The organism is Micromonospora yasonensis (assembly GCF_026013475.1).
In the GTDB taxonomy this organism is placed as follows: domain Bacteria; phylum Actinomycetota; class Actinomycetes; order Mycobacteriales; family Micromonosporaceae; genus Micromonospora; species Micromonospora yasonensis.
Genome location: NZ_JAPDPH010000044.1, coordinates 1 through 41,555 on the forward strand (window position 1 = coordinate 1; position 41,555 = coordinate 41,555).

Genomic DNA, 41,555 nt, shown 5'->3' on the forward strand with positions numbered 1-41,555 from the left:
AACGCGGTGAGCTTGGCCTCCCGCAGGGCCTGGCCGACCGCCTCGGCGAGGTCACGCAGCCGGGCCGGCCCGGCCTCCGGGCCGGCGTCGCCGCCCGGCCCCGCGCCCTCCACCGCCGGGTCGTCGGCCCGGTGCCGGACGACCACACCGACCAGGTGCCGGCGGTCCAGCGTCACGCCGAGCGCCTTGGCCCGCAGCGCCACCTCGTCGACCGGGCGGGAGTGGTCGATCAGGGCGGTGAGCAGGGTGCGGTGGATCTGCCGCTCCAGCCCCTCGGCGTCGCGCCGGATCAGCCGGCCGAGGGCGAGGGTGGAGGCGGCCCGTTCGATCAGAATGGTGAGCCGGGTGGGCGGGATGAGCACGCCCTGCGGGCCGGGGCCCGCAGGCTCGGCCCCGGCGGAGGCGGGCGGGACGCCGGGAATGCCGTCCGGGTCGGCGGCCTCCCCGCCGGCGACCGGGTGGCCGGTGACCGCCTGGGTGACCGCGGTGGAATCGTCCAGGCCCGGGCGGTCGTCGAGCGCCGCCGAGAGGCGACCGGTGGTCAGCTCGCCGCCGGCCGGCCAGCGCAGCAGCAGCCGCCCCCAGTCCTGGCCGCGCGCCCCGACGGTGGTCACCAGCCAGCCGCTGTCCGGGTCGTACGCGGTCCGCCCGGTGGGCCGGATCCGCCGCGAGTGCTGCTCCCAGCCGTCCAGCAGCAGCTCGGCGCTCTCCCCCGCCGGGTCGTACGCGAGCACCTGCCGGGACAGGTTCTCCAGCACCACCGGGCAGCCGGACAGCTCGGCGGCCTGCCGGACCACCTCGGCCGGCTCGGCGCCCTCCACGGACAGTTCGGTGAACCGCTGGTGGATCTCCTCGGTGGCGCGCAACTCGGTGAGCTGGGCGTCCACGATCAGCGCGTGCACCGCCTCGGTGATCCGGACGAACGGGGTGGCCCGGCGCAGCTCGACCAGGGGCAGCCCGCGCCGCTCGGCGGCGGCCGCCATCACCCGGGGCACCCCGCTGACGTAGCGGCGGCCCAGCTCCACCACCAGCCCCGAGACCCCGACGTCGGCCAGGTCACCGATGAACGCGCGCAGCCCCGCGTCGTCGGCGGGCAGCCCGATGCCGGTGGTCAGCACCAGTTCCCCGCCGCCGAGCAGGGTGGCGATGTCCGGCACCTCGGCCACATGCACCCAGCGGACCGGCCGGTCCAGGCCCGCGTCGCCGGCGACCAGGCGCGGGGCGCCGTGGCGCACCGGCACCAGGGCGAGCACCTCACGGACGGTAGGGAACACGGGCGACACGTTACCCTGCGTCACCGCCGATCTCGATAGCCCTTGACCGGCGGCGCCACCCAACCGACTCAGGACAGCTCCAGGACGGGCCGCCGTCGCCAGTCGGTGTGCTCCCGGGTGCCGAAGGTGACCGAGTTCGACGCCCCTTCCTCCAGGATTCGCAGCCGGATCGCGAGCTTGCGGTCGCTGCCGGAGAGCACGGCGTTGACCGCTGCGGTGACGTCGAGGTCCACCACCGTGCCGGCGGTCGGCGTGGCGACGGTTTTCGGCAGCGTTGCGGCCGTGGGGCGGTTGTTCCAGGTCAGCGTCGTCTCCTCCCAGTCGGCGGCGACCTGCGCCGCCTCCAGGGTGCAGGCGCCGCCGCCGGTGGACTCGGCGTACAGGCGGAGCCGGGCGAGCGTCACCGGCCCGGTCACGCCGGTCAGGTCCAGATGCAGGTACGCCTCGCGCCGGTAGTCGGCGTTCGCGTCCGCCTTGACGATCATGGTGGTGAGGCCGCCGTAGTTGTCGTCCGCGTAGCCGCCGCCCCGCACGTAGGTGTCGGCCTCGGGGCCAAGAACCGCCGCGGTGACCAGCTCGACGGTCGCGCCGCCGCTGGGCACGGTCACGGACAGCCAACCGATGCCACTGGCGGTCACCGCCGCCGGAACCCCGTTCAGCCGTACCTTGGTGAGACCGGGGTGGTGGAAGGTGACCGTCGTGGGGCCCGGGTTCGGGTTGTGGATCCGGCCGCCCAGGCCGCGCATGGCGAGGCTGACGTCGGCGACGGACTGGAAGCCGAAGGTGTCCCAGGTGAAGGTGCGGCCCCGGCGGACCAGCCAGTACGCCGGCGTCCCACCGGACAGGCGGAACAGGCAGGCGAGCCCGCGCCAGGACATCCCGGCGGTGGTGAGGGTCCCGGTGCCCCGGGACTCGCAGGCGTGGTCGGTGACGCCGGAGGGGTGGGTGACCTGGGCGCCGGTCCACCCGGCGCCGGTGATCCGGCTCAGCTGCGCCCGCGGGTGCCCCGCCTGGTCGTACGGGAACAACAGGGTGACCACGTTCGCGGCGCCGGCCCCGTCGGTCGGGTACACGCACTGGAGATAGCGGCCCGGGTCCTTGTTCGAGACCCATGCCTCGGCGAGCGGACCGGAGCGGACGATGACGTTGCTCGGCGCCGTGCCGAGGACGACCGACAGGCCGACCCCGTTGCTGGTGCAGGGATTGACGTCGATGGTGGCGGCGTAGTGGGTGAGGGCCTCGACGACTGCGGGGTCGGTACGGGAGTTCGGGTGCCAAGCCACGCTGGCCGAGCCGCCGCTGCTGCCGCCGCGCACCTCGTCGAAGACCACCCAGTAGCCCTGGTGCTGCTGGTCGGGGTGGACGAGGACCAGGCTGCGCAGGTGCTGTACGCCGTTGGGGAGGGCGTCGCCGGAGTCGCCGCACGCGTAGTCCACTGGGCCGGGCAGGAGCGACTCGACGATGCCACCGCCGGGAAGCCGCCCGGGGGTGAGCTGGTGGTCGTTCGACGTCGGCGGGTCGGTGTCCGCAAAGCTCGTGGCGTAGTCCACCAGAACCGTGTTGTTGACGATCGCCCGTCGCGCGATGACCTCATAGCTGAATCCGGCCACCGCGGTGCCGTAGCCGGCGTACCCGGAGTTGCGCAGAACGTGCTCGCCGTACGCCGTCAGGTGCAGGGCGTTGGTGTCCTTGTGCTGATGCTCGACCGCGGTATCGCTGGTGGGATTCCACAGCGCGCCGGCGAGCGCCAGCGGCGACGTACTGGCCTGGAGGAACCATGCTCCGGCGCCGGGGAAGACCCGGCTCGGCACCGTGGTGTCCGTCGCCGGCACCTCGGTGGTCAGCACGTAGGTGGTGATCAGCGGGAGCGTCTCGGAGGCCGGTACGCCGCGCAGGCTCCAGGCGGCGTGGGCCGCGGCGACCGGCCCGAACCGGTGCGCGCTCCAGGTCCGGCCGGTCCGGTGCACCGTGCCCCGCTCGGTCCAACTGTCCCCGAAGGTGTACTCACCACGATCCGGATGCGCGCCGAGGCGCAGCACCGGCGTGGTCAGGTAGCCGGCGTAATGCTCCATGACCCGCACGTACTGCGGGTCGGTGTAGAAGTCGTGCCGGCCGATCCGGGTGAGCACGTCGACGAAGAACGACTTACTGTCCCGGTCCCCCGCCGAGCCGAGCCGGTTGCCGGCGTAGGTGGCGCCCGTCAGGTAGACGCCGTCGGCGGAGGTCAGGTTGTCGATGTGGGTCAGCGTCTGGGCGAGCGACTCGTCCAGCCGGGCGCTGTCGCCGGCGTAGGCCGCCCAGATGCCGTATCCGCCGATGCGCGCCGCCTGCCAGTTGCCATTGTTGCGGTAGAGGTAGAACCAGCCCGCCGCATCGGCCAGCGTCGCCTCGGCGGCGGCGCGCTGCGTCGCGCTGAGGTCGTTGACGATGACGTCCAGCCCGAGCACCAGGTGGAACAGGGCGCTGGACGGCGGGACGACCCCCTCCCAGTTCGCGGTGTCCAGGTACGGGCGCACCTCGGTGCGGTAACGGTCGATCAGGCCCAGCAACGTCGCCCGGTGCAGCGCGGCGTCGACCGGGTCGAGGATGTAGGCCAGGGAGGCGGCGCCGGCGATCTGCGACATCCGGGTGGCCCGCTTGGCCACGTTCGGCTCCTCCGCCGGGGTGGGGCAGGGCTGTCGGGCCAGGTCCGCGGCGGCGCTGCGCCAGCCGCGCCACGGCTCCTGGCCTGCCCGGGCACGCAGGTCGACGTATTCGCCATCGCTGACCAGCAGGAACGGGTGCGCCACCGCGCCCGAGGCGGTGCGCGGGATCGCGAAACCCGCGACACTTCCGGCCGCCGCCAGAACCACCCCACGCAGCAGCTGCCGCCGCTTGACCATGGCGTCCCCCGATCACGATCACCGTCAATGCGGGGAACGATAACAAGGCGGCGGCGGGCGTGGGGGGCCCGTCACAGCGGGTCGTCGCGGCCGCGTCGGGATCAGCACCGGGACGTCGCTGGCGTCCATCGCGGCCCAGGTCAGACCGGCTCCCTCGGCGCCCACCAGCAGGGCCGTCCGAGCCCGCTGCGCCGCGTCCAGCCGCTGGATCGGCAGCGCGTCCGGCGCGGGCGTCAGTCGACGCCGAACTCCATCGCGGCGCGGTCGAGTGCCTCGTCCTCGCTGGAGGAGACGCCCCGGGAGGCGATGGCTTCCGCGCCGCCCTGTGGCATCGCACCGATCAGCCCGGTCGAGGCTGCCTGTGCGGCACCGACCATCCGCTGCGGGGCCGCGCCGCCGACCATGCCGAGGGTGGCGTACTGCTCCAGCTTCGCCCGCGAATCGGCGATGTCCAGGTTGCGCATGGTGAGCTGGCCGATCCGGTCCGACGGGCCGAACGCCGAGTCCTCGGTGCGCTCCATCGACAGCTTGTCGGGGTGGTAGCTGAACGCCGGGCCGGTAGTGTCCAGGATCGAGTAGTCCTCGCCCCGACGCAGCCGCAACGTCACCTCGCCGGTGACCGCCGTGCCGACCCAGCGCTGCAACGACTCGCGCAGCATCAGCGCCTGCGGGTCCAGCCAGCGCCCCTCGTACATCAGCCGACCGAGGCGGCGGCCCTCGTTGTGGTAGTTCGCCAGGGTGTCCTCGTTGTGGATGGCGTTGACCAGCCGCTCGTACGCGGCATGCAGCAGCGCCATGCCGGGCGCCTCGTAGATGCCCCGGCTCTTGGCCTCGATGATCCGGTTCTCGATCTGGTCCGACATGCCCAGACCGTGCCGGCCGCCGATGGCGTTGGCCTCCAGCACCAGATCGACGGGGCTGCCGAACTCCTTACCGTTGATCGTCACCGGGCGGCCCTGGTCAAAGCCGATCGTGACATCCTCGGTCGGGATCTCCACCGACGGGTCCCAGAACCGGACTCCCATGATCGGGTTGACCGTCTCGATGCCGGTGTCGAGATGCTCGAGGGTCTTCGCCTCGTGGGTGGCGCCCCAGATGTTGGCGTCGGTGGAGTATGCCTTCTCGGTGCTGTCCCGGTACGGCAGGCCGCGTTCGAGCAGCCACTCCGACATCTCCGTACGCCCGCCCAGTTCGGTGACGAAGTCGGTGTCGAGCCACGGCTTGTAGATGCGCAGCTGCGGGTTGGCCAGCAGGCCGTACCGGTAGAACCGCTCGATGTCGTTGCCCTTGAAGGTCGAGCCGTCGCCCCAGATCTGGACGTCGTCCGAGATCATCGCCCGCACCAGCAGGGTCCCGGTCACGGCCCGGCCCAACGGGGTGGTGTTGAAGTACGCCCGCCCGCCCGAGCGGATGTGGAAGGCCCCGCAGGTCAACGCCGCCAGGCCCTCCTCGACCAGGGCGGCGCGGCAGTCGACCAGGCGGGCGACCTCGGCGCCGTAGCTGAGCGCGCGACCGGGCACCGAGACGATGTCGGGCTCGTCGTATTGGCCGATGTCGGCGGTGTAGGCGCAGGGAACGGCACCCTTGTCGCGCATCCACGCGACCGCGACCGAGGTGTCGAGGCCGCCGGAGAAGGCGATGCCGACACGTTCACCGATGGGCAGGGAGGTGAGAACCTTGGACACGAGGAAGATTATGCACTAGCCCGCATCATCATGCAAACAGAACGACACCGGCCCGAGGCGGGCGCAGGTGCAGCACGTCCCGCAGGGGCTACCCGATGCCGAACGGTGGGTCGTCGCGACCCAGTTCCCAGAACGCCACCGCCGCAGCGGCGGCGACGTTCAACGAGTCCACCCCGCGCCGCATCGGGATGACCACCCGTACGTCGCTGGCGGACTGGGCCGCCGCGGTGAGGCCGGGGCCCTCGGCTCCCAGCAGCAGCGCCGCCCGCTCGCGCTGGGCCGGAGTCAACCGCTGGATCGGTACGGCGTCCGGAGCCGGCGTCATGGCAAGCACGGTGAAGCCCGCTTCCCGCACCTGGTCCAAACCCGCAGGCCAGCGTTCGAGCTTGGCGTACGGCACCGCGAAGACCTCCCCCATGCTGACCCGCACACTGCGCCGGTAGAGCGGGTCGGCGCAGGACGGCGACAGCAGCACCGCGTCGATGCCGAGCGCGGCGGCCCCCCGGAAAACCGCGCCGAGGTTGGTGTGGTTGTTGACGTCCTCCAGGATCACCACCCGCCGGGCGGTGGCCAGCACCTCGGCGGCGTCGGGCAGCGGCTTGCGGCGGAACGAGGCGAGCACCCCGCGGTGCACGTGGAAGCCGGTGGCCCGCTGGAGCACGTCGGGGGTGGCCGCGTAGACCGGGGCGTCCCCGGTGTCCAGGTCGGCGAGCTGGTCCACCCGCTTGGCGTCGACCAGGTACGACCGGGCCGGGTAGCCGGCCCGCAGCGCCCGCCGCAGCACCAGCTCCCCCTCGGCGATGAACAGGCCGTGCGGCGGCTCCCAGCGGGTCCGCAGCTCGACGTCGATGAGCGCGCGGTAGTCGGCGATCCGGTCGTCGTCGGGGTCGGTGATCTCGTGGACGGGCACCCGACGATTCTGCCCGGTCCGCGCGGCCGGCCCGGCGCGGCCCAGGCGTCACGCCCGGACGTAGCGCAGCAGCACCGACCGGCCGTCGAAGCCGCGGGTCTCCACCAGCCGCAGGTCCAGGCGCTCCTTGTCGGGAAAGACGGGGGTGCCGCCGCCCAGCACGACCGGGTGCACGACCACCTGGTACTCGTCGATCAGCCCCAGCTCGGTCAGCGCCGCCGCCGCGCCGGAGCCGCCGGTGAGCAGCAGTTCCCGGCCGGGCTGGGCCTTCAGCTCGGCCACCTCGGCGGCCAGGTCGCGGCCGATCACCCGGGCGCCGTACTCGGCGCTGTCCAGGGTGCGGGAGACGACGATCTTCGGGGTACGCCGCCAGATCGGCGCGAACCGCAGGTTGTGCGGGTGCTGCGACATCTCCTCGGCCCGCGGCCAGTAGTACGACATCAGGCCCCACACCTTGCGGCCGTAGAGGAAGGCGTCGGCCCGGTCGGTCAGCTCGAGGGAGTACGCGGACAGCTCCGGGCTCATGGCCGGCCAGTCGAACTCGCCGTTCGGCCCCTCGATGAAACCGTCGACGGACTGGTGCACCCAGTAGATGAGCTTGCGCATGATGTCCTCCTGCTCGGTGGCGCCCCGGCGGGCGCGCTCACCGGTGGGTCGGAGCCGCCCGACCGGATCCGACAGCCCTGGCGACTTTTTCTTCGGCGGATTTGCCCGGGCCGGTTAACGTCGCGAGTCGTGGCCCGCCCCGTGATGATCGCCCTGCTCGGTGTGGACGGCTCCGGCAAGAGCACGCAGGCCCGGGCCCTGGCCCGGCGGCTGACCGACCGGGGCGTGCCGGCGACGTACTTCGAGAACGCGGGCGGCCGGCCGCTGTGGAACCGGCTTGCCCGGGCGCTAGGCCGGGCGGACGGGGTGGCGCTGTTCGGCCGTACCCTCTATCCGGTGCTGGAGGCGACGGTGCGCGCGCTGGCGATGGCGCGCACGGTGCTGGTGGCCCGGCTGACCGGGCGGACGGCCGTGCTGGACCGGTGGACCTGGTGCCAGTACGTGATCATGGCGGCCCGCGGCGACCAGGGCCGGCGGGCGGTCCAGGCGGCGTACGCGCTGTTCCCGCGCCCGACGGTGGTCTGCCTCCTGGCGACCTCGCCCCCGGTGGCGCAGCGGCGGGTGGCGGAACGCGGCATCGACACCGAGGAGCTGGCCCACCTGCGGGCGCTGGACGCGGCCTACCGGGCGCTGCCGGAGTACGCGTCGTTCGTGGTGCTCGACGGGGACGGCGGCCGGGAGGAGGTGGCGGCGGCACTGGACCGCATCGTGTCGCCGCTGGTCGGCAGCCGATCGCGGTAGGTTGCGGATCATGGACTACCGCCTGGAGGACCGGCTGCCCACGGTCGAGGAGTTCGTCGCGGTGACCACCGCGGTCGGGTGGACCGACGCGTACGACCCGGCGGCGATCCCCGCCTCGCTGGCCGCGTCGCTGCACGCGGTGGTGGCGGTCGAGGGCGACCGGGTGATCGGGCTGGGCCGGCTGGTCGGCGACGGGGCGATCTACTACTACCTGCAGGACCTCGCGGTGGTGCCGGAGCGGCAGCGGCGCGGGGTCGGCGCGGCGATCCTCGCCCGGCTGGAGGAGTGGATCGCCGGGCGGGGCTCGTCGCGCATTTTCGTCGGCCTGTTCGCGGCCGGTGAGTCGGTCAGCCTCTACCGCCGCTTCGGCTACGCCGTGCACGACGACCTGACCGGCATGTTCCGGGTCGGCCCGCGCTCGCTTCCCCGCGGCGGCGGCTCGAAGCGTTAACAGGGGCCCCTTCTACTACCGGAGGCGTTAACAAGGGGCCCCTCCTTGCTGCTCAGCCCCGGCCGCGGCCCTGGAGCCAGCGCAGGATGTTTCCCGGCAGGTTCTGGTCCTGCTGCCGCTGTTGCGGCGGCTGTGGCTGCTGCGGGGTCGGCTGCGGCTGCGGGCGCTGCGGGTCGCCCGCCAGCTCCCGGCTGGGCGCGGTGAAGTCCTTCACCGGCTTGCCGTCCACCGCGGTCCGGATCGTCCGGGCGACCGCGTCGATCACCCGGGCCTGCACGGCCGAGCCGACCAGGTCGGTGGAATCGTCCGGGTTCGCCGCGATGCCGGCGACCGCCACCTGCGGGGTGAACCCGACGAAGGTCTCGGTGGCGTTCTGCTCGGAGCTACCGGTCTTGCCGGCGACCGGCCGGCCGACGATCCGGTCCACCGAGGTGGCGGTGCCGCCGTTGCACTGCCCGTACGCCGACTGCTGGCCGACCGGGCAGCGGGCCGCGTCGGTGGCCGCCCTGGCCACGTCGGTGTCCAGCACCTTCTTGCAGGAAGGCTGGCCGACGGCCACCTTGTCGCCGTTGGCAGCGGTCACCGAGACCACCGGCAGCGGGGTGCAGTACGTCCCCTCGGCGGCCACGGTCGCGTACGCGTTGGCCAGGTCGAGCGGGGTGGTGGCGGCCACGCCGAGGGTGAAGGCGCCCCAGTTCTCGGCGTCGTTCTTCGCGAAGTCTGCGTCGGCGCCGGCCCGGAAGGTGATGCCGAGCCGCTGCGCCATCTCCACCACCTTGTCCTCGCCGACCTGTTCGGCCAGCCAGACGAAGTAGGTGTTCACCGAGCGGCCGAAGCCGTCCCACATCATCCGGTAGCCGTCCATCCACTGCGGGTTCGCGTTGGCCGGGCACCACTTGCCGTCGCAGTTGCCGTCGGCGTCGGAGGAGTAGCGGGTGGGCAGCTTCGCCGGGGCGTCGAAGCCGGTGGCGAGCGGCTTGCCGGCCTCCAGCGCGGCGAGCATGGTGAACAGCTTGAAGGTCGAGCCCGCCTGGTAGCCGGTGACGCTGTCCCCGCCGGAGATCAGCGGGTTGACGGTGTTCGGGTGGTTGGCCTGCCCGGCCGGGTTGGCGGCCAGGCTGTAGTGCCGGTTGACCGCCATGGCGAGCACCCGGCCGGTGCCCGGCTCGACCGCGGCGACCGGCAGGGCGCGCTTGTTGTCGTACCCGTAGACCTTGGTGGCCTGCTGCTGCGCGGTCTGCTGGATCTTCGGGTCCAGCGTGGTGATCACGGTGTAGCCGCCCCGGCGCAGCGCCTGCTCACGCTCCTTGACGGTGTTGCCGAAGGCCGGCTGGGTTAGCCACCACTGGCGCAGGTAGTCGCAGAAGAAGCCCCAGTCGTCGTGCCCCTGGGCGACCGCGGTGCAGCCGTTGGGCTGCGCGGTCGGGCGCAGGGTCAGCTTCTCCGCCTTGGCCGCGGCGGCCTGCTCGGCGGTGATCGCGTGGGTCGCGACCATCGAGTCGAGCACGTACGCCCGGCGGGCGAGCGCCTTGTTCTTGTCCCCGTCGATCGGGCTGTACTCGTCGGGCGACTGGACCAGGCCGGCGAGCAGGGCCGCCTCGCCCAGGGTCAGGTCGGCCGGCGCCTTGCCGAAGTAGCGCTGGCTGGCCGCGGCGACGCCGTACGCCCCGGAGCCGAAGTAGGCGATGTTGAGGTAGCGGTTGAGGATCTCGTCCTTGCTGAGGGTCTTCTCCAGGGCGCCCGCGTACCGGATCTCCTGGATCTTGCGCCCGACGGTCTGCTCGGTGGCGGCCTGCCGCTCCGCCGCGGTACGGGTGGGGTCGGTCTTGAGCACGTTGCGGACGTACTGCATGGTCAGCGTGGAGCCGCCCTGCTCGGTGCCGCGACCCTTGACGTTCGCGACCAGCGCCCGGGCGATGCCCCGCAGGTCGGCGCCGCCGTGCTGGTAGAAGCGGCGGTCCTCGGCCGCGACGATCGCCTGCCGCATCACCGGCGCGATCTCCGCCAGCGGCACGTCGGTGCGGTTGACGTCGTAGAACGTGGTGATCAGGGTCTTGCCGTCGTTGGCGTAGAGGTAGGAGCGCTGTGGCTGCGCGGGGGTGCGCAGCGCGTCGGGCAGCTCCGTGTACGCGCCGAGGACCGACTTGGTGACGAACCCGCCGAGCAGGTTGCCGGGGAGCGCGGCGACCGCGAGGGCGAGCCCGGCGAGGACGCCGGCGAGCAGCACGGTGAAGAGCCGCGACAGCGGCGACCGGGGAGACGGCATGCACCCCAGGATTACCGCGAATGCCGCCAACCGGCCAGTTCGCCAGGCAACTGTCAGTTACCTCACGGCGATCTCTCAGCTACCGAGGTCAGCTCGGCAGCGGACCGTTCGGTGGCGGGGCGGGGGTGGCGGCCATGCTGGCGGCGACCGCGTCGCGGGCGATGGTCGCGGGCACCAGGCGGCCGGAACGATAGCCGATGCCGATGCCGGCGATCAGCGCGAAGATCGCGCCGAAGGTCTGCAGGGAGCCGATCAGGGCACCGCCGAGGCCGAGCAGCGGAGCGGCGATCATCAGCATGACCCCGTCGCCGTAGGAGAACATCCCGGACCGGGCCACCGACCAGCCGGTGAGCAACCACCCCAGGCTGTACCAGGTGGCGCCGAACAGGACGATCGAGCGCGCGGTGAGGCCGAAGACCGGCGTCTGTTCGGCCAGCCCGGCGAAGGGCAGCATCAGCACCATGCCGCCGATGCTCGACAGCAGCCCGGCGAGGGCGACCCGGCGGCACCGGGTGGCGGCGAGCAGCCCGGTGAGCGCCAGCAGGGCGAGCAGCCCGAGCCAGACCGCGGCCACCCAACCCACCAGGTAGAGCTGCCGGCCGTCGGCCGGGTACGGGTCGTTGCCCACCCCGCCGTCGCTGGCCATCGTCACCAGGCCGTAGAGGATCGCGTACGCGGGCAGCAGCCAGACCGCCGCGCGCGCGAACCGGCGGACCGACCAGGCCCAGCTGGCGTCGGTGGCCGGCGCGGCCGGCCCCGGCTCGGAGACGAACGGCAGCACCCCGAACCCGCCACCGGTACGCCGGGTGCCGATCGGGCCGGCGGGATCGTGCGCGCCGGGGACCGCATCCTTGGAGAACAGTTCCTTGGAAAGCAGTTCCTTGGAGAACAGCCCGTTCGTCGGATCCTTCATGCGTCACCTCGCTCCGCGTGCGGGCGGCGCGGGACGCATGCGGCGCCCCGGTCCCTGCTCACCACCCGTTCTCAAACCGATGGTGGCAGGCACCGGGGCGCCGCATGAGCCTTTCTCGCATTTGCCGTCGGGGATCGACGGCGTCCGGGCTCAGCCCCGTTCGCGCCGGTCCGCCGGGTCGTTGAGCAGGCTCTCCGGGGAGACCGGCTCGGGGGCCGGCAGCCCCTGCGGGGCCTTGCCGCCGGTGGCCTGCGCCTCGGCGACGCGTACCTCGTCGTGGATCTCCTGGGCGGCGCTGGCGGCCGCCTGGGCGGCCTCGGCGGCCTCCCGCTCCACGTCACCGGCGCCCCGGCTCGCCTGCGGCGACGGCACGTCGCCGACCATGTTGGCCAGCCCGCCCAGCGCGCCGCCCATGCCCTCCAGGGCCTTGGTCAGCTCGGTCGGGACGATCCAGACCTTGTTGGCCGAGCCGTTGGCGATCTGCGGCAGCGCCTGGAGGTACTGGTAGGCGAGCACCTTCTGGCTCGGGTTGGCCTGGTGGATCGCGTCGAACACGGTACGGATCGCCTTGGCCTGACCCTCGGCCTGCAGGATCCGAGCCTGCCGGTCACCGTCGGCGCGCAGCACGGCAGCCTGCTTCTCACCCTCGGCGGTGAGGATCTGCGACTGCTTGAGACCCTCGGCGTTCAGGATCGCGGCGCGGCGGTCCCGCTCGGCGCGCATCTGCTTCTCCATCGAGTCGCGGATGCTCGGCGGCGGCTCGATCGCCTTGATCTCGACCCGGGTGACCTTGATGCCCCACCGGCCGGTGGTCTCGTCCAGCACCCCGGAGAGGTGCCGGTTGATCTCCTCCCGGCTGGTCAGCGCCCGCTCCAGGTCGAGCGAGCCGATCACGTTGCGCAGCGTGGTGACGGTGAGCTGCTCGATGGCCTGGAGGAAGTTGGAGATCTCGTAGGTGGCACGGACCGAGTCGACCACCTTGAAGTAGAGGACGGTGTCGATCGAGACGACCAGGTTGTCCGAGGTGATCACCGGCTGCGGCGGGAAGCTGACCACCTGCTCCCGCATGTCGACCTTGGTACGCACCTTGTCGATGTACGGCACCAGCAGGTTCAGGCCCGGGTTCAAGGTCCGCTTGTACTTCCCCAGGCGCTCGACCACGTCCTGGCGCTGCTGCGGCACGACCCGCACCGCCTTCACCAGCGTCACCACGACGATCACCGCAACGGCGATCAACACGATCGCGGCAAACTCCATATCCTTCACCTTTTCGCTTCGGGCAAACCGCCCGGGGTGGAAATGTCGTCCTGCCAGACCAGGGCGATGGCGCCCCGGACCTTTATCACCTGCACCCGTTCACCAGCGGCGTAGCTCCGCGTCGCGTCGTACGCCCGGGCGCTCCACAGCTCTCCGTCGATCTTGACCAGGCCCCGCTCGGCGTCCACCGGCTCCAGCACCAGGGCCGTGGCCCCCTCCAGCGCCTCGACGCCGAACGGCTGCTCGCCGCTCTCCAGCGCCGAACGGGCGTGCTTCTGGATGATCGGCCGGACCACCGCCACCGAGAGCGCGGAGACCACCGCGAAGACCAACGCCTGGAGCGCCACCGGCGCGCCCAGCGCGGCGGCCCCGGCGGCGGCGAAAGCCCCCGCCGCGAACATGATCAGGAACAGCGTCGTCGTGAAGATCTCGGCGACCGCCAGCACCACACCCAGCACGATCCACAGCACGGCGTCCACCCCACGATCGTGACACGCCGACGCACGTGTCATCGAACTGTCATGATCACCCAATCTCGATGGATCGCACCGACGCGACGAGGAGAACGACATGCCCCTGCTGCCCGAGACCGCCCGCGCCGTGGACACGCTGGTCAGCCGGGCCCAGGCCGAGGGCCGCGGACCGTCACTCGCCCTCGGCGTGGTACGCGACGGCGAGCTCGCCCACGTGGCGCTCGCCGGCGACACCCCCCGCCCCGACGCGGACCTGCAGTACCGGATCGGCTCGATCAGCAAGACCATGACCGCCGTGCTGGTGATGCAGCAGCGCGACGCCGGCCGGCTGAGCCTCGACGACCCGCTGGACAAGCACCTGCCCGGCACCCCGGTCGGCGCGCTCACCGTCCGGCAGTTGCTCGGGCACGCCAGTGGCCTGCAACGCGAGCCGGACGGCCAGTGGTGGGAGCGGACCGAGGGGGCCGACCTGGCCACCCTGCTGGCCGGGCTGACCACCGACAAGATCGCCCACCCGCCGCACCACGTCTACCACTACTCCAACCTGGCGTACGGGCTGCTCGGCGGGGCGCTGGAGCGGATCGCCGGCACCCCCTGGGCCGAGCTGCTGCGCGAGCGGCTCCTCGAACCGCTGGGCATGCGGCGCACCACCTACCACCCGACCGAGCCGTACGCCCGCGGCTATGTGGTGCACCCCTGGCACGAGACGCTGCGCGAGGAGCCGCGTACCGACACCGGGGCGATGGCGCCGGCCGGCCAGCTCTGGTCGACCGTCGAGGACCTCGGCCGCTGGGCCGCGTTCCTCGCCGACCCGGACCCGCGGCTGCTCGCCCCGGCCACCCTCACCGAGATGTGCGCGCCGGTGGTGATCAGCGACCTGGACTCGTGGACCGGTGGGCACGGCCTCGGCGTGGAGCTCTACCGGGTCGGCGAGCGGGTGTACGTGGGCCACGGCGGCTCGATGCCCGGGTACGTCGCCGGCCTGGCGGTGCACCGGCCCAGCCGCACCGGCGTGGTCGACTTCGCCAACTCGTACGGCCTCAGCCGCGGTCACCACATCGTGGGCCTGGCCCGCGAGGTGCTCACCCGGGTGCTCGACGCCGAGCCGCCGGCGCCCACCCCGTGGCGTCCGGCCGGGCCGCCGCCCGCCGAACTGGCCGAGCTGACCGGCCGCTGGTGGTGGATGGGCCAGGAGTACGAGTTCCGCCCGGACGCCAGCGGTGACCTGCTCGCCGGCACGGCCGGCCGGCCGGCGCTCCGGTTCACCCCCGAGGGCCCGGACCGCTGGCGGGGCCGCTCCGGCTCGCAGGACGGCGAGATCCTCACCGTGATCCGCGACGGGTCCGGCCGCCCGGTCGCCCTCGACATCGCCACCTTCGTCTTCACCCGCACCCCCGACCAGGAACCCTGACCCGCCACCGTGGCCTCGGGTGCCGGCCCGGAGGGCGACCAGCCGCTACACGGGCTCGGTGACGAAGTCGATCAGACGCTCCATGGCGTTGATCAGCGGCGTCTCGACGTCGGCGAAGCTGTCCACCCGGGACAGGATGTGCCGCCACATGTCCGCCGGCTCGGCCACCCCGAGGGCCGCGCAGACGCCCTCCTTCCAGGGCCGCCCCGGCGGCACCACCGGCCAGGCCGGGATGCCCAGCGCCTTCGGCTTCACCGCCTGCCACACGTCCACGTAGGGGTGTCCGGTGACCAGCACGTGCGGCGAGGTCACCGCCGCGACGATCCGGCTCTCCTTGGAGCCGGGCACGAGGTGGTCGACGAGCACGCCGAGCCGGCGGCCCGGGCCCGGCGCGTAGGCGCGTACCTCGGCGGCGAGGGCGTCGATGCCGTCCAGCGGTTCCACCACCACGCCCTCGATCCGCAGGTCGTCACCCCAGATCCGCTCGACCAGCGCGGCGTCGTGCACGCCCTCGACCCAGATCCGGCTGGCCTTGGCGACCTGCGCCCGGACGTTGTCGACGGCGATCGAGCCGGAGGCGGTCCGCCGCCGCGCGGCCGGCACCGGCGCCCGCGCCGGGCGGCGCAACGTGACCGGCCGGCCGTCGAGCAGGAACGCGGCGGGCAGCAGCGGGAAGTTGCGCCGCCGGCCGTGCCGGTCCTCCAGCACCACCGCGCCGGCCTCGAAACCGACCACCGCGCCGCAGAACCCGGAGTCGGCGTCCTCGACGACCAGGTCCGGTTCGGCGTCCACCTCGGGGGTGACCTTCCGCCGCCGCCACTCGCCCGCCAGCACGTCCCCGTCGTATCGCCCCACCATGTGGATCACGCTAGCCACGGACCCGGCGCGTCGCCCGCCGACGCGCCGACCAGGCGCCCCACCGGCGGCACAGAAAGGGGCGAAGGGGGTAGTTGGGGGCAGGTCACGCCACCGGAGCGGCAGTCGAGACAGCGACGGTGGCGAGCACGTACCCTTTCGGCATGTCCTCCCCCGCAGCGGGCGCGGCCACACTGGCGCCGCGCCGGTCGAGCCGGTTCGTTGCCTGGGTACGCGCCTGGCGCGCCGGCCTGGTGCCGTTCGACGAGGTCGCCGACGAGATCGCCGGCGCCGAGGAGCACCTGGTCGCGGACGCCCCCGGCACCTGGACCGACGTCACCCTGCGGGAGGCGCTGCCCAGCCTGGCCAAGCTCTCCCCGGACGAGATCCGCCTGGTGCTGCCCGCGCCCGGCGACCCGCGCGGCCTGCCCGGTCCGGGCGAGTTCGCCGGCGCGGCGCTGCTCGCCGGCGAGGCGGTGGTGGCCAGCGGGCTCGGGCTGGTCCCGGAGGTCCGCACCCACACCTCGGGCTCGGGGATGACCTGGGAGACGGTCCTGTGGCGGGTCTACCCGCTGCCGGCCGACGCGCCGAAGGCGTCCCTGGCGGCGCCGGGCGCGGCCGAGGCGGAGGCCGAGCTGGCCGCCGCGCTCGCCGAGACGACCGCCGCGCTCACCCGGCTCGACGTGGCCCAGTGGCGGCCGGAACTGGCCGGTGCCCTCTCGGCGCTGCGCCGCCCCGACGGGGCCACCGATCTGCCGCCCGGCTTCGACCCGCGGGCCCGCCGGCTCTTCGCCCGCGCGGCCGTGCTGGACCGGGTGCTCGCCCTGGCCGGGGAGAGCGCCCCGGGTGGCGCGGTGAACACGTACGAGGCGCAGCAACGGGACGCGGCGCTGCGGCCGCTCACCACCGCCTGCCGGCAGGCCCTGGTGGCCGCCTGCAACGCCCCGCTGCGCCCCTGAGCCGAGCGCGCCGGGCTCAGACCTCGTCGATCAGGTCGGCCACCGAGTTGACGATCCGCGACGGCCGGTACGGGTAGCGCTCGGCCTCGGTCCGGCTGCTGATCCCGGTGAGCACCAGGATCGTCTCCAGCCCTGCCTCCAGGCCGCAGAGGATGTCGGTGTCCATCCGGTCGCCGATCATCGCGGTGCTCTCCGAGTGCGCGTCGATGGTGTTCAGCGCCGAGCGCATCATCATCGGGTTGGGCTTGCCGACGAAGTACGGCTCCACCCCGGTGGCCTTGGAGATCATCGCGGCGACCGAACCGGCGGCCGGCAGCGCGCCCTCCACCGACGGCCCGGTGGCGTCCGGGTTGGTGCAGATGAACCGGGCGCCGTCATTGATCAGCCGGATCGCCTTGGTGATCGCCTCGAAGCTGTAGGTCCGGGTCTCCCCCAGCACCACGTAGTCCGGCGCGAAGTCGCTGAGCACGTACCCCACCGCGTGCAGGGCCGTGGTGAGGCCGGCCTCGCCGATCACGTACGCGGTGCCGCCGGGCCGCTGGTCGGCCAGGAACTGGGCGGTGGCCAGGGCCGACGACCAGATCGCCTCCTCCGGCACGTCCAGCCCCATCCGGGCCAGCCGGGCCTGGAGATCGCGCGGGGTGTAGATGGAGTTGTTGGTCAGCACCAAGAAGGGCTTGCCGGAGGCGCGCAGCTTCTTGATGAACTCGGGCGCGCCGGGCACCGGCTGCCCCTCGTGCACCAGCACGCCGTCCATGTCGGTGAGCCAGCTCTGCACCGGCTTGCGGTCATGCATGTGTCGTCCCAGGGATGTCGGAGGGCGGGCCGGCTCAGGGCCGGCGGGTCGGGGGTACGCAGCACAGCGCCGGGCAGGTGTCCCAGGTGGGCAGGTCGCCGAGGCGGCGGCGCAGCCCCTCACCGTCCGGGGCGGTACGCTCCAGGACCAGTTCGCGGACCATCCCCACGAAGCGCGGGTCGGTGCCCGGGGTGCCGGCGCGGACGAAGTCCAGGCCGAGCTGCTTGGCCGTCTCCAGCGCCTCGGTGTCCAGGTCCCAGACCACCTCGAGGTGGTCGGAGACGAACCCGATCGGGCTGACCACCACAGCGGTCACGCCCTGCTCGGCGAGGGCGGCCAGGTGGTCGTTGATGTCCGGCTCCAGCCACGGCACCTGCGGCGGGCCGGAGCGGCTCTGCCAGACCAGGTCGTACGGCAGGTCCGGGGCGGCCGCGGCGTGCACCAGCCGGGCGGTCTCCTCGAGCTGGGCGGTGTACCGGCCACCGTGCGGGCCGGCGGTGGCGGCCGCCGAGACCGGGATCGAGTGCGCGGTGAACACCAGCCGGGTGCTGTCCCGCTTCGCCGGATCGAGCTGCGCCAGTGCCGACCTGACCGCGTCGGCGTGCGGCTCGACGAAGCCGGGGTGGTCCCAGAACTGCCGCAGCTTCTCGATCAGCGGGGCGTCCGGGCCGACCGCGGCCCGGGCGGTGGCGATGTCCTCCTGGTACTGCCGGCAGGAGGAGTAGCCGCCGTACGCGCTGGTGACGAAGGCGAGCGCCCGCTTGATCCCGTCGTCGCGCATCTGCGCCACCGTGTCGGCGAGCATCGGGTCCCAGTTGCGGTTGCCCCAGTAGACCGGCAGGTCGATGCCGTGGGCGGCGAAGTCCTCCCGGATCGCCGCGAGCAGCTCGCGGCACTGCTGGTTGATCGGGGAGACCCCGCCGAAGCGCTGGTAGTGCTCGGCGACCTCGGCGAGCCGCTCCGGCGGCACACCGCGCCCCCGGGTCACGTTCTGCAGGAAGGGCAGCACGTCCTCGGGCCGCTCCGGGCCGCCGAAGGAGACCAGCACCAACGCGTCGTACGCCATGGCTTCCATTCTTCCCCGCCCAGCATGACGGTCCGGCGACGCCCCCTGGGTGCGGGTGTGGAAAGGGGCGCCCTGCTGTGCCGGAGGCGTTGAGCAGGGGCCCCTTACCGCTCAGGCGCCGAGGGCGTGGTAGCCGCCGTCGACGTGGACGATCTCGCCGGTGGTGGCCGGGAACCAGTCCGACAGCAGCGCCAGGCAGGCCCGGGCGGCCGGCTCCTGGTCGGTGAGGTTCCAGCCGAGCGGGGCCCGCTCGGCCCAGGCGTCCTCGAACTGCTCGAAGCCGGGGATCGACTTGGCGGCCATGGTGCGCAGCGGGCCGGCGGAGACCAGGTTGCTGCGGATGCCCCGCTTGCCCAGGTGCAGCGCCAGGTAGCGGGAGGCGGACTCCAGGCCGGCCTTGGCCACGCCCATCCAGTCGTAGACCGGCCAGGCCTTGGTGGCGTCGAAGGTGAGGCCGACCACGGCGCCGCCCGCGGACATCAGCGGCAGCGCCGCCATGGCCAGCGACTTGTACGAGTACGTGGAGACCTGCAGCGCCGTCGCCACGTCCTCCCACGGCGCGTCGAGGAAACCGCCGCCGAGGCAGCTCTGCGGGGCGAAGCCGATCGAGTGCACCACCCCGTCCAGCCCGTCGACGTGCTCGCGCACCTTGTCGGCGAGGCCGGCCAGGTGCTCGGCGTTGGTCACGTCCAGCTCGATCACCGGGGCCGGCTCGGGCAGCCGCTTGGCGATCCGCTCGACCAGGGAGAGCCGGCCGTAGCCGGTGAGCACGACCTGGGCGCCGTTCTCCTGGGCGAGCTTCGCCACCGAGAAGGCGATCGAGGCGTCGGTGATGACGCCGGTGACCAGCAGCCGCTTACCGGCCAGGAGTCCGGACATTACGTTGTTTCCTCCGTCTTTCTCAGTGGCCCATGCCGAGGCCGCCGTCGACCGGGATGACCGCGCCGGAGATGTACCCGGCCGCGTCCGAGGCGAGCCAGGTGACCACGCCGGCGACCTCCTCCGGCTGGGCGAACCGGCCGGCCGGGATGGCCTTGCGGTACTCGGTCTGGCGCTCCTCGGGCAGCGCGGCGGTCATGTCGGTCTCGATGAAGCCGGGCGCCACCACGTTCGCGGTGATGTTGCGGCTGCCCAGCTCGCGGGTGATCGAGCGGGCCACGCCGACCAGGCCGGCCTTGCTGGCCGCGTAGTTGACCTGGCCGACGCCGCCGTAGAGGCCGACCACCGAGGAGATGAAGATCATCCGACCCCACTTGGCGCGGAGCATCTTCGTCGAGGCCCGCTTGGCGCAGCGGAACGCGCCGGTCAGGTTGGTGTCCAGCACCCGGGTGAACTGCTCCTCCGACATCCGCATGAGCAGCGTGTCGTCGGTGATCCCGGCGTTGGCGACCAGCACCTCGACCGGGCCCAGCTCGGCCTCGATCGCGGCGAAGGCGGCGTCCACCGACTCGGCGTCGGTGACGTCACACTTCACGCCGAACAGCCCCTCGGGAGCGTCGCCGCTGCGGTGGGTCACCGCCACCCGGTCGCCCTGCTTGGCGAAGGCCTGCGCGATGGCCAGGCCGATACCCCGGTTTCCGCCGGTCACCAGCACGGTACGGGCCACGGTTCCCCCTCTGCTCAGCTGATCTCGACGCTGGCGAGCCTAGGGGTTACCGGCAGGTAAGCGCTAACCCGCCCAGGTCACACCGGGGTACGAGTCGCCGGCTCATACCCGGGTGGGACGACGGTGACCGCGCCGGCCCGTAGTCTGCCGCTGATGGAGGAACACCCTGTCCGGCCCTGGTGGCAGGCGCTGCGCCGGACCGTGTCCGGGCCGGACTTCCCACCGGTCCGGCCGCCGCTGGAGCGGTGGCCGAGGCTGGCCTCGTGGGCCCGACCCGTCGGCCTGCTCGCGGTGGTCGGCCTGTTCGCCGCCACGCTGGCCGCCGAGACCGACCGGCGCCTGCCCACTGTGGTGGCGATCCTGTTCGCCGGGCTGACCGTCGCGCCGCTGCTGGCCCTGCCCCGGCGTCCGCTGCTGGCCTGGCGGCTCACCATCGTGGCCCTGCTCACCTGCACCTTCAACGCGCCGCCCAGCCAGGCCTGGCCGTGGAACCCGGTCCTGGTGCTCGGGTCGTTGCTGGTGCTGGCGGTGGTGGCGGCCCGGGTGGACCGGCCGGTGCTGGTCTGGGTGGGCCTGATCACCATGGTGCCGGTCGTCGCCCTGGTCCGACCCAGCCACCTGGTCGGCGTGGTGCTGCTGGTGCTGACCCTGCTGGTGCTCGGCGACCTGGTACGCGGCAACCGGCTGTCCCGTCGGGCCCTGGCCGCCCAGACCGAGCTGAGCGAACGGGAGAAGGAGCGCCGGGCGGTGCTGGAGGAACGCACCCGGATCGCCCGCGAACTGCACGACGTGGTGGCCCACCACATGTCGATGATCGCCGTCCAGGCGGAGAGCGCGCCGTACCGCCTCGCGGACGTACCCGAACCCGCCCGCGCCGAGTTCGCGGCCATCGCCGGGTCGGCCCGCGACGCGTTGACCGACATGCGTCGCCTGCTGGGCGTCCTGCGCAGCGAGTCGGTCGGCCCGCAGACCGCGCCCCAGCCCGGCCTGGCCGACCTGCCGGTGATGGTGGATGCCGCGCGCCGGGCCGGCCTGGCCGTCACCCTGGACGCCCCGGCGCCGGCCGCGGCCGCGCCCGCGCCGGTCGGGCTGGCCGCGTACCGGATCGTGCAGGAGGGGCTGGCCAACGCCGCCCGGCACGCCGCGGGCGCGGCGGTGCGGGTCACCGTTCGTCCCGGGCCGCGCGCCCTGACCGTCCGGGTCGAGAACACCGCCGGCACCGGCAGCCCGAGGGCGGTCGAACGCGGCGCCGGGCACGGACTGACCGGGATGCGGGAACGGGCCCTGGCGCTCGGCGGTACGTTCACCGCCGGGCCGATCGGCGGGGGCGGGTACGCCGTGGTCGCGGAGTTGCCGTACGACGGGGAGGGTGGGGACGGATGATCCGGGTGCTGATCGCCGACGACCAGGCGATGGTCCGGCAGGGTTTCGGCGCGCTGCTGGCCGCCCAGCCGGACCTGCTGGTGGTCGGGGACGCCGCGGACGGCGCGGCGGCGGTCGAGGCGTCCCGCCGGCTTGATCCGGACGTGGTGCTGATGGACGTGCGGATGCCGGTGCTGGACGGGCTCGCCGCGACCCGGAAACTGCTCGGCGACCGCCGTACCGACCGGCCCCGGGTGCTCATCCTGACCACCTTCGACCTGGACGACTACGTGTACGAGGCGCTGCGCGCCGGCGCGAGCGGCTTCCTGCTCAAGGACGCGCCCGCCGCCGACCTGGTGCACGCGGTCCGGGTCGTGGCGGCCGGCGACGCGCTGCTCGCCCCGGCGGTGACCCGCCGGCTGATCGCCGAGTTCGCCGCCCGGCCCGGGCACCGCCGACCCCGCCCGACCGAGCTGGCGGCGCTCACCCCGCGCGAGACGGACGTGCTGCGGCTGATCGCCCGGGGTCGCTCCAACACCGAGATCGCCACCGACCTGATGGTCGCCGAACAGACGGTCAAGACCCACGTCGGGCGGATCCTGGCCAAGCTCCAGCTCCGCGATCGCGCCCAGGCGGTGGTCGTCGCCTACGAAACAGGTCTGGTGGCCGCCGGGGAGTAGTACCCGGGTAGCACGCCGGGAACCGCCCCGCGGGGTGACGATCTACGGCCGGTCAGCACCGCACCCTTCCGCTGAGCTTTCGCGGAGGGAGCACGACGATGCACTGGACCCGACCCGCCCGGGTGGCGCTGATCGCGCTGCTCGGACTCGGCCTGCTGGTCCCGGACCGGCCCGGCCAGGTGGCGCCGGCGGCGTACGTGGAGGCGTATCCGGCGATGGACGCCCGGCTGCGGGCCGCCGGCCCGCCGTACGACGGATGGGTCGCCGACGGCCGCCGTTTCCTGGCGTTCGATCCCCGCGGCGACGGCCTCGTCGTCGAGGTCCTCGGCGACCTGGCCACCGCCGACCGGATCGCCGTGCTGGTGCCGGGCGCGGGGAGCACGCTGCGCGACTTCGACCGCGGGCTCGGCGGCGTGGCCCGCTGCGCGCCCGCCCGGCAGGCCGCCGAGCTGTACCGGGCGGTGCGTGCCGCTGCTCCTTCCGCGCGTGTCGCTGTGCTCGTCTGGCTCGGCTACGACCCGCCGGACACGGTGCCGTCAGCCGCGGGATCGGCCGCCGCCCGGCGCGGGGCAGCCGCGCTCCGCGCCGAGTTGCGTGAGCTGTCCGTCCGGCGCCCGGAGGCGCGGATCACCCTGGTCGGGCACAGCTACGGCGCGCTGGTCGTCGGGCTCGCCGCGCGGGGCGCCCCGGCACAGGTCACGGATGTGGTGACGCTGGGCGGCATCGGCCTCGGCGTGGACCGGGCCGGCGACCTGGGCCGGGTACGGGTGTGGGCGGCGGAGGCGCCGACGGACTGGATCCGGCGGGTGCCCGAGGCGCGGCTCGTCGGGCTCGGTCACGGCCTCCGCCCCGGCGACCCGGCGTTCGGCGCGCGATCCCTGCCGGTGAGCGGGGTGACCGGCCACGACGACTACCTGGTGGCCGGGAGCACCACGACGGCGGCGGTGGCGTCGGTGGTGCTGGGCGCGGCCTCCACGCTCGGGGCGACGCGGTGAGCGGGCGACGCCTCACGGACGGCGGTCGGGTGAGCCGGGACCGGGTCGTCGACGCGCTGCGGGCGTACGCGATCGGCGGCGTGGTGCTCGGCCACTGGTTGGTCACCGCACTGGTGCTGGACGCCGACGGCACGCTGCACGTGGCGAGCCCGCTGGCCTCGATGCCGGCCCTGGCGCCGCTCACCTGGCTGCTGCAGACCCTGGGGCTGTTCTTCTTCGTCGCCGGGTACGCCGCCACCCGCTCGCTGTCCGCCGGTGCGGCCGGCCCGATGCGCTGGTGGGCCCGCCGGCTGGGTCGGCTGGTCGGGCCGGCCCTCGCGCTGCTCGGCATCGGGGCCGCCGTGCTGCTCGCCGCGATCGTGGTGGGCACTCCGGACGCCACCCTGTCCGTGGCGCTGCTGCTCGTGGCCAGCCCCCTGTGGTTCCTGCTCCCGCTGGTCGCGCTGTCCGCGCTGACGGTCCCGCTGCGCGCCGCCGTACGCCGGTGGGGACCGCTGCGCTGCGCGGCCCCGGCGGTGGCCCTGGTCGCCGCGGCCGACGCGGCGGGACGCGTGCTGCCGACCCTGCCCGGGCGGCTGCCGGTCGCGCTGCTGGCCGCCTGGTCGGTGCCCTGGCTGCTCGGCATCGCGCACGCCGACGGTCACCTGGCTGGCCGGCGGACCGGGGCCGTGCTGGCCGGCACCGGCGCGGTGGCCTTGGCCGCGCTGTTCGCCCTGGGCTATCCGGTCAGCGCGGTCGGCGTTCCCGGCGCGACGATGTCCAACCTCAGTCCGCCGTCCCTCGTCGCGGTGGCCCTGGCCGTGGCCCAGGTGGGGCTGGCTCTGCTCGCGCGCCCGGCCGTGGAGCGGCTGCTGGACCGGGCGGGGCCGCGCCGGGCGGTGGCCACGGTCAACCGGCACGCGATGGGCGTCTACCTCGGCCACCAGCCCGTGCTGGTCGGGGTGACCGCGCTGGCCGCCCACGCCGGCGCGCCCCTGCCCGGCCTGCACACCGCGCCGCGCGACCTGCTCTGGGTGCTGGCCCGGCTCTGCTGGCTGCCGGTCTTCGCGGCCGCCCTGGCGGCACTGCAACGCCGGCGCCACCGCTCGCCGGTCGCCGGCGTGGGCGGGGGTGCCCCGGCCGGCCGGGTGGGGCGGCTCCCCCTCGGCGGCGGCCGTTCCGGCGCTGCCGCGGGACGCGGTCCGGCCGGTCCCGGACCCGGCGACTGACCCACTCGGCGGGGTGGCGCGGGCCACTCGGCCGAGTACGCCCGCGCGCCCTTCCGGGTGTACGATGATCGGCGTTTGCGGGCTGGAGTTCGCCCGCCGTTCGGGCCCCGCCGACCGCAGGAGGTGATCGCTGTGCGAGATAGCGATCCTCCCAGTCGTGGCCGGGCCGACCGTCAGCCCCGCTGAGCCACGACTCAGTCGGCTGCGCTGACCCGCTTCCCGCCCCGGAGCACCGCCCGTCCCCTCGGCCACCGGCCGGGGCGACCGTGCTGCCCGGCCCGTACGGGCCCACCGGCGGCGGAGCACCCCGGTCACGACTTCGTGTGCGTACGTCCTGATCCACCCTTGCGGTCCGGCCCCTGCCGCCCCGGACCGTCCGTCGCCACGGAGCAGTCCCATGAGCCGTTACGTCGCCCCGCTGGGCTTCACCCTCGCCGCCGTCTGGGTGGCTGTCCTCTTCGTCCTGGCCGGTGGCGGTCACTGACCGCGCCGGCCCGGACCCGGCCGCTCCCGCGTACCGCCGGGCCCCGGCCGTCCCGCCTCAGATCAGGCGGGACGACCAGAGCAGGCTCAGCGCACCCGCGCAGAGGGCGAACAGCAACGCGATCCCCGCGTACCACTGGGTGATCTCCCGCGGCTCGGTCCGGAATCCGATCGAGCTGCCCATGTCCTGGTAGACCTGCTTCAGCTCGCTCACCGAGGCCGCCTCGTAGAAGTAGCCCTGGGTGGTCTCCGCGAGCTGCGACAGCGCCATCCGGTCCACCGGCACCCGCTGCAGCTGACCGCCGATGTCCACCTGACCGGAGTCGGTGCCGAACGCGATGGTGGAGACCGACACGTTGGCCGCCTGCGCCGCCGCGGCCGCCTCCTCCACCGACCGACCGGCGGTCCGGTAACCGTCGGAGAGCAGCACGATCCGGGCCGGCGGGATCCCCGCCGCGCCGTCGGCGGGCACCGAACGGATCGCCTCCAGGCAGGTGAAGACGGCCTCCCCGGTGGCCGTGGCCTCGGCCAGCACCAGCCCGTCGATGGCGGTGGTCACCGCCGCCCGGTCCTTGGTCGGCGGCACCAGCACGTTCGCCGACTTCGCGAACGAGACCAGCCCGACGTTGTAGCTCTCCGGTAGTTCCCCGACGAACTGCTTGGCCGCCTCCTGGGCGGCCTCCAGCCGGTTCGGCGCGACGTCGTCGGCCTGCATCGACAGGGACACGTCGATGGCGAGCATCACCGTGGCCCGTTCCAGGGGCTCCTTGGTGTCCACCGCCGGCCGGGCCAGCGCGGTGGCCAGCACCAGCAGGCAGAGCAGGAACACGGTGGCCGCCGCGTGCCGCCGCCAGCCCAGCCCCTTCGGGGCGAGGGTCCGCAGCAGGTCCACGTTGGTGAACCGCATCGCGTACGCGCGGCGGTGCAGCTGCCGCCAGACGTACGCGGCGGCCAGGGCGAGCACCGGCAGCACGGCCAGCAGCCACCACGGTTGCAGAAAACGGATCATCGCGTCGTCCCTCGGGTACGGGCGTGCCGCTGCGCGGCCACGAAACGCACCATGTCCAGCAGCCAGTCTCGGTCGGTACGCAGCCGCAGGTGGGCCGCGCCGGCGGCGCGCAACTCGGCGGCGACCCCCGCGCGCTGGGCCGCCGCCGCGTCGGCGTACCGGCGGCGCAGCCCCGGGTCGGCGGTCTGCACCTCGTGCAGCTCCCCCGTCTCCGGGTCGACCACCGGCAGCACCCCCACGTCGGGCAGCTCCAGTTCCCGCGGGTCGACCACCTCGATCGCCAGCACGTCGTGCCGGACCCGCAGCTTACGGATCGGCCGGCCCCACTGCTGCGGCGGCGCCAGGAAGTCGGAGATCACCACGGCCATGCCGCGCCGGCGGGGCGGCCGGTTCAGCATCTCGACCAGCGCGCCGAGATCGCTGCGGCCGGGGCGGATCTCGGTGCCGGCGATCGCTCGCAGCAGCCCCTGCGCCTCCTTGCGCCCGGCGCGGGCGGGCAGCCGGACCAGGGTGCCCGGCCCGGCGGGCGGGGGCGTGCCCCGCCACCGGCCGGTCCGCGCCGGCGTCGGCACCGTCTCTGTTCGCGACTGCGGGGCTCGCAGACCCGGCTCACTCCTCGCGCTCACGGATGCGCCGGTGCCGACGACGGCGCCGATCCGGTTGCCGCCCCGGACGGTCAGGTGGACCAGCGCGGTGGCGGCGGCCACCACCACGTCCCGCTTGAGCCACCGCCCGGTGCCGAAGTCCAGGCTCGCCGACAGGTCGACCGCCAGCCACGTCTCCAGCTCCCGGTCGGCCACCGTACGCCGGACGTGCGGCAGCGTGGTCCGCGCGGTGACCGGCCAGTCCATCCGGCGTACGTCGTCGCCGGGGCGGTACTCGCGGGACTCCCCCGCCTCGCTGCCCGGCCCGGGTAGCAGCCCGACGTAGTCGCCCTGCAGCAGCCCGTCGAGCTTGCGGGTGACCAGCAACTGCAACCGGGACAGCACCGCGCCGGACCGGTCGCCGCCGGCCGGCAGCCCGGTGGCTGAGCTCACGGCCGCGGCCCGGGCCAGCCGGCGGCGTTCGGCACGGCCGGTGGCGGCGGTGTGGACTGCTGCCGGGGCGCCACCGACGGCAGCGGGATGGTCGACATCACCCGGTGCACGATGTGGTCGGCCGGTACGTCGTCGGCGAGCGCGTCGTAGCTGAGCACCAGCCGGTGCCGCAGGATGTCCGGGGCGATGTCCTGCACGTCCTGCGGCAGCGCGTAGTCCCGGCCGCGCAGCAGCGCCAGCGCCCGGGTGGCCCGGACCAGGCCGAGCGAGGCGCGTGGGCTGGCCCCGTACTGGATGAGCTGCGCGACGTCGGGCATGCCGTGCTCGGCAGGGGTACGGGTGGCGAGCACCAGCCGGACCGCGTAGTCGACCAGCGCGTTGTGCACGAAGACCTGGTCGGCCTTGTGCTGGAGGGCGATCAGGTCGGCGGTGTCGAAGACCCGGGCCGGCTCGGGCGGGGCGACGCCCATCCGGTAGACGATCTCCCGCTCCTCGGCGTCGGTCGGGTAGCCGACCACGATCTTCATGAGGAACCGGTCCCGCTGCGCCTCCGGCAGCGGGTAGACGCCCTCCTGCTCGATCGGGTTCTGGGTGGCCATCACCAGGAACGGGTCGGGCACCCGATGGGTCTCCCCGCCGATCGAGACCTGACGCTCGCTCATCACCTCCAGCAGCGCCGACTGCACCTTCGCCGGGGCCCGGTTGATCTCGTCGGCGAGCAGGAAGTTCACGAAGACCGGGCCCAGCTCGACGTCGAACTTCTCGCTGGACTGCCGGTAGATCCGGGTGCCCATGATGTCGGCCGGGACCAGGTCGGGGGTGAACTGCACCCGGGCGAACGACCCGCCGACCACCTTGGCCATGGTCTCCACGGCGAGGGTCTTGGCCACCCCGGGCACCCCCTCCAGCAGGCAGTGGCCCCGGGCGAGCAGGGCGACGAACATCCGCTCGACCATCCGGTCCTGGCCGACGATCACCCGCTTGATCTCGAACAGCGCCCGCTCCAGCAGGCCGGCGTCCTGCGCTGGGGTGGTCACGGCCGGGGCCGGCCCGTCCGGCACGGCCTCGGTCGGGTTCGGGGCGTCGGGCGTGGTCGGCTGGGCCACCGGTCCTCCACAGCTGGGTCGTCGTCGCGGCGTGGTGCGTATCAAGACTGTCATGCCTTCCTGGGAGCCGAGGCCGGGAGAGGGACGATTTTTGCCGCGCCGTCCCCGCCCACGGAAAACGCTGAACACGGGTGGACAACAAGGGGTCCGGCGTGTGTACGATTCACCCCGTCGCCGGGCGGCTCCCCCCGTGGCCGCCCGGCGCCAAACCTCTCACCGCGCGGTCCTAGACTCGCCCGGGTGACCACTCCCGCTCCCGCCGACGACGCGCTGATCTGCTCAGCGCGCGGGTGTCGCGCCCCCGCCGTCTGGGAGCTGCGCTGGAACAATCCCCGCCTGCACGACGCCGACCGGCGCAAGACCTGGCTGGCCTGCGCCGAGCACCGGGGATCGCTCGGCGAGTTCCTCGACGCGCGCGGCTTCCTGCGCGAGGTGGTCGCCGCGCCCGGATCGCCTACGCTCGAGGCGTGAGCGAGCGGACCAGTCAGCTCAGCAGCGTGGCGCCTCGCGCCGCCGTCGAGCGGAGCGGACACTGCGGTGAGCGGTGACGACCTCGCCGGCCGGCCGCCGGCCCCGCCCGGCCCCCTCGAACCCTGGCCGGACACCGTCCGCTGGCAGCCCATCTCCCGGGACCTGATCTGGGTGGAGCTGATCCGGCTGGGCGTGCTGTTCGCCGTCGGGCTGGTGGTGCTGGGCATCGGTTGGGCGGTCAGCGGGCACTGGCTGTTCGGTTTCGGGCTGGGCGTCGTCGTGCTGCTGACCGGCTGGCGGGTGGTCACCATCGTGCGGGCGGTGCACGCCTGGGGATACGCGGAACGCGAGAACGACCTGCTGGTCCGGCACGGGCTGCTGGTCCGGCGGCTGTCCATCGTCCCGTACTCCCGGATGCAGTTCGTGGACGTCACCGCCGGTCCGCTGGAGCGTGCCTTCGACCTGGCCACCGTGCAGCTGCACACCGCCGCGGCGGCGAGCGACGCCCGGGTGCCCGGCCTGCGGCCGGCGGAGGCGTCCCGGCTGCGGGACCGGCTCACCGCGCTGGGCGAGGACCGGGCGGAGGGGCTGTGAACCCCGGCCCGGCGGACGCCGAGCCCGGCGCCGCCCCGCCGCACCCGCCTGCCGGCGACGGCCGACACACCACCGCACCGCCCCCGGAAGAGACCGCGAACGGATCGCCCTGGTCGCCTCCGCCCGGGTACGGCCACCCGCCGGGTCACCCCGGGCCCCCGCCCGCCGGCTCTCCGAATCCGCCGCCCGGTCCCGGCGATCCGGGATCGCCGCCGGCCGGCTACCCGCGTCCCGGAGCGCCGCAGCCACCCGGCCAGGGCTGGCCCGGTGGCTGGCCGCTGCCCGATCACGGCTGGCCGGGTCACCCGGTCCCACCCACGCCCGGCGGTGAGGAGCCGCGGCAACGGCTGCACCCGCTGAGCCCGGCGCTGCACGGCGCCAAGTCCCTCGTCGTGGTGATCGCCGGGCTCTCCTGGTCGACGCTGTCCCGGGTCGGCTTCGGCTGGTTCGCCGTGCTGGTCGCGATCTTCGTGCTCGGGGCCACCGTGCTGTCGGTGATCAGTTGGTGGAACACCGGCTACCACGTGGTGGGCCGGGAGCTGCGGGTGCACGAGGGGCTGCTCTGGCGGCGTACCCGGGCGATCCCGCTGGAACGGTTGCAGGCCGTGGAGGTGGTCCGGCCGCTGCTGGCGCAGCTCACCGGGCTGGCCGAACTACGGCTCGAGGTGGTCGGCGGCGGCAAGACGGAGGCGCCGCTGGCGTACCTGAGCGTGGCCGAGGCCACCGCGCTGCGGCAGCGCCTGCTCGCCGTCGCCGGTCACCCGCCGCCGGCCGCCCCGCCCACCGCCGGCACCGCACCCGCGCCGGCCCCGCAGGGGCGCCGGCTGCACACCGTACGCAATCAGGACCTGCTGGTCAGCCAGTTGCTCACCCCACAGGCGTTCCTGCTCCCGTTCGGCCTGGCCTTCGTGCTCGCGCAGTTCCTCTCCGAGGGCTCCCGGTCGTTCATCGCGGTGGCCAGCACGCTGACCGCGATGGCCGGTGTGCTGCTGCAACCGGTCCGCCGGGTGCTCGACGACTGGGGCTTCCGGCTCGACCGGGACGACGACCGGCTGCGGGTCCGCAACGGGCTGCTGGAGACCCGGGCGCAGACCGTGCCGCTGCACCGGGTGCAGACCGTCGGGGTGACCTGGCCGCTGCTCTGGCGGATGAAGGGTTGGCTGCGGCTGCGGCTGGAGGTGGCCGGTTACTCGGCCGCCGAGCCGGACGACCGGAACCGCCCGGACCGGTTGCTGCCGGTCGGCGACGCGGCGGCGGGCGCGCTGGTCGTCGCGGAGGTGCTGCCCGGCGTACGGCTGGACGCACTGCCGTCCACCCTGCCGCCCAGGCGGGCGCGCTGGCTGCGCCCGCTGACCCGGGCCGCGATCGGCGCCGGCCTCGACGCGGAGGTCTTCGTGGCCCGCTCCGGGCTGCTCACCCGGCGGCTGACCCTGGTGCCGTACGCCCGGATCCAGAGCGTCCGGGTGACCCAGGGGCCGGCGCAGCGGTGGCTACGGCTGGCCACGGTGCACGCCGACACGGCCGGCGGTTCGGGCGCCGCCGCGCCCGAGCGGGACCTGGCCGAGGCGTGGGACCTGGCGGCCGAGCTGACCGCCCGGGCGGAGGCCGCCCGCCGGGCGGACCGCACCCGGCGCCGCTGACCCGCCGCGCCGCTGAGCCCCGCGCCCGCCGCGCGGGGGGTCAGCGGTCGGCGGGGATGGTGGCGGCGGGGGCGGTGTCGGTCCGGGGCGGCGGGGGCGGGTCGGCGTCGGCGGCCACGAGCGGGGCCGGCGGCGTGCCACGGCGGGCGCGGTACGCCGCCCACCAGCGCTCGACCAGCCCGACGACCAGGTAGGTCATCCCCACGTAGGCCCAGCCGACCAGCACGTCGATCAGGTAGTGCTCGCCGCTGTAGATCAGCGTGAAGGTCATCGCCAGCGGGTACGCGAGCAGCAGCGGCCACCACCGCTTGCGTACCGAGCGCAGGAAGAAGAGCACCACGAAGAGGGCGAACGCGGTGTGCAGGGAGGGCATCGCGGCGACCGGGTTCGAGGCGATCTGACCGGCGTTGAGCAGGTTGCCCGCGCCGTGCATGCCGATCTCCTTCCAGCCCCGGGTGGAGATCCGGGCGACCTCGGTGAGCAGCCCGTTCTGGGCGGCCCACCAAGGCGGCGCGGCCGGGTAGAGGAAGTAGGTGACCAGCCCGGCGGCGCAGAGGAAACCCCACCGGCGCATGTACGCGGCCCAGCGCGAGCGGTCGCGCAGCCAGAGCACCGCGGCGGCGGCCAGCGTCGCCACGAAGTGCGAGAAGTAGATCCAGCTGACCAGCACGTCCCACCAGTGCACCTGGTCGGGCCGGTAGAGGTGCTGCTGGAGCCAGATGGTGGGCACCTCGCCGCCGGTGGCCCAGCCCAGCATGAACCGGTCGGCGACGATCAGCTCCATGGCGTGCGGCGTCGCGCCGTTGTCGGCGAACCCCCGGGAGAGGTTGTACCCGGCCAGCAGCAGCACCACCGGGATCCAGTCCCGGGCGAAGCGCAGGTGGCTGCGCCACGGGCGGGCGGAGTGCCAGGCGATGGTGCCCGCCCAGATCCAGACGAAGGCGTACGCCGGGTCGGTCGGCAGGCCGATGGCGAGCCAGGCGGCCACGAAGGCGACCCCCCAGATCGCCATCGCCACCACGCGACGGCGTCCGCCGTCGGGCGAGGGTGTGGCACCGGTCCGGGCGGGGGGCTGGGGGTCTGTCACGACGGCCATCGCGGTAAAGGTTAACGACGGGCGACGGATCGACGGACGGCGACCACCCGCAGGCCGTTACGGGCGAGCCTGGGCTCGTCTAGGCTCGGGGCATGCAGGATCAGCCGGAGACGCCCTTCGCGCCGGGTTTGTCCGCCCGGGTCGAGCTGACCGTCACCGACGCCGACACCGCGCAGGCCGTGGGCTCCGGCGACGTGCCGGTGCTCGGCACGCCCCGGGTGCTCGCCCTGGCCGAGGCGGCCACGGTGGCGGCCACCGCCACCCGGATGCCTGCCGGGTCGACCACCGTCGGGGTCCGCGTCGAGCTGGCGCACCGGGCGGCCACGCCGGTCGGGCATACGGTGGTCGCCCAGGCCCGGCTGGCGAAGATCGACGGGCGGCGGCTGCTGTTCGAGGTGACCGTCGCCGAGGGCGACGAGACGGTGGCCGAGGGACGGGTCGAGCGGCTGCTGGTCGACCGGCGGCGCTTCGTCGAGCGCGCCTCGCGGGCGTCATGACCGCCCGGTTCGTCGAGGTCGCCGACCGCGTGCACGTGCTGCGCGACCCGCTGCTGCACGTCAACGTGACGCTGGTGGTCGGGGACGGCGCCGCCCTGCTGGTGGACACCCTCTCCACCGCCGGGCAGGCCCGGGAGCTGGCCGAGGCCGCGCGGGCGGTCACCCCGCACCCGTGGACCGTCGTCAACACCCACCACCACTTCGACCACTGTTTCGGCAACGCCACCCTGGCCGCCGACCCGCCCCGCCCGGTGTACGCGCACGAGCTGGCCGCCGCCGTGCTGCGTGAGCATCCGGACGAGCTGCGCCGGGCGGCGTACGAGGAGATGCGCGACGAGCAGCCGGAACTCGCCGCGGAGCTGGCCCGTACCGAGCTGCTCGCGCCGACCCACGGTGTGGTCACGGAGACCGCGCTGGACATCGGCGGACGGCAGGTGCTGCTGCGCCATCCCGGGCACGGGCACACCGACGCCGACCTGGTGGTGCACGTGCCGGACGCGGACGTGCTGGTGGCCGGGGACCTGGTGGAGCAGAGCGGCCCGCCGGCGTTCGAGGAGTCGTACCCGTTGCAGTGGCCGGACGCGGTGGCCGACCTGCTCCGGCTCACCACTACGGACACCGTGGTGGTGCCGGGGCACGGCGCACCGGTCGACGTGGAATTCGTCCGGGCCCAGCACGCCCAACTGGTCCAGCAGGCCTGGCTGATCCGGGCCGGCCACACCGGCAGCGCCCCACCCGAGCGCGTCGCCGCCGAATCCCCCTTCGGCGCCCGCCCGGGCCTGATCGCCGCCCGCCGCGGCTACGCCGAACTCGACGGCACCGTCTAACCCCCACCCCACGCCGCCCCGCCCCGCCCGCGAGGAGGAGCGGGGGCCGGCGGGGTCAGGGGTGGGTGCGGAGGGCGGTGAGGAGGCGGTCCAGGGCGGGGACGGCGGCCAGGACCGCGGCGCGGGCGGCGGGGTCCAGGGTGGCGAGGGCCTCGGTGAGCAGGGCGGCGCGGTGGGCCGCGTGCTCGGCCATCCGCGTCCGGGCCGCGTCGGTGAGGCGGAGCCGGACCACGCGGCGGTCGGCCGGGTCGCGCTCCCGGTCCAGCAGGCCGGCGTCGGTGAGGTCGCGGACCAGGGTGCTGACCGTGTTCGGGGCGGTGCCGAGCCGCCGGGCCGCCTCCTTGCCGCTGATCCCCGGCTCGGCCCGGACCAGCAGCATCAACTCCACCTGGGCCTCGGGCAGGGCGTCCCGGTTGGCCCGGCCGGCGGCGCTGCGCCGCAGCAACCGGTGCAACTCCCCCACGACAGCGCCGAGACGCGCGACGGCCTCCTCGCTCCGCACCGGGTCACCTACTTCACAGCGCAATAGTTCTGAGTACAGAGCTAAAGTACCCGGAGGTCATCGACTTTGGGGGGACCTGCCGTGAGCCGTACCGCGCCGACGATCCTGCGCCCGCCCGTCGCCGCACCGGCCCCGACCGGCGGCGGGGTCACCCTGCTGGTGCTGCTCGGCACGCTCACCGCGATCGGCCCGCTCTCGCTGGACATGTACCTGCCGGCGTTCCCCGCGATGACCCGCGACCTCGGCGCCGACCAGGCCCAGATCCAGCTTTCGCTGACCACGTGCCTGGTCGGCCTCGCCCTCGGCCAACTGGTCACCGGCCCGCTCAGCGACCGCTGGGGACGGCGCCGCCCGGTGCTGGTCGGGGTCACCGCGTACGCCCTGCTGGCGCTGGTCTGCGCGGTGGCACCGAGCGCCCCGGAGCTGGCCGCGGCCCGCTTCGTCCAGGGCCTGGCCGGCGGCATGGGGGTGGTGGTCGCCCGCGCGGTGGTCCGCGACCTCTACTCGGGCCGGGCCGCGGCGAAGTACTTCTCCCGGCTGACCCTGGTCTTCGGGGTGGCGCCGGTCGCCGCCCCGAGCGTGGGCAGCCTGGTGCTCCGGTTCGGCTCCTGGCGGGCGGTCTTCCTCACCCTGGCGGTGATCGGGCTGCTGCTCGCGGTCGCGGTCGCCCTGCGCCTGCCGGAGACCCTGCCCGTCGAGCGGCGCAGCACCGGCGGTCTCGCCGCCACCGTGCGGACCATGCGGTCGCTGGCCGCCGATCGGGTCTACCTCGGGTACGCGCTGACCCAGGGCTTCGCGTTCGCCGGGCTGTTCGCGTACATCTCCGGCTCGTCGTTCGTGTTCCAGGACGTCTTCGGGGTTTCCGGAACGGCGTTCAGCCTGATCTTCGGGCTCAACGCGCTCGCTCTGGTGGCGTCGGGTCAGGCCAACGCCCGGCTGCTGGACCGGTCGGGCCCGCGCCGGCTGCTGGTCAGCGCCCTGCTGGTCAACGTCGTCGCCGCCGCCGGGGTGCTGAGCGGAGCGTTCGCCGGCAGCCTCGCCCTGGTGGCGGTGGCGCTCTTCGCCTTCGTCGGCTCGTTGGGCATGGTGACGCCGAACAGCACCGCCCTGGCGCTGGACGCGCACGCCCGGCACGCCGGCACCGCCGCCGCGCTGATGGGCGGCATCCAGTCGGTCGTCGGCGCGCTCGCCGCACCCCTGGTCGGGCTGGGCGGCGAGGGCAGCGCCGTACCGATGGCCGTGGTGCTGGCCGGTGCCGCCGCCCTCTCCCTCACCGCCGTCCTCACCCTCGCCCGCCCCCGCTGACTCAGGAGGCGGCACGGATCTTGCCGGGGCCGGAGGGCGGTCAGGCGGGGAAGCGGGCGGCGATCGCGGCGCGGGTGGGCATGGCGATGGCGCCGCCGGGGCACTCGCAGACCAGCCCGGCCACCCGCAGGGCGAAGGCGACCCGCTCCCGCCAGCCGGTCGGGTCTGTCGGCTCGCCGGCGGCGAGCAGCTCGGCGATGAGCGCGCCCATCACCGAGTCGCCCGCGCCGGTGGCGTCCACCGCGTCGACCTTCGGGGCGGGGACCCGGACGATGTCGTCGGCGGCGGCGACCAGGGCGCCGTCCGCGCCCAGGGTCACCACCACGGTCGTCGCGCCCAGCTCCCGCAGGTACGCGGCAACCCCCTCGACCGGCTCGCGCGGATAGAGCTGCCGGGCGTCGGCGCTGCTCAGCTTGACCAGGTGGGCACTCGCGGCGAACTCGGCGACCACCTCGCGCAGCCCGTCCAGCGCGCCGGGGCTGCCGAGCAGGCTGGAGCGTACGTTCGGGTCGAACACCCGCAGCGCCCCGGCGATCGACCAGGCCCGCCGGGCGGCCGCCAGCACCGGCGGATTGAGCAGCACGATCGAGCCGCAGTAGAGCACGTCCGCGCCCTCGATCAGGGCCACGTCCAGGTCGTCCGGGCCGAGCAGCGCGTACGAACGGGGCTCGCCGTAGAAGCGGAAGTCCGGTTCCGGGCCGGCGAAGGTGGCCACGGCCAGAGCGGTCGGGGCCGGTACGGTCACCGCCCCGGCCACCCCGACCCCGGCGGCGGCGAGGAAGCCGCGGATCCGCTCCGCGAGGGCGTCGTCGCCGAGCGACCCGACGAACTGGACGTCGCCGCCGAGCCGGGCGACCGCCACGGCCACGTTCAGCGGTCCGCCGCCGACCGCCTGCCGGTAGACGGGCTGCCCGTCGTACTCGGTGTCGAGCAGGTCGACCAGCGCCTCGCCGAGCACCACCGCGTACCCCATCGTGGCTCCTTCCGTCTGTCGTACCTCGATCCTGGCGCATGCCGGGGGCGACGCGCGACGAGACTCCCTCATCGATGGGAGGCTATTGCGGGGAATGCGCCGGACATGGTGGGATTGCGCTTGCCGGAGTGGCGCGGGGGCTGCCGCGCCGCCGGCCGCCGGGTCGAGCCGACGCGAGGGCACACCGGTCCGTGGCACGGACCGCAGGCGGTGCGCGCCCCCGGACGGCCCTCGGCCGTACTCCGACCGCCGGGCGTGGCACCGCGATCGTCGCATCCGCTCGTCGCAGCGGGGCGACCCGCTGGGGTCGCGCCCCGCGAGTCAGGAGAACCCGTGCACCGATCCCGTACGGCCGCGCTGCTCACCGCGGCCGCCACCCTGGCCCTGGGCACCTTCGCCCTGGTCACCCACTCCGACCCGGCCGCCGCCCACGGCGCGGCGATGACCCCGGGCGCCCGGACCTACCTGTGCTGGAAGGACGGGCTCACCCCGACCGGGGAGATCAAGCCGAACAATCCCGCCTGCGCGGCGGCGGTCGCCGAGAGCGGGCCGAACTCGCTCTACAACTGGTTCAGCGTGCTGCGCTCCGACGCCGGCGGCCGGACCGTCGGCTTCATCCCCGACGGCAAGCTGTGCAGCGGCGGCAACCCGAACTTCACCGGCTACGACGCGGCCCGCAACGACTGGCCGCTCACCCACCTGACCGCCGGACGGACGATGGAGTTCCGGTACAGCAACTGGGCCCACCACCCGGGCACCTTCTACTTCTACGTCACCAAGGACAGTTGGAGCCCGACCCGGCCGCTGGCCTGGAGCGACCTGGAGGAGCCGTTCCTGACGGTCACCAACCCGCCGTCGGTCGGCTCGCCGGGCACCAACGACGGGCACTACTACTTCACCGGCACGCTGCCGGCGAACAAGAGCGGGCGGCACATCATCTACTCCCGCTGGGTCCGCTCGGACAGCCAGGAGAACTTCTTCGGCTGCTCGGACGTGACCTTCGACGGCGGCAACGGCGAGGTGACCGGGATCGGGTCCGGCGGCACGCCGTCGCCGACCCCGACCACGCCCGCCCCCACCACCCCGCCGCCCACGCCGACCTCGAGCCCGACCATGCCCCCGCCGGGCGGCGGCGACTGCATGGCGGTCTACAAGGTGGTCAACGCCTGGACCGGCGGGTTCCAGGGCGAGGTTCAGATCATGAACCACAGCGGCCGGACGTACGCCGGCTGGACGGCGAACTGGACCTGGCCCAGCGGTCAGGCCCTGACCCAGATATGGAACGGCACGGCGCGCACGAGCGGCGCGGCGGTGACCGTCACCAACGTCGACTACAACGGCACCATCCCGCCGGAGGGCACCACCAGCTTCGGCTTCCTCGCCAGCACGACCGGCACCAACAACCCGCCCACGGTCACCTGCACCGGCAGGTGAGCGTGCAGTGAAACGGGCCCCCGGCGGAGCCGGGGGCCCGTTTCCAGCTCCGCGTCAGCGGACCATGCTGCCGACCACCGGCTTGGTGAGCAGGGCGGACTGGTTGCGCTGGATGCCCGGGTCGAGGGTCTTCGCCACGAAGATGGCGTGCCAGATGCAGAAGATCAGCACGGTCCACACCTTCCGGGAGTGGTCCGCCTCCTCCCGCTTGTGCTCGTCCAGCAGGCGCATCGCGTACGACAGGTCGATCAGGTCGCCCGCGCCCGAGGTGGCCAGCACGTGCCGGGCCCACTCGTACATCTCGCCGCGCAGCCAGACCCGGGTCGGGGTCGGGAAGCCGAGCTTCTTGCGGTTGACGATGGCCGGCGGGACGACGCCCTGCAACGCCTGCCGCATGGCGTACTTGGTGGCCTCGGAGCGGGGCGGCAGCTTCAGGTCGACCGGGATGCCCGCGGCGACGTTGAAGACCTCCCGGTCCAGGAACGGCACCCGCACCTCCAGCGAGTGCGCCATCGAGATCCGGTCGGCCTTGACCAGGATGTCGCCGCGCAGCCAGGTGTAGAGGTCGACGTACTGCATCTTGGTGACGTCGTCCAGCTCGGTCGCCTCCGCGTAGATCGGCGCGGTGACGTCGGTGTAGCGCACCGAGGGGTCGTACCGGCGCAGCAGGTGCTGCTTCTCCTCCTCGGTGAACATCCGGGCGTTGCCGTAGTAGCGCTGCTCGATCGGGGTGGTGCCGCGCTCCAGGAAGCTCTTGCCCTTCACCCCCTGCGGGATGGCCTTCGAGACCGCCCGCAGGCCCTTCTGCACCCCGCCGGGCAGGCCGTTGACGGTGCTCAGCGACAGCGGCTCCCGATAGATCGTGTACCCGCCGAAGAACTCGTCCGCGCCCTCACCGGAGAGGACCACGGTGACGTGCTCGGCGGCCTTCTTCGCCACGAAGTACAGCGGCACCAGCGCCGGGTCGGCGACCGGGTCGTCCAGGTGCCAGACGATCTTCGGCAGCGCCTCCATCATGTCCTGCGGCCCGATCTTGGTCGGGATGGTGGTCACGTCGAGGTGCCGGGCCGAGTCCTGGGCCACGTCGATCTCGGAGTAGCCGGGCACGTCGTAGCCGACGGTGAAGGTCAGGATGTTCGGGTTGAACTCCCGGGCCAGGGCGACCACCGCGGTGGAGTCGATGCCGCTGGAGAGGAACGAGCCGACCGGAACGTCCGAGCGCATGTGCATCCGGACGCTCTCCCGCAGCGTCTCCCGGATCTCGTGGTAGAGCTTCTGCTCGTCGGCCACCGGGGCCGGGCGGAACACCGGCCGGTACCAGCGGCGCACCTCGATCCGGCCGCCCGGGGTCCAGGTCAGGTACTCCCCCGACCCGATCCGGCTGATCCCCTTGTGCAGGGTGCCCGGCTCCGGCACGTACTGCAGGGTCAGGTAGTGGCTCAGGTTGGCGGTGTCGATCCCGGCATCGCCCTGGTAGGCCGAGTGGGCGAACGGCAGCAGCGCCTTCTTCTCCGAGGCGAGGTAGAGGCCGTCCTGGGTCTGCAGGTAGTGCAGCGGCTTGATGCCGAAGTAGTCCCGGGCGCCGAACGCCCGCCGCTCCTGCCGGTCCCAGATCACGAAGGCGAACATGCCGCGCAGCTTCGTGAGCACCTGCTCGCCCCAGTAGTGGTAGCCGGCGACGATCACCTCGCCGTCGCCGTTGGTGGCGAACTGGGCGCCGTAGTCGCGGATCAGCTCGTCCCGCAGCTCGATGTAGTTGTAGATCTCGCCGTTGAAGGTGAGCAGGTAGCGGCCGTTCGCGTACGGCAGCGGCTCGTGACTCAGTGCCACGTCGATGATCGCCAGGCGCTTGTGGGCGAACACGCCGTCCGCGTACCGGCCGGAGGCGTCGCCGACCACCTCGACCCCGGTCTCGTCCGGGCCGCGGTGGTGCAGGCACTCCAGTGCTCCGGCGATGTGGTCGCGGTGGGCGGCGGCATCGCCGCGCGCGCTGAAGAAGGCCAGGAGTCCGCACATGGTCGTCATCTTTCCACGCGGCCGGAGCGGACGTCGCGGCACCGCAGGCTGCTCCCGCTCCCGTGCGCGCGATACCGTCTGGACCAGCGACGAGGCTCGAGGAGGACGGATCATGGCCGAGGAGCGGACGCAACAGGGCAAGCCGGCGGACGGCACTGAGTCGCACGACCCGGACTTCCCGGAGGCGTTCCTGGCGTTCATGCGGCAGGGCTGGCGGGACACCGAACTGCCGGTCGGCCCCCGCCCGGAGGTGCCCAACTACGCCAAGCGGCGGGCCGCGCTCGCCGCGGCCTTCCCCGGGGAGACGCTGGTCATTCCGACCGGCAACGAGAAGGTACGGGCCAACGACACCGACCACCGGTTCCGGCCGGGCAGCGACTTCGCGTACCTGACCGGCGACTTGGAACCGGACAGCGTGCTGGTGTTGCGCCCGAACGGGGACGCCACGCTGTACATGCGGCCCCGGTCCTCCCGCAAGACCGACGAGTTCTTCCGCAGCCGGCACGGCGAGCTCTGGGTGGGCCGGCGGCCCACGCTCCGCGAGAAGTCGACCGAGCTGGGGCTGCCCACGGCCGACCTGACCGAGTTGGACACGGCGCTGGCCGACCTGGCGCCGGGGCGTACCCGGGTGCTGCGCGGCTTCGACGCCCGGGTGGACGCGGCGGTGCGGCCGTACGACGGGGCCCGGGTCGACGGGCAGCCCGGCCGCGACCGGGAGCTGGCCATCGCGATCTCGGAGCAGAAGCTGGTCAAGGACGAGTGGGAGATCGCCCAGCTGCAGGAGGCCTGCGACGCCACCGTACGCGGGTTCGAGGACGTGGCGCGGGCGCTGCCGGCGGACCGGGCCGTCTCGGAGCGGCTGCTGGAGGGGATCTTCGCGCTGCGCGCCCGGCACGACGGCAACGACGTGGGGTACGGCTCGATCGTCGGCGCCGGCGAGCACGCCACGATCCTGCACTGGGTGCACAACCACGGCGCCACCCGGCCGGGTGAGCTGCTGCTGATGGACATGGGTGTGGAGAACCGCAACCTCTACACCGCTGACGTGACCCGGGTGCTGCCGGTCGACGGCCGGTTCACCCCGCTCCAGCGCCAGGTGTACGACGCCGTCTACGCCGCCCAGCAGGCCGGCATCGACGTGATCAAGCCGGGCGTGGCGTTCCGCGACGTGCACCTGACCGCGATGCGGGTGCTCGCCGAGGCGCTGAAGGACCTGGGGCTGCTGCCGGTCAGCGTGGACGAGGCGATGGATCCGTCCTCCACGGTCTACCGCCGCTGGACGCTGCACGGCACCAGCCACATGCTCGGCATCGACGTGCACGACTGTGCCAACGCCCGCAAGGAGACGTACCGGGACGGGCCGCTCGCCGAGGGTTACGTGCTCACGGTCGAGCCGGGGCTGTACTTCCAGCCGGAGGACGAACTGGTCCCGGAGGAGCTGCGCGGCATCGGCGTCCGGATCGAGGACGACATCCTGGTCACCGCCGACGGTCCGTTGAACCTCTCCGCCGGGCTGCCGCGCCGCTCCGGCGAGGTGGAGACCTGGCTGGCCGAGCAGCGCGAGGCCGGCCCCCGCCTGCCGGGCTGACGCACGAGGCACGACCCACGCGACGGGCCCACCCGCCGACGTCCACGACGTTTTGTCGTCGTCCGACGTCGGCGGGTGGGCCCGTCGCCGTTTGCGCTGCCGGCTGCCATTGCGAGCGGTCACGCCCCAGCCCGCACCACCCGATCGGGTATGGGTGTAATGCGCGATTTTTTCGTATACGTCCGCGTCGCGAGGATCCTTCTCATACGGTGTCGATCAGAGGCTACAACCGGTTTGTAGCTGGTCGCCCCGCCTCGGGTGGTGCGACCCCTTTGGTAGAAGCCGAAAGGGCGGAACGCTCTGATGTCCAACGACGTAACGACTTCCGACGGCGGGGCCCCGATGACCCCGCCGACGAGCAGGCGGCGGGCGCTCTGGGTCGCCACCGGCGTGGCCGGGCTGACCGGCGTCGTCGGTCTGGCGGCGCTCGGTGGCCTCGCCGCCCGTGACAACGACAAGTCCGACGACGCGCAGCGCGTCGCGGAGAACCGCGCGGCCGCGCCGCAGAACGTCGCCGATGCCGGCAAGGCCGACGACAAGAAGGACGGCGACGCCGACGCGCAGAACGCCGAGGACCAGTA

37 protein-coding genes and 2 pseudogenes are annotated in these 41,555 nt (G+C 73.7%); 17 read left to right on the plus strand and 22 right to left on the minus strand.

The features are described from left to right. The 6 genes and pseudogenes from ONA70_RS12170 to ONA70_RS12195 form a co-directional block, all read right to left on the minus strand. Window positions 1–1,274 (minus strand): PucR family transcriptional regulator ligand-binding domain-containing protein (locus tag ONA70_RS12170; protein ID WP_265006494.1); only part of this gene is annotated, 1,274 nt, incomplete at its 3' end. 68 nt (window positions 1,275–1,342) lie between these two features. After that, window positions 1,343–4,156 carry a CBM96 family carbohydrate-binding protein gene (locus ONA70_RS12175; RefSeq protein ID WP_265006495.1) on the minus strand — a complete coding sequence of 938 codons (2,814 nt, stop codon included), beginning with the start codon at window positions 4,154–4,156 and terminating at the stop codon, window positions 1,343–1,345. Between the two features lie 90 nt (window positions 4,157–4,246). Next, a pseudogene (locus ONA70_RS12180) lies at window positions 4,247–4,393 on the minus strand (TrmH family RNA methyltransferase); the annotation flags it as partial. Beyond that, window positions 4,390–5,841 carry an argininosuccinate synthase gene (gene argG, locus ONA70_RS12185; RefSeq protein WP_265006496.1) on the minus strand — a complete coding sequence of 484 codons (1,452 nt, stop codon included), beginning with the start codon at window positions 5,839–5,841 and terminating at the stop codon, window positions 4,390–4,392. The gene argG and the pseudogene ONA70_RS12180, both read right to left, overlap by 4 nt. An 88-nt stretch (window positions 5,842–5,929) precedes the next feature. Continuing rightward, window positions 5,930–6,796, minus strand: coding sequence for a TrmH family RNA methyltransferase (locus ONA70_RS12190; protein ID WP_265006528.1), 867 nt, complete (start codon window positions 6,794–6,796; stop codon window positions 5,930–5,932). A 3-nt stretch (window positions 6,797–6,799) separates the two neighbouring features. Further along, complete coding sequence (locus ONA70_RS12195; RefSeq protein ID WP_265006497.1) at window positions 6,800–7,357, minus strand: dihydrofolate reductase family protein; 558 nt, start codon at window positions 7,355–7,357, stop codon at window positions 6,800–6,802. A 129-nt stretch (window positions 7,358–7,486) separates the two neighbouring features. On the opposite strand from ONA70_RS12195, the gene ONA70_RS12200 reads away from it, so the two are divergent. Beyond that, entirely contained in the window at window positions 7,487–8,098 is a 612-nt protein-coding gene (locus ONA70_RS12200; protein ID WP_265006498.1) for a dTMP kinase, read from the plus strand. Between the two features lie 10 nt (window positions 8,099–8,108). After that, window positions 8,109–8,549 (plus strand): GNAT family N-acetyltransferase, encoded by a 441-nt coding sequence (locus ONA70_RS12205; protein WP_265006499.1) that lies wholly within the window; start codon window positions 8,109–8,111, stop codon window positions 8,547–8,549. A 52-nt stretch (window positions 8,550–8,601) separates the two neighbouring features. Here the strand turns inward: ONA70_RS12205 and ONA70_RS12210 are convergent, their stop codons facing one another. The 4 genes from ONA70_RS12210 to ONA70_RS12225 all read right to left on the minus strand — a co-directional run bounded on the left by ONA70_RS12210 (window position 8,602) and on the right by ONA70_RS12225 (window position 13,464). Continuing rightward, window positions 8,602–10,815 carry a transglycosylase domain-containing protein gene (locus ONA70_RS12210; RefSeq protein ID WP_265006500.1) on the minus strand — a complete coding sequence of 738 codons (2,214 nt, stop codon included), beginning with the start codon at window positions 10,813–10,815 and terminating at the stop codon, window positions 8,602–8,604. Window positions 10,816–10,903: 88 nt separating this feature from the next. Then, window positions 10,904–11,728, minus strand: a complete 825-nt coding sequence (locus ONA70_RS12215; RefSeq protein ID WP_265006501.1) for a hypothetical protein — start codon at window positions 11,726–11,728, stop codon at window positions 10,904–10,906. A 150-nt stretch (window positions 11,729–11,878) separates the two neighbouring features. After that, window positions 11,879–12,985, minus strand: coding sequence for an SPFH domain-containing protein (locus ONA70_RS12220; protein WP_265006502.1), 1,107 nt, complete (start codon window positions 12,983–12,985; stop codon window positions 11,879–11,881). 5 nt (window positions 12,986–12,990) lie between these two features. After that, entirely contained in the window at window positions 12,991–13,464 is a 474-nt protein-coding gene (locus tag ONA70_RS12225) for an NfeD family protein (RefSeq protein ID WP_265006503.1), read from the minus strand. Window positions 13,465–13,555: 91 nt separating this feature from the next. Here ONA70_RS12225 and ONA70_RS12230 point away from each other — a divergent pair, with 91 nt between their 5' ends. Then, window positions 13,556–14,869, plus strand: a complete 1,314-nt coding sequence (locus ONA70_RS12230; RefSeq protein WP_265006504.1) for a serine hydrolase domain-containing protein — start codon at window positions 13,556–13,558, stop codon at window positions 14,867–14,869. 45 nt (window positions 14,870–14,914) lie between these two features. Here ONA70_RS12230 and ONA70_RS12235 read toward each other — a convergent pair whose 3' ends face one another. Continuing rightward, a complete protein-coding gene (locus ONA70_RS12235) occupies window positions 14,915–15,727 on the minus strand; it encodes a DUF3097 domain-containing protein (protein ID WP_265006505.1) in 813 nt (270 codons plus the stop codon). A gap of 161 nt (window positions 15,728–15,888) precedes the next feature. Between ONA70_RS12235 and ONA70_RS12240 the strand changes: the two genes are divergently transcribed. Then, a complete protein-coding gene (locus tag ONA70_RS12240; RefSeq protein ID WP_265006506.1) occupies window positions 15,889–16,683 on the plus strand; it encodes a hypothetical protein in 795 nt (264 codons plus the stop codon). A gap of 16 nt (window positions 16,684–16,699) precedes the next feature. Here the strand turns inward: ONA70_RS12240 and ONA70_RS12245 are convergent, their stop codons facing one another. The 4 genes from ONA70_RS12245 to fabG all read right to left on the minus strand — a co-directional run bounded on the left by ONA70_RS12245 (window position 16,700) and on the right by fabG (window position 20,151). Then, window positions 16,700–17,479: an HAD-IIA family hydrolase gene (locus ONA70_RS12245; protein ID WP_265006507.1), complete on the minus strand. Its 780-nt coding sequence runs from the start codon at window positions 17,477–17,479 to the stop codon at window positions 16,700–16,702. A gap of 34 nt (window positions 17,480–17,513) precedes the next feature. Beyond that, on the minus strand, window positions 17,514–18,545 hold the full coding sequence (locus ONA70_RS12250) for a ferrochelatase (RefSeq protein WP_265006508.1): 1,032 nt from the start codon (window positions 18,543–18,545) through the stop codon (window positions 17,514–17,516). Between the two features lie 111 nt (window positions 18,546–18,656). Continuing rightward, window positions 18,657–19,424 carry an enoyl-ACP reductase FabI gene (gene fabI / locus ONA70_RS12255; RefSeq protein WP_265006509.1) on the minus strand — a complete coding sequence of 256 codons (768 nt, stop codon included), beginning with the start codon at window positions 19,422–19,424 and terminating at the stop codon, window positions 18,657–18,659. 22 nt (window positions 19,425–19,446) lie between these two features. Beyond that, window positions 19,447–20,151: a beta-ketoacyl-ACP reductase gene (gene fabG / locus ONA70_RS12260; RefSeq protein WP_265006510.1), complete on the minus strand. Its 705-nt coding sequence runs from the start codon at window positions 20,149–20,151 to the stop codon at window positions 19,447–19,449. Window positions 20,152–20,304: 153 nt separating this feature from the next. On the opposite strand from fabG, the gene ONA70_RS12265 reads away from it, so the two are divergent. The 4 genes from ONA70_RS12265 to ONA70_RS12280 all read left to right on the plus strand — a co-directional run bounded on the left by ONA70_RS12265 (window position 20,305) and on the right by ONA70_RS12280 (window position 24,396). Continuing rightward, the gene (locus tag ONA70_RS12265) at window positions 20,305–21,534 is read left to right on the plus strand and encodes a sensor histidine kinase (RefSeq protein WP_265006511.1); all 1,230 of its coding nucleotides are present in this window, start codon (window positions 20,305–20,307) and stop codon (window positions 21,532–21,534) included. After that, entirely contained in the window at window positions 21,531–22,193 is a 663-nt protein-coding gene (locus tag ONA70_RS12270) for a response regulator (protein WP_265006512.1), read from the plus strand. The genes ONA70_RS12265 and ONA70_RS12270 overlap by 4 nt, the downstream gene beginning before the upstream one ends. 98 nt (window positions 22,194–22,291) lie before the next feature. Then, window positions 22,292–23,188 (plus strand): alpha/beta hydrolase family protein, encoded by an 897-nt coding sequence (locus tag ONA70_RS12275; protein WP_265006513.1) that lies wholly within the window; start codon window positions 22,292–22,294, stop codon window positions 23,186–23,188. Beyond that, window positions 23,185–24,396: an acyltransferase family protein gene (locus tag ONA70_RS12280; RefSeq protein ID WP_265006514.1), complete on the plus strand. Its 1,212-nt coding sequence runs from the start codon at window positions 23,185–23,187 to the stop codon at window positions 24,394–24,396. Before ONA70_RS12275 ends, ONA70_RS12280 begins: the two co-directional genes overlap by 4 nt. A 541-nt stretch (window positions 24,397–24,937) precedes the next feature. Here the strand turns inward: ONA70_RS12280 and ONA70_RS12285 are convergent. From ONA70_RS12285 to ONA70_RS12295, 3 genes are read right to left on the minus strand one after another with little or no spacing between them, the layout of a single operon-like run. Then, window positions 24,938–25,888, minus strand: a complete 951-nt coding sequence (locus tag ONA70_RS12285) for a VWA domain-containing protein (protein ID WP_265006515.1) — start codon at window positions 25,886–25,888, stop codon at window positions 24,938–24,940. Beyond that, entirely contained in the window at window positions 25,885–26,943 is a 1,059-nt protein-coding gene (locus tag ONA70_RS12290; RefSeq protein WP_265006529.1) for a DUF58 domain-containing protein, read from the minus strand. Before ONA70_RS12290 ends, ONA70_RS12285 begins: the two co-directional genes overlap by 4 nt. After that, the gene (locus tag ONA70_RS12295; RefSeq protein ID WP_265006516.1) at window positions 26,922–28,031 is read right to left on the minus strand and encodes an AAA family ATPase; all 1,110 of its coding nucleotides are present in this window, start codon (window positions 28,029–28,031) and stop codon (window positions 26,922–26,924) included. Before ONA70_RS12295 ends, ONA70_RS12290 begins: the two co-directional genes overlap by 22 nt. 240 nt (window positions 28,032–28,271) lie before the next feature. Between ONA70_RS12295 and ONA70_RS12300 the strand changes: the two genes are divergently transcribed. The 3 genes from ONA70_RS12300 (at window position 28,272) to ONA70_RS12310 (ending at window position 30,736) form a co-directional block, all read left to right on the plus strand. Then, window positions 28,272–28,502, plus strand: a complete 231-nt coding sequence (locus ONA70_RS12300) for a hypothetical protein (RefSeq protein WP_265006517.1) — start codon at window positions 28,272–28,274, stop codon at window positions 28,500–28,502. A 66-nt stretch (window positions 28,503–28,568) separates the two neighbouring features. Next, window positions 28,569–29,096: a PH domain-containing protein gene (locus ONA70_RS12305; protein WP_265006518.1), complete on the plus strand. Its 528-nt coding sequence runs from the start codon at window positions 28,569–28,571 to the stop codon at window positions 29,094–29,096. A gap of 278 nt (window positions 29,097–29,374) precedes the next feature. Next, window positions 29,375–30,736 (plus strand): PH domain-containing protein, encoded by a 1,362-nt coding sequence (locus tag ONA70_RS12310; RefSeq protein ID WP_265006530.1) that lies wholly within the window; start codon window positions 29,375–29,377, stop codon window positions 30,734–30,736. A gap of 40 nt (window positions 30,737–30,776) precedes the next feature. Here the strand turns inward: ONA70_RS12310 and ONA70_RS12315 are convergent, their stop codons facing one another. Beyond that, complete coding sequence (locus ONA70_RS12315; RefSeq protein WP_265006519.1) at window positions 30,777–31,832, minus strand: phosphatase PAP2 family protein; 1,056 nt, start codon at window positions 31,830–31,832, stop codon at window positions 30,777–30,779. Window positions 31,833–31,924: 92 nt separating this feature from the next. Between ONA70_RS12315 and ONA70_RS12320 the strand changes: the two genes are divergently transcribed. Together ONA70_RS12320 and ONA70_RS12325 are read left to right on the plus strand one after the other, a co-directional pair. Beyond that, window positions 31,925–32,329, plus strand: a complete 405-nt coding sequence (locus ONA70_RS12320) for a thioesterase family protein (RefSeq protein ID WP_265006520.1) — start codon at window positions 31,925–31,927, stop codon at window positions 32,327–32,329. Next, complete coding sequence (locus ONA70_RS12325) at window positions 32,326–33,156, plus strand: MBL fold metallo-hydrolase (protein WP_265006521.1); 831 nt, start codon at window positions 32,326–32,328, stop codon at window positions 33,154–33,156. The genes ONA70_RS12320 and ONA70_RS12325 overlap by 4 nt, the downstream gene beginning before the upstream one ends. A gap of 55 nt (window positions 33,157–33,211) precedes the next feature. Here the strand turns inward: ONA70_RS12325 and ONA70_RS12330 are convergent, their stop codons facing one another. After that, on the minus strand, window positions 33,212–33,658 hold the full coding sequence (locus ONA70_RS12330) for a MarR family winged helix-turn-helix transcriptional regulator (RefSeq protein WP_265006522.1): 447 nt from the start codon (window positions 33,656–33,658) through the stop codon (window positions 33,212–33,214). 81 nt (window positions 33,659–33,739) lie between these two features. Here ONA70_RS12330 and ONA70_RS12335 point away from each other — a divergent pair, with 81 nt between their 5' ends. Next, entirely contained in the window at window positions 33,740–34,963 is a 1,224-nt protein-coding gene (locus tag ONA70_RS12335) for a multidrug effflux MFS transporter (protein WP_265006523.1), read from the plus strand. Between the two features lie 40 nt (window positions 34,964–35,003). Here ONA70_RS12335 and ONA70_RS12340 read toward each other — a convergent pair whose 3' ends face one another. Continuing rightward, window positions 35,004–35,936 carry a carbohydrate kinase family protein gene (locus ONA70_RS12340; RefSeq protein WP_265006524.1) on the minus strand — a complete coding sequence of 311 codons (933 nt, stop codon included), beginning with the start codon at window positions 35,934–35,936 and terminating at the stop codon, window positions 35,004–35,006. A 333-nt stretch (window positions 35,937–36,269) separates the two neighbouring features. Here ONA70_RS12340 and ONA70_RS12345 point away from each other — a divergent pair, with 333 nt between their 5' ends. Then, window positions 36,270–37,370 (plus strand): lytic polysaccharide monooxygenase, encoded by a 1,101-nt coding sequence (locus ONA70_RS12345; RefSeq protein ID WP_265006525.1) that lies wholly within the window; start codon window positions 36,270–36,272, stop codon window positions 37,368–37,370. Window positions 37,371–37,424: 54 nt separating this feature from the next. On the opposite strand, the gene asnB is transcribed toward ONA70_RS12345, so the two are convergent. Next, window positions 37,425–39,386: an asparagine synthase (glutamine-hydrolyzing) gene (gene asnB / locus ONA70_RS12350; RefSeq protein WP_265006526.1), complete on the minus strand. Its 1,962-nt coding sequence runs from the start codon at window positions 39,384–39,386 to the stop codon at window positions 37,425–37,427. A gap of 112 nt (window positions 39,387–39,498) precedes the next feature. Between asnB and ONA70_RS12355 the strand changes: the two genes are divergently transcribed. Together ONA70_RS12355 and ONA70_RS12360 are read left to right on the plus strand one after the other, a co-directional pair. After that, on the plus strand, window positions 39,499–40,974 hold the full coding sequence (locus ONA70_RS12355; protein ID WP_265006527.1) for an aminopeptidase P family protein: 1,476 nt from the start codon (window positions 39,499–39,501) through the stop codon (window positions 40,972–40,974). A 303-nt stretch (window positions 40,975–41,277) separates the two neighbouring features. Then, window positions 41,278–41,555, plus strand: a pseudogene (locus tag ONA70_RS12360) (hypothetical protein); the annotation flags it as partial.

What these genes read in the sequence shown, in the direction of transcription:
- ONA70_RS12220 (WP_265006502.1), bottom strand. Translation starts at nt 12,985, where the DNA reads ATGGAGTTTGCCGCGATCGTGTTGATCGCCGTTGCGGTGATCGTCGTG.
- ONA70_RS12325 (WP_265006521.1), top strand. Translation starts at nt 32,326, where the DNA reads ATGACCGCCCGGTTCGTCGAGGTCGCCGACCGCGTGCACGTGCTGCGC.
- ONA70_RS12265 (WP_265006511.1), top strand. Translation starts at nt 20,305, where the DNA reads ATGGAGGAACACCCTGTCCGGCCCTGGTGGCAGGCGCTGCGCCGGACC.
- fabI (WP_265006509.1), bottom strand. Translation starts at nt 19,424, where the DNA reads ATGTCCGGACTCCTGGCCGGTAAGCGGCTGCTGGTCACCGGCGTCATC.
- ONA70_RS12210 (WP_265006500.1), bottom strand. Translation starts at nt 10,815, where the DNA reads ATGCCGTCTCCCCGGTCGCCGCTGTCGCGGCTCTTCACCGTGCTGCTC.
- ONA70_RS12175 (WP_265006495.1), bottom strand. Translation starts at nt 4,156, where the DNA reads ATGGTCAAGCGGCGGCAGCTGCTGCGTGGGGTGGTTCTGGCGGCGGCC.
- ONA70_RS12285 (WP_265006515.1), bottom strand. Translation starts at nt 25,888, where the DNA reads ATGATCCGTTTTCTGCAACCGTGGTGGCTGCTGGCCGTGCTGCCGGTG.
- ONA70_RS12275 (WP_265006513.1), top strand. Translation starts at nt 22,292, where the DNA reads ATGCACTGGACCCGACCCGCCCGGGTGGCGCTGATCGCGCTGCTCGGA.
- ONA70_RS12195 (WP_265006497.1), bottom strand. Translation starts at nt 7,357, where the DNA reads ATGCGCAAGCTCATCTACTGGGTGCACCAGTCCGTCGACGGTTTCATC.
- ONA70_RS12230 (WP_265006504.1), top strand. Translation starts at nt 13,556, where the DNA reads ATGCCCCTGCTGCCCGAGACCGCCCGCGCCGTGGACACGCTGGTCAGC.
- ONA70_RS12355 (WP_265006527.1), top strand. Translation starts at nt 39,499, where the DNA reads ATGGCCGAGGAGCGGACGCAACAGGGCAAGCCGGCGGACGGCACTGAG.
- ONA70_RS12315 (WP_265006519.1), bottom strand. Translation starts at nt 31,832, where the DNA reads ATGGCCGTCGTGACAGACCCCCAGCCCCCCGCCCGGACCGGTGCCACA.
- ONA70_RS12240 (WP_265006506.1), top strand. Translation starts at nt 15,889, where the DNA reads ATGTCCTCCCCCGCAGCGGGCGCGGCCACACTGGCGCCGCGCCGGTCG.
- asnB (WP_265006526.1), bottom strand. Translation starts at nt 39,386, where the DNA reads ATGTGCGGACTCCTGGCCTTCTTCAGCGCGCGCGGCGATGCCGCCGCC.
- ONA70_RS12245 (WP_265006507.1), bottom strand. Translation starts at nt 17,479, where the DNA reads ATGCATGACCGCAAGCCGGTGCAGAGCTGGCTCACCGACATGGACGGC.
- ONA70_RS12235 (WP_265006505.1), bottom strand. Translation starts at nt 15,727, where the DNA reads ATGGTGGGGCGATACGACGGGGACGTGCTGGCGGGCGAGTGGCGGCGG.
- ONA70_RS12205 (WP_265006499.1), top strand. Translation starts at nt 8,109, where the DNA reads ATGGACTACCGCCTGGAGGACCGGCTGCCCACGGTCGAGGAGTTCGTC.
- ONA70_RS12340 (WP_265006524.1), bottom strand. Translation starts at nt 35,936, where the DNA reads ATGGGGTACGCGGTGGTGCTCGGCGAGGCGCTGGTCGACCTGCTCGAC.
- ONA70_RS12320 (WP_265006520.1), top strand. Translation starts at nt 31,925, where the DNA reads ATGCAGGATCAGCCGGAGACGCCCTTCGCGCCGGGTTTGTCCGCCCGG.
- ONA70_RS12250 (WP_265006508.1), bottom strand. Translation starts at nt 18,545, where the DNA reads ATGGCGTACGACGCGTTGGTGCTGGTCTCCTTCGGCGGCCCGGAGCGG.
- ONA70_RS12270 (WP_265006512.1), top strand. Translation starts at nt 21,531, where the DNA reads ATGATCCGGGTGCTGATCGCCGACGACCAGGCGATGGTCCGGCAGGGT.
- ONA70_RS12215 (WP_265006501.1), bottom strand. Translation starts at nt 11,728, where the DNA reads ATGAAGGATCCGACGAACGGGCTGTTCTCCAAGGAACTGCTTTCCAAG.